At 65.1% G+C, this 55,587-nt stretch carries 54 protein-coding genes and 4 pseudogenes (1 of these 58 only partly in view); 31 read left to right on the forward strand and 27 right to left on the reverse strand.

Features of this window, described 5'->3' with window-relative positions; translation table 11 throughout:
• Positions 1-170 precede the first annotated feature (170 nt).
• Complete coding sequence (locus tag VQ02_RS05030) at positions 171-1,064, reverse strand: dienelactone hydrolase family protein (RefSeq protein ID WP_048443072.1); 894 nt, start codon at positions 1,062-1,064, stop codon at positions 171-173.
• Between the two features lie 257 nt (positions 1,065-1,321).
• Here VQ02_RS05030 and VQ02_RS05035 point away from each other — a divergent pair, with 257 nt between their 5' ends.
• Together VQ02_RS05035 and VQ02_RS05040 are read left to right on the forward strand one after the other, a co-directional pair.
• The gene (locus tag VQ02_RS05035; RefSeq protein ID WP_048443073.1) at positions 1,322-1,531 is read left to right on the forward strand and encodes a hypothetical protein; all 210 of its coding nucleotides are present in this window, start codon (positions 1,322-1,324) and stop codon (positions 1,529-1,531) included.
• Positions 1,532-1,554: 23 nt separating this feature from the next.
• Positions 1,555-1,770 (forward strand): hypothetical protein, encoded by a 216-nt coding sequence (locus VQ02_RS05040; protein ID WP_048443074.1) that lies wholly within the window; start codon positions 1,555-1,557, stop codon positions 1,768-1,770.
• Positions 1,771-1,897: 127 nt separating this feature from the next.
• On the opposite strand, the gene VQ02_RS05045 is transcribed toward VQ02_RS05040, so the two are convergent.
• Entirely contained in the window at positions 1,898-2,179 is a 282-nt protein-coding gene (locus VQ02_RS05045) for a helix-turn-helix domain-containing protein (RefSeq protein WP_053080234.1), read from the reverse strand.
• 328 nt (positions 2,180-2,507) lie between these two features.
• Positions 2,508-2,708: a hypothetical protein gene (locus VQ02_RS05050; RefSeq protein WP_048443075.1), complete on the reverse strand. Its 201-nt coding sequence runs from the start codon at positions 2,706-2,708 to the stop codon at positions 2,508-2,510.
• Positions 2,709-3,069: 361 nt separating this feature from the next.
• On the opposite strand from VQ02_RS05050, the gene VQ02_RS05055 reads away from it, so the two are divergent.
• From VQ02_RS05055 to VQ02_RS05065, 3 genes are all read left to right on the forward strand, one after another.
• Positions 3,070-3,576 carry a YsnF/AvaK domain-containing protein gene (locus VQ02_RS05055; RefSeq protein WP_048443076.1) on the forward strand — a complete coding sequence of 169 codons (507 nt, stop codon included), beginning with the start codon at positions 3,070-3,072 and terminating at the stop codon, positions 3,574-3,576.
• Positions 3,577-3,580: 4 nt separating this feature from the next.
• On the forward strand, positions 3,581-4,504 hold the full coding sequence (locus VQ02_RS05060; protein ID WP_048443077.1) for a YsnF/AvaK domain-containing protein: 924 nt from the start codon (positions 3,581-3,583) through the stop codon (positions 4,502-4,504).
• A 127-nt stretch (positions 4,505-4,631) separates the two neighbouring features.
• The gene (locus VQ02_RS05065; RefSeq protein WP_048443078.1) at positions 4,632-4,925 is read left to right on the forward strand and encodes a hypothetical protein; all 294 of its coding nucleotides are present in this window, start codon (positions 4,632-4,634) and stop codon (positions 4,923-4,925) included.
• Positions 4,926-5,011: 86 nt separating this feature from the next.
• Here VQ02_RS05065 and VQ02_RS05070 read toward each other — a convergent pair whose 3' ends face one another.
• Entirely contained in the window at positions 5,012-6,538 is a 1,527-nt protein-coding gene (locus tag VQ02_RS05070; protein ID WP_048443079.1) for a sensor histidine kinase, read from the reverse strand.
• A gap of 334 nt (positions 6,539-6,872) precedes the next feature.
• Here VQ02_RS05070 and VQ02_RS05075 point away from each other — a divergent pair, with 334 nt between their 5' ends.
• From VQ02_RS05075 to VQ02_RS36725, 4 genes are all read left to right on the forward strand, one after another.
• Positions 6,873-7,247: a response regulator gene (locus VQ02_RS05075; protein ID WP_048443080.1), complete on the forward strand. Its 375-nt coding sequence runs from the start codon at positions 6,873-6,875 to the stop codon at positions 7,245-7,247.
• Between the two features lie 112 nt (positions 7,248-7,359).
• A complete protein-coding gene (locus VQ02_RS38970) occupies positions 7,360-8,724 on the forward strand; it encodes a PAS domain-containing protein (protein ID WP_053080235.1) in 1,365 nt (454 codons plus the stop codon).
• On the forward strand, positions 8,725-10,044 hold the full coding sequence (locus VQ02_RS38975; protein WP_053080236.1) for a putative bifunctional diguanylate cyclase/phosphodiesterase: 1,320 nt from the start codon (positions 8,725-8,727) through the stop codon (positions 10,042-10,044). It abuts the gene before it with no gap.
• Between the two features lie 197 nt (positions 10,045-10,241).
• Entirely contained in the window at positions 10,242-10,481 is a 240-nt protein-coding gene (locus VQ02_RS36725; protein ID WP_157080499.1) for a DUF6894 family protein, read from the forward strand.
• Positions 10,482-10,729: 248 nt separating this feature from the next.
• Here VQ02_RS36725 and VQ02_RS05090 read toward each other — a convergent pair whose 3' ends face one another.
• The gene (locus VQ02_RS05090) at positions 10,730-11,329 is read right to left on the reverse strand and encodes a PAS domain-containing protein (RefSeq protein WP_048443082.1); all 600 of its coding nucleotides are present in this window, start codon (positions 11,327-11,329) and stop codon (positions 10,730-10,732) included.
• A gap of 165 nt (positions 11,330-11,494) precedes the next feature.
• Here VQ02_RS05090 and VQ02_RS38050 point away from each other — a divergent pair, with 165 nt between their 5' ends.
• Positions 11,495-11,896 (forward strand): hypothetical protein, encoded by a 402-nt coding sequence (locus VQ02_RS38050; protein WP_167350709.1) that lies wholly within the window; start codon positions 11,495-11,497, stop codon positions 11,894-11,896.
• Between the two features lie 743 nt (positions 11,897-12,639).
• A complete protein-coding gene (locus tag VQ02_RS36730; RefSeq protein ID WP_157080500.1) occupies positions 12,640-12,852 on the forward strand; it encodes a hypothetical protein in 213 nt (70 codons plus the stop codon).
• Between the two features lie 17 nt (positions 12,853-12,869).
• Here VQ02_RS36730 and VQ02_RS05095 read toward each other — a convergent pair whose 3' ends face one another.
• Positions 12,870-15,659, reverse strand: coding sequence for a hybrid sensor histidine kinase/response regulator (locus tag VQ02_RS05095; RefSeq protein WP_053080244.1), 2,790 nt, complete (start codon positions 15,657-15,659; stop codon positions 12,870-12,872).
• A gap of 41 nt (positions 15,660-15,700) precedes the next feature.
• Positions 15,701-15,910, reverse strand: a complete 210-nt coding sequence (locus VQ02_RS05100) for a type II toxin-antitoxin system ParD family antitoxin (protein ID WP_063838466.1) — start codon at positions 15,908-15,910, stop codon at positions 15,701-15,703.
• A gap of 247 nt (positions 15,911-16,157) precedes the next feature.
• On the opposite strand from VQ02_RS05100, the gene VQ02_RS05105 reads away from it, so the two are divergent.
• Positions 16,158-16,703: a PAS domain-containing protein gene (locus VQ02_RS05105; protein WP_048443084.1), complete on the forward strand. Its 546-nt coding sequence runs from the start codon at positions 16,158-16,160 to the stop codon at positions 16,701-16,703.
• A gap of 150 nt (positions 16,704-16,853) precedes the next feature.
• Here VQ02_RS05105 and VQ02_RS05110 read toward each other — a convergent pair whose 3' ends face one another.
• The 3 genes from VQ02_RS05110 to VQ02_RS05120 all read right to left on the reverse strand — a co-directional run bounded on the left by VQ02_RS05110 (position 16,854) and on the right by VQ02_RS05120 (position 20,633).
• Positions 16,854-18,602 (reverse strand): methyl-accepting chemotaxis protein, encoded by a 1,749-nt coding sequence (locus VQ02_RS05110; RefSeq protein ID WP_048443085.1) that lies wholly within the window; start codon positions 18,600-18,602, stop codon positions 16,854-16,856.
• Between the two features lie 1,015 nt (positions 18,603-19,617).
• On the reverse strand, positions 19,618-20,049 hold the full coding sequence (locus VQ02_RS34615; RefSeq protein ID WP_157080501.1) for a hypothetical protein: 432 nt from the start codon (positions 20,047-20,049) through the stop codon (positions 19,618-19,620).
• A gap of 71 nt (positions 20,050-20,120) precedes the next feature.
• Positions 20,121-20,633 carry a recombinase family protein gene (locus tag VQ02_RS05120; RefSeq protein ID WP_048443086.1) on the reverse strand — a complete coding sequence of 171 codons (513 nt, stop codon included), beginning with the start codon at positions 20,631-20,633 and terminating at the stop codon, positions 20,121-20,123.
• Positions 20,634-21,384: 751 nt separating this feature from the next.
• Here VQ02_RS05120 and VQ02_RS05125 point away from each other — a divergent pair.
• The gene (locus tag VQ02_RS05125; protein ID WP_165088694.1) at positions 21,385-23,160 is read left to right on the forward strand and encodes a cache domain-containing protein; all 1,776 of its coding nucleotides are present in this window, start codon (positions 21,385-21,387) and stop codon (positions 23,158-23,160) included.
• Positions 23,161-23,172: 12 nt separating this feature from the next.
• Positions 23,173-26,100, forward strand: coding sequence for an EAL domain-containing protein (locus VQ02_RS34620; protein WP_167350710.1), 2,928 nt, complete (start codon positions 23,173-23,175; stop codon positions 26,098-26,100).
• Between the two features lie 385 nt (positions 26,101-26,485).
• Here the strand turns inward: VQ02_RS34620 and VQ02_RS36735 are convergent, their stop codons facing one another.
• The 4 genes and pseudogenes from VQ02_RS36735 to VQ02_RS05145 all read right to left on the reverse strand — a co-directional run bounded on the left by VQ02_RS36735 (position 26,486) and on the right by VQ02_RS05145 (position 30,542).
• Complete coding sequence (locus VQ02_RS36735; protein WP_157080502.1) at positions 26,486-26,860, reverse strand: hypothetical protein; 375 nt, start codon at positions 26,858-26,860, stop codon at positions 26,486-26,488.
• Positions 26,820-28,352, reverse strand: a pseudogene (locus VQ02_RS05135) (methyl-accepting chemotaxis protein). Before VQ02_RS05135 ends, VQ02_RS36735 begins: the two are co-directional and overlap by 41 nt.
• A gap of 451 nt (positions 28,353-28,803) precedes the next feature.
• Positions 28,804-29,117 (reverse strand): annotated as a pseudogene (locus tag VQ02_RS05140) (transposase); the annotation flags it as partial.
• Positions 29,118-29,219: 102 nt separating this feature from the next.
• Positions 29,220-30,542, reverse strand: a complete 1,323-nt coding sequence (locus VQ02_RS05145) for an MFS transporter (protein ID WP_048443088.1) — start codon at positions 30,540-30,542, stop codon at positions 29,220-29,222.
• 151 nt (positions 30,543-30,693) lie between these two features.
• Between VQ02_RS05145 and cyoA the strand changes: the two genes are divergently transcribed.
• The 5 genes from cyoA to VQ02_RS36740 all read left to right on the forward strand — a co-directional run bounded on the left by cyoA (position 30,694) and on the right by VQ02_RS36740 (position 35,534).
• Positions 30,694-31,848 carry a ubiquinol oxidase subunit II gene (cyoA, locus tag VQ02_RS05150; RefSeq protein WP_048443089.1) on the forward strand — a complete coding sequence of 385 codons (1,155 nt, stop codon included), beginning with the start codon at positions 30,694-30,696 and terminating at the stop codon, positions 31,846-31,848.
• A 21-nt stretch (positions 31,849-31,869) separates the two neighbouring features.
• Positions 31,870-33,867, forward strand: coding sequence for a cytochrome o ubiquinol oxidase subunit I (gene cyoB, locus VQ02_RS05155; protein ID WP_048443090.1), 1,998 nt, complete (start codon positions 31,870-31,872; stop codon positions 33,865-33,867).
• Between the two features lies 1 nt (position 33,868).
• Positions 33,869-34,501: a cytochrome o ubiquinol oxidase subunit III gene (cyoC, locus tag VQ02_RS05160; protein ID WP_048443091.1), complete on the forward strand. Its 633-nt coding sequence runs from the start codon at positions 33,869-33,871 to the stop codon at positions 34,499-34,501.
• Entirely contained in the window at positions 34,498-34,842 is a 345-nt protein-coding gene (gene cyoD, locus VQ02_RS05165) for a cytochrome o ubiquinol oxidase subunit IV (protein WP_048443092.1), read from the forward strand. Before cyoC ends, cyoD begins: the two co-directional genes overlap by 4 nt.
• A 146-nt stretch (positions 34,843-34,988) precedes the next feature.
• The gene (locus VQ02_RS36740) at positions 34,989-35,534 is read left to right on the forward strand and encodes a hypothetical protein (RefSeq protein WP_157080503.1); all 546 of its coding nucleotides are present in this window, start codon (positions 34,989-34,991) and stop codon (positions 35,532-35,534) included.
• Between the two features lie 3 nt (positions 35,535-35,537).
• On the opposite strand, the gene VQ02_RS05175 is transcribed toward VQ02_RS36740, so the two are convergent.
• Both VQ02_RS05175 and VQ02_RS05180 read right to left on the reverse strand, forming a co-directional pair.
• The gene (locus VQ02_RS05175; RefSeq protein ID WP_048443094.1) at positions 35,538-36,242 is read right to left on the reverse strand and encodes a Crp/Fnr family transcriptional regulator; all 705 of its coding nucleotides are present in this window, start codon (positions 36,240-36,242) and stop codon (positions 35,538-35,540) included.
• A gap of 277 nt (positions 36,243-36,519) precedes the next feature.
• Positions 36,520-37,701 (reverse strand): annotated as a pseudogene (locus VQ02_RS05180) (IS3 family transposase).
• Between the two features lie 266 nt (positions 37,702-37,967).
• On the opposite strand from VQ02_RS05180, the gene VQ02_RS05190 reads away from it, so the two are divergent.
• From VQ02_RS05190 to VQ02_RS38985, 7 genes are all read left to right on the forward strand, one after another.
• A complete protein-coding gene (locus VQ02_RS05190) occupies positions 37,968-39,131 on the forward strand; it encodes a nucleotidyltransferase family protein (RefSeq protein WP_053080240.1) in 1,164 nt (387 codons plus the stop codon).
• A gap of 106 nt (positions 39,132-39,237) precedes the next feature.
• Positions 39,238-40,764, forward strand: a complete 1,527-nt coding sequence (locus VQ02_RS05195) for a PAS domain-containing sensor histidine kinase (protein WP_232389512.1) — start codon at positions 39,238-39,240, stop codon at positions 40,762-40,764.
• The gene (fixJ, locus tag VQ02_RS05200) at positions 40,754-41,374 is read left to right on the forward strand and encodes a response regulator FixJ (protein ID WP_048443097.1); all 621 of its coding nucleotides are present in this window, start codon (positions 40,754-40,756) and stop codon (positions 41,372-41,374) included. The genes VQ02_RS05195 and fixJ overlap by 11 nt, the downstream gene beginning before the upstream one ends.
• Before the next feature lie 123 nt (positions 41,375-41,497).
• Positions 41,498-41,854 (forward strand): response regulator transcription factor, encoded by a 357-nt coding sequence (locus VQ02_RS05205; RefSeq protein WP_409513830.1) that lies wholly within the window; start codon positions 41,498-41,500, stop codon positions 41,852-41,854.
• Between the two features lie 119 nt (positions 41,855-41,973).
• Positions 41,974-42,654 (forward strand): helix-turn-helix domain-containing protein, encoded by a 681-nt coding sequence (locus VQ02_RS05210; protein ID WP_048443099.1) that lies wholly within the window; start codon positions 41,974-41,976, stop codon positions 42,652-42,654.
• A 249-nt stretch (positions 42,655-42,903) separates the two neighbouring features.
• Positions 42,904-43,404 (forward strand): hypothetical protein, encoded by a 501-nt coding sequence (locus VQ02_RS38980; protein WP_053080241.1) that lies wholly within the window; start codon positions 42,904-42,906, stop codon positions 43,402-43,404.
• 29 nt (positions 43,405-43,433) lie between these two features.
• Positions 43,434-44,357, forward strand: coding sequence for an HD-GYP domain-containing protein (locus VQ02_RS38985; protein ID WP_053080242.1), 924 nt, complete (start codon positions 43,434-43,436; stop codon positions 44,355-44,357).
• Here VQ02_RS38985 and VQ02_RS05220 read toward each other — a convergent pair.
• From VQ02_RS05220 to VQ02_RS05235, 5 genes are all read right to left on the reverse strand, one after another.
• A complete protein-coding gene (locus VQ02_RS05220) occupies positions 44,303-44,692 on the reverse strand; it encodes a hypothetical protein (protein ID WP_048443100.1) in 390 nt (129 codons plus the stop codon). The genes VQ02_RS38985 and VQ02_RS05220 overlap by 55 nt on opposite strands.
• 100 nt (positions 44,693-44,792) lie before the next feature.
• Positions 44,793-44,930 carry a hypothetical protein gene (locus VQ02_RS36750; RefSeq protein ID WP_157080505.1) on the reverse strand — a complete coding sequence of 46 codons (138 nt, stop codon included), beginning with the start codon at positions 44,928-44,930 and terminating at the stop codon, positions 44,793-44,795.
• Positions 44,931-45,081: 151 nt separating this feature from the next.
• Positions 45,082-46,416, reverse strand: a complete 1,335-nt coding sequence (locus VQ02_RS05225) for an NRAMP family divalent metal transporter (RefSeq protein WP_048443101.1) — start codon at positions 46,414-46,416, stop codon at positions 45,082-45,084.
• On the reverse strand, positions 46,413-46,670 hold the full coding sequence (locus tag VQ02_RS05230; protein WP_048443102.1) for a hypothetical protein: 258 nt from the start codon (positions 46,668-46,670) through the stop codon (positions 46,413-46,415). The genes VQ02_RS05225 and VQ02_RS05230 overlap by 4 nt, the downstream gene beginning before the upstream one ends.
• Before the next feature lie 10 nt (positions 46,671-46,680).
• Entirely contained in the window at positions 46,681-46,896 is a 216-nt protein-coding gene (locus VQ02_RS05235) for a hypothetical protein (RefSeq protein ID WP_048443103.1), read from the reverse strand.
• Positions 46,897-47,644: 748 nt separating this feature from the next.
• On the opposite strand from VQ02_RS05235, the gene VQ02_RS05240 reads away from it, so the two are divergent.
• Both VQ02_RS05240 and ppk2 read left to right on the forward strand, forming a co-directional pair.
• The gene (locus VQ02_RS05240) at positions 47,645-47,890 is read left to right on the forward strand and encodes an HP1242/YdcH family protein (RefSeq protein ID WP_048443104.1); all 246 of its coding nucleotides are present in this window, start codon (positions 47,645-47,647) and stop codon (positions 47,888-47,890) included.
• 56 nt (positions 47,891-47,946) lie between these two features.
• Complete coding sequence (gene ppk2 / locus VQ02_RS05245; RefSeq protein WP_232389511.1) at positions 47,947-48,990, forward strand: polyphosphate kinase 2; 1,044 nt, start codon at positions 47,947-47,949, stop codon at positions 48,988-48,990.
• 62 nt (positions 48,991-49,052) lie between these two features.
• Here ppk2 and VQ02_RS05250 read toward each other — a convergent pair whose 3' ends face one another.
• Positions 49,053-49,304 (reverse strand): hypothetical protein, encoded by a 252-nt coding sequence (locus VQ02_RS05250; protein WP_048443105.1) that lies wholly within the window; start codon positions 49,302-49,304, stop codon positions 49,053-49,055.
• 39 nt (positions 49,305-49,343) lie between these two features.
• A complete protein-coding gene (locus tag VQ02_RS36755) occupies positions 49,344-49,565 on the reverse strand; it encodes a hypothetical protein (protein WP_157080506.1) in 222 nt (73 codons plus the stop codon).
• Positions 49,566-49,852: 287 nt separating this feature from the next.
• On the opposite strand from VQ02_RS36755, the gene VQ02_RS05255 reads away from it, so the two are divergent.
• Complete coding sequence (locus VQ02_RS05255; RefSeq protein WP_048443106.1) at positions 49,853-50,593, forward strand: helix-turn-helix domain-containing protein; 741 nt, start codon at positions 49,853-49,855, stop codon at positions 50,591-50,593.
• A 7-nt stretch (positions 50,594-50,600) separates the two neighbouring features.
• Here the strand turns inward: VQ02_RS05255 and VQ02_RS05260 are convergent, their stop codons facing one another.
• Entirely contained in the window at positions 50,601-50,930 is a 330-nt protein-coding gene (locus VQ02_RS05260; RefSeq protein WP_048443107.1) for a c-type cytochrome, read from the reverse strand.
• On the reverse strand, positions 50,930-51,742 hold the full coding sequence (locus tag VQ02_RS05265) for a universal stress protein (RefSeq protein ID WP_048443108.1): 813 nt from the start codon (positions 51,740-51,742) through the stop codon (positions 50,930-50,932). The genes VQ02_RS05260 and VQ02_RS05265 overlap by 1 nt, the downstream gene beginning before the upstream one ends.
• A 219-nt stretch (positions 51,743-51,961) precedes the next feature.
• Here VQ02_RS05265 and VQ02_RS05270 point away from each other — a divergent pair, with 219 nt between their 5' ends.
• Positions 51,962-52,648: an OmpW/AlkL family protein gene (locus VQ02_RS05270; protein WP_048443109.1), complete on the forward strand. Its 687-nt coding sequence runs from the start codon at positions 51,962-51,964 to the stop codon at positions 52,646-52,648.
• Positions 52,649-52,670: 22 nt separating this feature from the next.
• Here the strand turns inward: VQ02_RS05270 and VQ02_RS05275 are convergent.
• Positions 52,671-53,642 (reverse strand): annotated as a pseudogene (locus VQ02_RS05275) (histone deacetylase family protein).
• Positions 53,643-53,996: 354 nt separating this feature from the next.
• Between VQ02_RS05275 and VQ02_RS05280 the strand changes: the two are divergent.
• Complete coding sequence (locus tag VQ02_RS05280; protein WP_048443110.1) at positions 53,997-54,185, forward strand: hypothetical protein; 189 nt, start codon at positions 53,997-53,999, stop codon at positions 54,183-54,185.
• Positions 54,186-54,252: 67 nt separating this feature from the next.
• Here VQ02_RS05280 and hemN read toward each other — a convergent pair whose 3' ends face one another.
• Positions 54,253-55,587 carry the 3' portion of an oxygen-independent coproporphyrinogen III oxidase gene (gene hemN / locus VQ02_RS05285; protein ID WP_048443111.1) on the reverse strand. It continues 18 nt past the right edge of the window, so only the last 1,335 of its 1,353 coding nucleotides appear in the window; the start codon falls outside the window, past its right edge; the stop codon is at positions 54,253-54,255.

A 55,587-nucleotide genomic window follows, 5' to 3' on the forward strand; every position in this document is an offset into this window, starting at 1 on the left:
GAAGCGTCACCGAGCGCTTACCCTTGTGCGAGCCAAGCGATACGCGTTGCGGGTTTTCGCCGACCAGAAATCGGAACCCTGTAACTCGTGAAAGACAAACAACATGCCGCTAACCAACCCAGCGCGATCAGCCAGAAGTTAGAACGGGGTTGAAACAGGCCGCGAGGATCTTAGCGCCGCAGTTGCTCCAGGAGAGCCGGGACACGCGCCAGCACGTCAGCCCGGGCCCTCGGCTCCGTGCCTACAGTGACCGTGCCCTTCGGCGCAGCCTCGACATTGGTCAGCGTGTGAAGCGGTTGGTTCAGCGCGTCAAAGCCGTGCGGCGCCTTGGGGTACGCCGTCAGCGTGATTCTACTGGCGTGGAGAGCCGCGAGCGCCTCGCAGAAGTGGGCAGGCATCCAGTCGTCCGCCTCGCCAACGAACAGGTGCACCGGCAGCGCGGGTGTGATCCCCACCCGCGAGGCGGACTGGCAGCCCGGGTACAGCGCGATCCCGAACCGGAAGTCCGACCGCAAGTCCTTGGGGCGAGCCCTCGTCGAAGCGCTCGCCACCCACAGCACCGTCGAACCTCCCTCGGACCAGCCGATCAAGGCTATCGCTTCTGGGCGAACGTCCGCCTGAGCCTGTAGGTAGCGAAGGGCCCCGTAGGCGTCCCGGGTGCGCTCTCGCCCTGGCAGGATGACATCCACCGACCGACAGACCCCCGTGAGCCCGCGGGCCGTGAAGGAGTCGGGAAAGAGCACGATGTAGCCGAGGCTGGCCAGACGCATGCCCCACTCCCGGTGCTGCACCGCAAGGTGTCTGCTGCCGGGGGTGAGCAGGCCCGCGCAGCCGTGGAGGGCCACGACCGCCGGAAAGGGTCCGGCCCCTGCCGGACGGAAGATGTAGCCCGTGATGGTCGTCGCTGTCGCCGAGGCGCTCAGGTCGGCATCGTTCGAGGGGAAGGCGACCCGCTCCCACGCAGCCGCGGAGGTCAAGGATGTCAGGAAAGCCAGTCCAACAACGAGCGCTCGGGCGAGCTTCGCTTGGACCAGCCGGGCACTCCCTCCGCGAACCTTACCCATTTGCACTCTCTACCAGGAGCCAGCGGCGTTTCGCATCGTGCGGCATGCCCAACTTGGTTGAAAGCGGGCAGATCGCAATCGGGAACGCTCAATCAGAGGGCGAGTTCGCGAGCACAGGGAACGGCATCCGCCGACCGCGAGCGCGCCTCCAACCACACGACAGATATCTGAAATCATCTCGGCAGTTTTGCGCCAGATCAAAGCCCGGCTGATCGACTCGCGCAAAATGCTCTCGCCCTGGAAACCGAGAGGCTTCGATGACGATCCTGAGCATGAGTCCCGCCACAATGGCGCAGGCCGAAGGGCGACGTTCAGTCCTGGTGATGGCGCCGCCGTCGCACCAGACCCAGGCACGCCCGATTGTCACGGACATCTCAGGGTATCGCTCGATCGCCAGCGCACAGGCGCTCGCATTGGCGATGGGCGCCGCGCTGCTCACGACCTGCCTGATGCAGTTAGCGCTCTGATCAGAGAGAAGTGGAGTTAGGCAATGCACAAATATCTTGTCACCTTCCACAAAGTCGTCTCGGACTCCTGCGGGTGCGACCATCAGATCGTGCAGCAGCGGGTGATTATCACTGCGCGCTCAGAAGTGTCAGCCCTCTACGAGGCGAAGGCGCGGTTCTGCGAGGCGATGCGGGTCGTCGATTGGCGCCTGCGCGCCGATAGCTGCGAGGTCGCCGATCTAGCACTTCTTGCCGCCTGACCCTGACCACCTACCCGGCACGGCCCTCTATATTCAGAAGCCGTCGCCGTCGTGAGCCTTGGCCTGTCTGTCTTCGGGACAGACGCATCTCGTCGACGGTGGTCAGCCTTTGCTGGTTGACCCCGCGCTAAACGTCTCGCAATCGCGCCAGCAATCCCACTACGGCACCCGGATCCGTGGCGATGATGGCCAGCAGGTTCCGCGAGGCTCGGTCAGGCTCTGAGCGGCCCTGCTCCCAGTTGCGGAGCGTCGCCGTATCGAGGCTGAACGCCAGCGCGAACTGCTCCTGTGTGAGATGCAGACGTTCGCGCACCTCTGCAGGGTTCACCCGCTCGGGAGGCCGGTAGACGGCCGCGCGGATGTACGTCGCGGCCAACTCCCGTATGACGGCTTCGACACTCTCGACCATCGGTAGTTCGACAACCGCCTATCCCACGTCGATCAGGCGCGTCAGGGCCGCGTGGGCCCCGCGCAGGGTCATGCGGCGGCGCGCCAGGACGATGGCTGCCTGCGGCGTGTCGGGCATTCCATCCGCCTGGGACCACTCAAGGACGAGGTTTACGGGTGAACCGGAGTGGACTCGGTCGACGTCCTGGGTTCGCACCCGTGGTCCTGCGCGCCAGCAACTTCGAGAGATCCGACATCGAAGGTCTCCATGACAGCTTGAGCGAGGTCGCGAAGGCGGCTGGCTTCGACTGTGGTGCTGCGGGCAGGGCGTCGAGGCCGACGCGCCTCACCTACTCCTCATAGTGCCGAAAATCGAAGCGGTACGCCTCGCGGGTGTTCGCGGCCCGCGATCCCCCGGCGAACAGCTTGGCGCAATTGGTGAGGAGGGCGGGGTCGTTGGGTCGTTCGACGGTACTGATGCGAGCGAGCGAGGTAAACGGGCCTGCGTCGCGCGCCTGGGCGTCGTCGCCGTCAAGGTCTTCGAGGTTCACCTCAGCCGCCGCGTCGTGCGTCCATCGCCCTAGACCTTTAGGTAGGCGGGCCTGCGCGGCATGGTGCGGCTCGTGCCCCCAGAGGAGGAGCGCGGGCCTCCGCCTCGGCCACGTGCCGCGCCGCCCTGTCGAGGGAGTTCGCCCGAACGTGTCATCGATGTCCGCCGCCTCGCTATTGCATCTCGAACATACCAATGGGCGCGAGTACGCCGCCACCACACGCATGGCACGCGGTTAAGTGTCCAATTGTTTCCATGCAAATTCGTTCCGGTCTGAAGCTTTGCCGATGTGAATTTCATTAACATGAAGGTGGAACTCGATCGTTCCCAGCCGAGTTCTTACGCGGAACGGGGCGACCACGATGAACGGCAGATCAAATCCAGCCGAAGACGATCTCGTTCGTGGTGAAGCTCATTCCAACGAGCCTGAGCACACGCGTCAGTCCACGGCTCAGGAGTACGAGAATGCTGTCATTCCGTTGCTGGAAGAGACAGCGCACGTCAGCAGGCGCCTCGTCGAGACGGGTCGCGTGCGGGTCAGAACCCAGACGGAAGTCACCGAGCAGATCCTCCGGGAGACGCTTCGCAGTGATGCTGTCGGTGTGACCCGTGTACCGGTGGATCGGGTGATCAAGGAAGGAGAGGTCGCTCCCCAGGTCAGAACCGAGGCAGGGGTCACCATCATCCCCGTTCTCGAAGAAGTCCTCGTGGTCGAGAAGCGCCTCGTCCTCAAGGAAGAGATCCACATCCACCAGACCACCATGGGCCAGGACGTCGAGGTCCCGGTCACGGTGCACAAGCAGCACGCCATCGTCGAGCGCATCGATCCCGATGGCACCATCACGCCCAAGACGATCAACGAGGAATAGTCCCATGCAGCAGACGATCACCGCCATGTTCGACACCCGCAGCGAGGCCGAAGCTGCCATCAACAAGCTCGGTCAGGCCGGGGTGCCTCGGACCAATATGCGTCTCTCGCCCGAGAGCCAGGGCACCTACTCGTCGGCCAACCGCACCTCCTACGATTACCAGAAGGATGAGGGCGGGTTCTGGGCCTCGCTCAAGGACCTGTTCCTGCCGGAGGAGGACCGCTACGCCTATACCGAGGGCATGAGCCGCGGCGGCACGATGCTGATCATCAGCGCTGACGAGGCCCAGGCAGCGGGGATCCTCGACGTTCTGGAGAGTGCCGGGGCCGTTCATCTCGATGAGCGCGAAGCCGAGTGGCGCAAGCAGGGCTGGAGCGGCTACAGCGCCACTTCGAGCACGAACTCCGCCGTAGGCGGCACGACCAGCACGACAGGCACGGCCAGTGCTGCCACCGCCGGGGTCGGCACGACGGCTGCGAGCACGGGCGCGACTGCGGCCTCGGGCACGACGCAAGCTACAGCGGGCCGCGACGAGGTCATTCCCGTCGTCGAGGAGCAACTGCGGGTCGGCAAACGCGTGGCCGAGAGCGGGCGGGTGCGGGTGCGGTCCTACGTGGTGGAGACGCCCGTGCAGGAGCAGGTCACCTTGCGTGACGAGCGCGTGCAGGTCGAGCGTCGCCCTGTCGATCGGGCGCCGACACCCGGCGACGAGCGGCTCTGGGCCGAGAGGACGATCGAGGCGACCGAGCGCGGCGAGGAGGCGGTGGTCTCGAAGGACGTGCGCGTGAAGGAGGAGATCGGCATCCGCAAGGAGGTCGAGCAGCGCACCGAGACCGTATCGGACAAGGTGCGCCACACCGAGGTTGAGGTCGAGGACGCACGCGGTCAGGTCAGCCGCACCGGCACGACGGATCCGACGCGCCGCTGAAGTCCCGTACCGCGGCACGACTGCCACACACGAGCGAATAAGGAAGAGCCCCGCCTGCAAAGGAGGGGCTTTTTGGTGTCGTGGTTAACCTTCCAGCGGGAGCATAGCCCCTGGAGGCTTGGCACAGATGCGTCATATCGAGGTCGAGGACGGGCTCCGTCTCCGGTTTCCTGGTCGGGACGAGGAGTTCAACGAGGGTGTCGAGATCGGCCTGCTGGTCGCACGTCTCGCGCGAGGCGATCAGGCGTTCTCCTGCCAGATCTCGACGGCCAACGTCGACCAAGCACGGGCCGTGGCCCAGCAACTCGGCTATCGGATATGCGTCATGAACGAGAGCCAGGGACTCAGTGAAGTTCAAGTTGCTGTGCGCTCGCGTCGTCCACCACTGACCCTGGTGCCTGATACCCGCAGAACTGCCTGACCCGCTGAGGTATCCCGAGCGCAAGGGATGTGAGATGAGCCCGTTTCGACTTGGCAGAATATGCTTACCAGGGCTTGAGGTGAGCGCTACTGTGCGAGGCTTCCGATCGGCACCTTGATGCACATCGTGAGACCTTCCGGCCGCCATTCGTGACGGATCTCGCCTCCAAGCTGACCTTCGATGGTCCGGACCGACATCGTGGTTCCGAACCCGCTTCGCTCGGGCGGCCCTGCGATGGCGGGACCACCCCGCTCCTGCCAGACGAGATGCAGCGTATCCCCCTCGCATCGTAGCCGGATCGTGACGTGTCCGGCACGCGTCGACAGGGCGCCGTACTTCACCGCGTTGGTCGCCTGCTCATGCATGATCAGGGCGATGGCTGTCGCGGCCTTCTCGCCGACCCGTGCATCGTCTCCCTCAATGATGAAGCGCTCGTGAGCGTCCTCGGCGTAGGGAGCAAGCAGTGTCCGAAGCAGGCCCTGGATCGTCTGATCCGAGGGCAAGTGGCTCGATGACGGGCTATGGGGGCGAACGTAGTCGTGGGCCAATGCGAGGCCCCGCAGGCGCTTCAGGAAGTCGTCAGCATACTTCCTGGCCGCCTCGTTCCCGCGCGCCGTCAACGCAGCGAGCCCGCCTACCACCGCGAAGATGTTCTTGATCCGGTGTGATAACTCGCGGGTGAGAAGCTCGCGTGCCTCCTCAGCATCCTTCCGCTCTGTGATGTCGCGATGGGCGCCGATCAGGCGAACCGCTCGCCCGTTCACGTCACGGTCAATCCGGGCCGAGGCAGAGATCCAGCGGGTCGCGCCGTCGCCCGGGCGAATGATGCGGTACTCTGCGCGGTAGTCAGTATCGCTGCTCCGCACGGCCTCGACGAAATGACGCTCGATCCTCTCACGATCCTCAGGATGGATGCGCCGAAGCCACGCCTCATGCGTCTCTCTGGCCGCCTCGGGAGGCAAGCCGTGGATGCGCAGGTACTGAGGCGAGCGCAGGCTCCTGAAGCCCTGACTCAAGTCGACCTCGAAGCCACCGACTCCCGCGATCTCCTGCACCCGCTCCAGTTCGGCCTCGCGCTGCGCCAGGGTGATCAGGAGGCGGCGGTGCTCAAGCTGGGTCATCACCTGACGGGCAAGCGCCTGAAGCACCTCGGCCTGCTCTCCCGTCAGACCCTGCGGGCGTGGGGTGTGGTCCAGAACGCAGACGGTCCCGATGGGAAGCCCGTCACGGGTCTCCAGCACCGCCCCGGCGTAGAAGCGCAGATGGGGATTGCCCGTGACTAGGGGATTGCAGGCGAAGCGGGGATCCTGGGTGGTGTCCGGCACCACGACGAGACCACGCTGACGGATAACGTGAGCGCAGATCGAGATGTCGAGCGGCGTCTCACGGACACCCAGGCCGATCTCGGCCTTGAAGAACTGCCGGGTGTTCTCGATCAGGTTGACGACGGCGATCGGTGCCCGGCAGACCTGTGCGGCGATCGTGCAGATGTCATCGAACGCCCGTTCCGGCGGCGTGTCGAGGATGTCGTAGGCGCGCAATGCGACGACGCGCTCGTTCTCTGACCAGGAGCACGTTGCAAGTGCCTGAACCTGGGCAGGCCCCTTCTTCATTGCCCTTTCCCCAGGCCATCTGACTGGTATCCTGCTACGCTCTTACCGCGACGATAGCGTCAGCAGCAACACAACTTGTAATTGTGATTACTTGGAAGGTTCGTGAGCAGTCACGCGTCCACATGGCGTGGCTTTGAGAGCACCCGGCCCATGACCTTACTCGCGCTTCACACCCCTGACCAACAACCGGCGCCGGTTCCGCTCTGAAGGGGCCGAGGCAAGCTACTGAGGTCCTGCGAAGGACGTGTTGCACGATGTGATAGCTGGACAGGATGGCACTCCCGGCCCACATCCCTCATACCGGGTTAACCTGCATCAACGTACCTTGCAGAGCATGTCAGTCACGCCATCAGCCGCCATATCGCCTGTCCTGATCGTCGAGGACGACGAGTTGGTGCGCATGATGGCCACGGAGATGCTGGAGGATGCTGGGATCGCGGTACTTGAGGCAACCAATGCTGATGAAGCTTGGCAACTCCTGGAGCAACGGTCCGACATCCGTGTCCTCTTTACAGATGTTGACATGCCCGGCTCGATGAACGGCTTCGTGCTGGCTCAGCGTGTGGCGGAGCGCTGGCCGCACATCCGGCTAGTGATCACGTCGGGACGTTTTCAGCCAAACCCCGACGACGTGCCCGATGACGGCCAGTTCGTTACCAAACCATATCGGGCTCCTGCCGTTCTACGAGCGATCGCGGCTGCTGGGTGAGGGGACCGTGCTGAGATCGGCTGGAGGATCGGATCCACCCAGCCGTTAGCAATTCTCAACTGGAGGTTGATTTTAGGTCCTGTTAGCAACCACGATGGCACTGATGCGCTGAATGATCCCTTTGCCGGATGCGGAGAGGATCCGTTGGAGCGTTGCGGTGCCCTCTCTGCCACCCTGTGAAACGGACCGTCTGAAGGCGCTGCGGTCGCTCAACATCCTCGGCACAGCGCCCGAGGAGCACTTCGATGCCGTCTGCCGCACCGCCCAGGCACTCTTTGGCGTGCCGATTGCTCTGGTGTCCCTCGTTGATGAGGAGAGCCAGTGGTTCAAGGCCCGGTGCGGGTTCGACATCGACGGCACGCCGCGCGATGCGGCGTTCTGCACCTACACCATCCTTTCCGACAATGTGCTCGTCATTGAGGATGCGGGACACGATGAGCGCGTGCGCAAGAGCCCGCTCGTTACCGGCCGACACGGCGTTCGGTTCTACGCGGGCGCTCCGCTGGTGCTGAAGCCCGGCGTCCGGGTCGGTAGCCTGTGCGTGATGGACACCAAGCCGCGCCCGTTCTCGCCCGAGCAGCGCCGCCAGCTTCAGGATCTCGCTCGCATCGTTGTGGCGCATCTGCACCTGCACGAGGTGACACGGGAGAGCGTCTCCGCTCATGAAGCCTTGCGCGCCGTGACGGAGCGGCTGCGCCTTGCCCAGGAGGCGGCAGGAGCGGGCCTGTTCGACTGGGGCCTCCTCGACAACCGGGCCCACCTCTCTCCCGAGTCGCTGCGGCACCTCGGTCTGTCCGAGGATCACCCTTCGATCGTGACGCTCGATGAGTGGATGGCCACGATCCATCCCGACGACCTGCCAAGGGTGCGCCAGGAAATCGAGCGCGCCGTGGCCACGTGCTCGACCTATAGAGTTGAGTTCCGTGTGCCGCTGCGCGACGGCGGTGAGCGCTGCGTGCTTGGCCTCGGCCGTGTCATCACCGACGAGGCTGAGCGACCTGTGCGCATTGCCGGGATCAGCCTTGACCATACGGATCGTCTACGGGCCGAGGAGGCGCTACGGGCGAGTGAGGCCGCCCTGAAAGCCAGCGAGGAGCGTCTCGCCCTGGCGCTCGACAGCGCCAGTGACGGCTTGTGGGACTACGACGTCGTTACCGATGCGGCCTGGATCTCCGATCACTGGTGCACGATGCTGGGCTACGAGCCGGGCGAGCTTCGCGTCGATCGGAACACCTGGGTGCACCTCCTGCACCCGGACGATAAGTCTCAGGCGCTGCTGCGGATGGGCGAGCACCTGGAGGGGCGCTCACCCGGCTTCGAGAGCGAGTATCGCCTGCGCCGCAAGGATGGAGGCTGGTGCTGGATCCTGGCGCGGGGCAAAGTCGTCGCACGTGGCCCGGCAGGAGCCCCCCTGCGCGTGGTTGGCACCCACATCGACATCAGTGCCCGCAAGACAGCCGAGAGCCGGGTGACCTGAATGGCGCGGCACGACGCGCTGACCGAACTGGCCAATCGCGTCCTGTTCCGCGAGCGCCTCGACCAGCGGCTGGCTGAACTGGAACGTCGGGGCGGGTCGGGCGCGGTGCTGTGCCTCGATCTCGACCGCTTCAAGGCCGTCAACGACACGCTCGGGCATCTCGCCGGTGATGCCCTGCTGCGCGAGATCGCGCACAGGCTGAAGGCGACGCTGCGGGGCGAGGACATCGTGGCCCGCTTCGGCGGCGACGAGTTCGCCGTTCTGCTCCACCAGAGTGACGGGCCCGAGAGAGCGATGCTCGTCGCCGGGCGTCTGATCGAGGCGGTGCAGGCACCCATCATCCTCGGCGCCCACGAGGCGGAGGTCGGAGTCAGTATTGGCATCGCGCTCATCCCGGCCCACGGTGATAAGGCTGAGGTGCTGCTCAAGCGAGCCGATCTCGCACTGTATCGCGCCAAGGACGCGGGGCGAAACACCTTTCGGTTCTTCGAGCCCGCGATGGACGAGGAGGCGGAGGCGCGGCGCAGACTGGAACTCGACCTGCGACGCGCGCTCCAACGCGGCGAGTTCGAACTGCATTACCAGCCGATCCTCGACGTCGCGACCGGCACTATCGCGTCGGCCGAGGCGCTGGTGCGCTGGCGCCATCCCTCACGAGGGCTCGTGCCGCCGGGTGCCTTCATCGCGGCGGCCGAGGAGACGGGGCTGATCGTCCCGCTCGGGGAGTGGGTGTTGCGGGCCGCGACTCACGAAGCACGGCGCTGGCCCGAGCACGTGCGGGTGGCCGTGAACGTCTCAACCGTGCAGGTGCGGCACGGTAACCTGTTTCCGGCTGTGCGCGCCGCCCTCGACGCATCCGGGCTTTCTGCTGAGCGCCTGGAGCTTGAGATCACCGAGAGCGTGCTGATGGCCGATGACGAGCGAGCGAGCGCGGTGCTGCACGATCTGCGGAGCCTTGGCGTGCGCATTGCTCTGGATGATTTCGGGACCGGCTACTCCAGCCTGAGCTACCTGCGCCGCTTCCCGTTCGACAAGCTGAAGATTGACCGCTCCTTCCTCACAGAGGGCAGTAAGGCCGAAGCGGCAGCAATCGTGCGGGCCGCCGCATCACTCGGCCGGGGGCTCGGCATGATCGTCACGGCCGAAGGGGTCGAGACGCAGGAGCAGTTCGACATGGCTCAGGCGGAGGGCTGCACAGAGGTGCAGGGATTCCTCATCGGCCAACCCTGCCCATGCGGAGAACTCCGGAGCCGACTGCGCAAGAGCACGGCTGAGCCCTCACTCGCGCGACAGGGCAGAGCGCATCCACGCGGGAGGTAGTATTCGCTTCTGCAACAAGCTCGTTCCCAATCAATTGGGCATCTATCGCAACCCGCAGTGTCGCAGGGCACCGAAACCGAACCCATGTGGGCGCACATCTCACAGCGATAACGTATCCAATCTCCATCCTTGACTGTGTCATGAACTCAGCTTTAGGAGCCGATTGCGTTCTCTGCGCGGCAGAGATGGAGGATAAGTTGCCCGAGTATTTCTTTGACATCAACGATGGCGGACCGGCACGGGATGTGATCAGTGCTGAATATGCCGATCTCGCCGAAGTACGTCGCGCAGCGATGCAGCTTCTGCCCGACATCGTCCGCGATGATGTTTCCGATCATCAGGACGAGCATTCACTTTCGGTGTCTGTCAGAGATGCAAATGGAAAATCAATTTTTGCAGCATCGCTGAAGTTATGGATTAAAAGATTATCCGAATAAACGGTAGATCGATCAGATTTTATTGCTATTTCTTGAGTTTTTTGTCAATTGAGCACGATTTGAATACCCGTATCGCGACACAACTCATAAATACGTTGGGCACAACAATCTGAGTCTATCTGTTCACTCGGTGTTTAGAAGTAGTATTTTACTCGCGCAACCATATCGCGCGAGGCGATGTGAGATCCTCGGATCGAGTGTTCGAGCCTCGTAGGCGACGGATCATGCCCTACTAGTCGTGCCGTGTGTCAGCACATCGTCCGCTGGTGCTTTCTCTTCGACTGCGTGGCCAGAGTGCGCCCGAGTTCCAGAAGCAGCATGTCCACAAGCTTCAGCAGGAAAGGTCGATCGGCCTCCTGAATGGCCTTGCGGGCCGCCAGACAGTGGTCCGCCGCACGTTCCAGGGGGTCTTCCGGAGGTGAACCGATCCGGCATCCATAGGGCTGGTCACTCAACCGGCTCCCGGTCATGTCGAGGAGTATGCCGCGCCCTCGGAGCGGCTCGCCGCTCTCACCCAGATCGTAGCGCCCACGCGCGAGAACCCAGCGCATCTCTCCGGAAGCAGTCACGATGCGGAACTCCGCGACAAACGCGACTCCCTTGGCGGCACCGTTCATCATCCGCTCGATGACAGCGGCCCGATCATCAGGATGGATGCAGGCAGCAAAACCGGACAGGGGAGTGCCCGCTTCCGTGGCGTAGATGTTACTACCAAGCAACTGCGCAACATGATCATCCGCGTACAACCGATCGGCCCGGATGTTCCACTCCCAGGATCCGACTGCCTCTGTACCAACGGACGGCACGCCGACCGAACTCACGCTGCCGCCCACACCTACCACGTTCATGCCTTACTCCGTTTCGAACTAACCGTTACCTCCCGATCTCCAATGGCTAAGCCAGATACAACGATCGATGCAAATGTCTGTATTGAAACGTGCGCTATGTTATTGCCCGCCATTCATCTGCCACATAGGAGCGGTGTCCTTATTGAAACGGGTGGAGATGGACAGATGAAGGATAAGGCTGGCCTGCCCGCCTGTGGGATGAGCAACGATGCCGAACAGGTCGACCTTCCTGGCTCAGATCAGACCGCCACGAAGGGCATGTCACATCTCGGGCGGCACTCAGGAAACCCGCCCGAACCGGCAGCCATGGTAGCAAAGGCGGAAAGGATACAGCACCAGATTGGAGAAGCTCTTAGCCAATCGGCGTCAAGGTCCTGGAACCTGACCTCCGATGTCTCCCAGCAGCGCAGAAGCACCAGTGACACTTTCGTCACACACACGGATTGTCCTCAGCCAGACGAGTGCCTGGAGTTGGTGCGAGCTTTCATTGGCATCCAGGATCAACAGCAGCGGCAGCGATGCCTCGAATTTATTCGTGAAGTCGCGAGGGCGGAACAGGCGAGGTGAGGCGTTTGATTGTATGCTTCGTACCTTGGTCCTATTCCCTCAAACCACATGAGGCGCCGAACGCGCCCGGCGGAGCCTTGTCGGCAGCGCGCCCGCCAGAGCGTTAGGACCTCGACGGACGCGCTGTGCTGAGGGAAGCAACCGACGCTTGCTTGCAGAAGCTCAACGCAGCTTACGCGCGACCTGTTCCGACGAAGGGCTCCTGAACGAGCAAGTCGAGTTACTCGTCCTTCTACTCACGAGCAGCGAGCACTTCGCCGAGTGCTGCTTCCGTACCGCTCAACTCAAGCGCTCTGACCCTGGTATGGCGAGTGAAGAAGCGCAAGGTTGCCGCAAGACCTGGATCACCACCTTGGTCGGCAGCACGAGCCAACTCCGCGCCTTCACGCGCCATTGTCTCTCGGGCGGCTGCCTCAGTCGCGAGAGCGTCTCGTAGGGATCGAGCCGCCTCTGAAACGCTCGGTGACTTCATCATCACTCCGTCAACCGCAAACCTTCCAATACGAGAACGCCCAGCGGAGGGTTAGGACCTCGCTGGGCGTTCTGGCCTCGATGAAGATCACTGTCGTGCAACACTCAACGTGGGCTGGCAGAGTGCGGTTCCAGGGTAACTCCCTCCGCATCGGCCTGCCGCCGGTTGCATGCACAATCTAGTAAACTGCCGTTAAGCTTGTGATTAGGCTTGATGCCGCCGATCCGGCCCGCAAGCGTTGTTTGACGAACAACCATGCTTCAGGAAGGCCATGCAGCAACTCACCGAGAAATCTCCCGTATGTCTGACATTGGGTAGTTTGATCCTGTCCGGCACGGTCAAGGCCGTGGGTGACACCATCGACATGCCCGCTTCAGCGAGGTCGTCTGCAAAAAAGCTACGACAGCTTGTTCTCGATTTCGGAAATGCCTGTGCACCGATCGGGTTGTGGCTCCCCATCGAGGAGGCGTCCCGTGCGGCCTGAGAGGCGTCGCAGGGCGATCAGGTGCCGCCGATCAGGAGCTTGATGCGAGACGCGAGCGCCTCCATCGCGAACGGCTTGGTCAGGACCTGCATCCCGGGCTCCAGGTGGCCGTGGCCGATAGCAGCGTTCTCCGCATAGCCGGTGATGAACAGCACCTTCAGGTCGGGCCGACGCTCCCGGGCCGCGTCCGCCATCTGGCGTCCGTTCATCCCACCCGGCAACCCGACATCGGTGACGAGCAGGTCGATGCGCACGTCCGATTGGAGCACCTTCAGCCCCGACGCACCATCCGCCGCCTCGATCGCCGCGTAGCCGAGTTCCTCCAGAACCTCTGTCACCAGCATGCGCACGGTCGGCTCATCGTCGACCACCAGCACCGTCTCGCCCTGCTCGGCGCGAGGCGCGTCGGAGAGATCAGCGCCACTCTCAACCAATTGCGCATCGCCGTAGTGACGTGGCAGGTAGAGGCACATCGTCGTGCCCTGGCCCACCTCCGAGTAGATCCGCACCTGCCCGCCCGACTGACGGGCAAAGCCGTAGATCATCGAAAGGCCCAGGCCCGTCCCCTGACCCTGCGGCTTGGTGGTGAAGAACGGGTCGAAGGCGCGCTGGATCACCTCCGGCGTCATGCCGGTGCCGGTATCGGTCACGCACAGCGACAGGTACTGGCCGGGTGGAAGATCGCGCTCGCGCCCAGTGCGCTCATCCAGCCACTTGTTGGCGGTCTCGATGGTGATGCGACCGCCATCCGGCATCGCATCGCGGGCGTTGATGCACAGGTTCAGCAGCGCGTTCTCAAGCTGGTTCGGGTCCACCAGCGCGGGCCACAGACCCGCTGCCCCCACGACCTCGACCTCGACAGCAGGTCCGACCGAGCGACGAAGCAGGTCCTCCATGCCCCCAATCAGGCGGTTCACATCGGTCGGCTTGGGATCGAGCGTTTGGCGGCGAGAGAAGGCCAGCAGGCGGTGTGTGAGGGCAGCGGCTCGCTTCGAGGCTCCCTGAGCCGCGGCGATGTAGCGGTCGACGTCAGTGAGGCGGCCCTGGCTCATGCGTGACTGGAGCAGTTCGAGGCTGCCCGAGATGCCTGCGAGCAGGTTGTTGAAGTCGTGAGCGATGCCTCCGGTCAACTGACCCACCGCCTCCATCTTCTGGGCCTGCCGGAGTTGCTCCTCGGCCTTCTCGCGCTGAGCGATCTCCTCGGTGACGCGCTGCTCCAGGGTCGCGTTGAAGGCGTCCATCTGCGCCTTGGCCCGCAACTCCTGCTCGATATTCCGTACCTCGATCACCGTGCCGATCGGCACTCCGGCGTCGTTGCGGATTGGGCTCGCGGTGAACGCGACGGGGTAGAACGAGCCGTCCTTGTGCACGAAGATCTCCTCGCCCTGCTCCTGCTCGTTTTCAGGAAGGGCTTGGTCGATCGGGCACTCGCACAACGGGTAGGGACTGCCGTCAGGTCGCGTGTGGTGAACCACATCGTGCAGAGGCCGTCCCTGTGTCTCAGCCAGGGTGTAGCCGGTGAGGGTCTCGGCAGCGGCGTTCATGTAGATGCACTGCTGCCGCTCATCCATCATCAGGATGGCCATCGTGGTGTTGCTCAGCACGGCGTCGAGCCGACGCGTGATCTCGGCGAGGCGCTCTTCGGCCAGCTTGCGGTCGTGGATGTCGACCACCGAGCCGATGTAGCCGAGGAAGGTGCCATCCTCGCCCAGGCGCGGATCAGCCGCGTCGATGAACCAGCGGTACTGCCCGTCCGCGCCGCGCAGGCGGTACTCAAGGCGGAATGCCTCCCACCTCGCGTTAGCGGCCAGGAACGTCTCGCCCGACCAGCCGCGGTCGTCGGGGTGCACGGCATCAAGCCAGCCGAGCCCGAGACCAGTGGCTTGCGTCTGGCCCGTGTACTCGTACCAGCGCCGGTTGAGATAGGTGCATGCACCGTCCGGGTCCGTGACCCACATCATCACGGGTGCGTGATCGGCCATGTTGCGAAAGCGCGTCTCGCTCTCGCTCACAGCCCGGTCGGCGCGAACGCGATCCGAGACGTCGCGGTAGAAGACCGCCAGCCCGCCATCAGGCGCGGGGTGGGCGCGCATCTCCAACCATGCCTGATGCCCGTCCTCCCAGGTGTAGGAGTGGGTCAGGCTGACCGGAACCCGCTCTGCCATCGCGTGCCTGTAGAGGCCGCCGATCGTGCTGTCCTCGGAGCCAGGGTACGCTTGCCACAGCGTGCGTCCGACGACCTCAGGCGCGGAGCGTCGCTCCAGGCGTAAGCCCTCGGCGTTGATCTGCATGACGCGAAACTCAGGATCGAGGAGCAGGAAGCCCTCGGCCATGCCTTCGAGCACGCCCTTCGCCTGCGCCTCGCTCTCGCGCAGGCGCCGCTCGGCCAGGACCTGCCTCGTGGTCTCGACGCAGGCGCAGACCATGCCTGCAACCGCACCGTCCCCGTCACGCACGGGCGTGTAGCCGAAGGCGAAGTGGGCCTCCTCCGGGTAGCCGTTGCGGTGCATGGTGAAGGCGATGTCGCTCATGTGCGTCGCCTCGCCCGCGTAGGCGCGCGTGAGGATCGGCTCGACCTGCTCCCAGATGTCGTGCCAGAGGTCCTCAAAGGGGCGGCCCAGGGCTGCCGGGTGCCGGGTGCCGCACATTTCGGCGTAGCCGTCGTTGTAGAGCGTGATGTGCTCGGGCCCCCAGACGATGAGCATCGGCTGGTGCGAGCCGAGCATCACGCCGACGAGGGCCTTGAGAGCGGCAGGCCAGCCGTCAGGAGCGCCGAGGGGAGTGGCGGACCAGTCCGCTGCACGCATCAGAGCGCCGGTCCCGCCGCCGCCCGCCAGGAAAACAGGTGTCACAGGGCGGTCCTGCCGCCCTCTCCGGAGACGGAGGATGGCATCGCGCCCTGAGGTGCGCCGCGCCTGCGTTCATCCTCCTGCAACAGGCGCAGGCCCGCCCGCACAACCTCGCTGGCGCTGGCAAACCGCCCCGTAGCAAGCCTGTCCGCAACGAAGGCGTGCAGTTCGGGGCTGAGGGACACGTTCATGGTTCTGGCTTGACGCATGGATGCCGGTACTTTGGTGCCCCTCCTACCGGGACAGCCAACAAGTGCCAACGGGGCAGTAAGGTTCCGGGAGCGGGACTGGCCCCCAGGTTTCACTGGCCCGCGCTCGCTCCTTTCAGGCGTGAGAGGCCAATGGTGCAGTGAGGAGGTTCAGACAACGTCGAATGCCCCCGCGGATCTTACAGCCATGCCGCTCGTTTGCTCAGACCTCGTAGGCGGGGTAAGGCAGTGTTGTGGGAGGCGTCGGATGATCTGGGCGGCCGATCAGCGTGGTCACATTGCATACGTCTGCCGCGAGTGGAAGGAGATGACCGGTCAGGATACCGAACAGGCATGTGGGAGCGGGTGGCTCGATATGATCCACCCCGAAGACCGGGATTTCGTTGCGAAAGCCTTCATGAAGGCTCTTGCGAAAGCCGCGAGCTTCACCATGACGTATCGGCTGCGATCCAGGACGTCCGAGTACATCTGGGTCCGCAGCAGTGCGATCCCGTCATTCAGCCCGGACACGTCGGTGTTCCTAGGGTATCTCGGATCACTGAGCAGTGGCGGCGAGCACCAGCCGACAGCGGCGGACGCCCAGCTTGATGTGTTCAATCCGCCAGAGCCGTCACCCGGGTTCGAGCCGCTCAGCCCCCTTGATCGAGTTGCCGATCATCTCATGCTGGCACACAGCGCCGCGCAAGCTGCGCGAGATACCGTGCTGATGCAGATGATCGAGATCTCCCTGTTCCAGGTCGGAAAGCTTCTGTCCCAGCAGGGGCATGCCACCCACGGCGGCAATGTTCACTGAAGCCGGATCGGGTCAGACCTGAACTGCATGCGAGCGGGAGGGGCCGAACTTGGGCGGAGGTGGAGATAGTTGATGTCGAAGTCGGCGAAAGCGTGCAGGCGGTTCAGTTGAGCTTAATCCATGCATAAACCCTAAGCCCCTGAACCATTCCTACGCCGCATGAGCCTTGTTCGCATGCGTCAAGGCTGGGTGCCTGACTCTCTTCATCAACTGTATCCCTGCCATCTCGGCTGAGACCCACATCACCTCGGCCTGAACGCATTGCCCATCTGCGAAGGTCATGTCGACCTTCTTACCGACTGCAAGGCCCGGCACGATGGTGATGCGCGCGCCTGACTGCGAGAGGTCACAGAGGCGGCTGGCACTCTCCCGGCCATCAATCCGCACCATCACAGGTTCGTCGAGTTGTACGCGCAGGGCTTCACGGCGCTCAGACAGATCACGGGTGACGGCGCTGACGAACTCCTCCACGGAGTGCGTCAGGGTCTGGGCAACAGTCCGGAGCGTCTGGGACACGCCCAGAGCCTCCTCCGCGTGCTGCTGCGTCTCCTGCGTTGCGTGGGCCACAACCTCGGCCCCCTCGCGCGCATCCGTGCTGCCTTGCGCCACCCGTGCGATCGTCCGTGACATCTCAGCCGTGGCGCTCTGCTGCTCGGCCACGGCCTGGGTAATCGCGACCGTCAGGCCCTCGATCTCCTGCATCGAGGAGGCGATCCCATCGATGGCTCTCACGGTCTTGCCCGTGGAGCCCTGGATCGCGCTGACCTGCGTGACGATCTCGTCCGTGGCTCGCATCGTCTGGGATGCCAAGCCCTTCACCTCGGCCGCAACGACGGCGAAGCCACGTCCCGCCTCGCCCGCCCGTGCGGCCTCGATCGTGGCATTCAGGGCCAGTAGGTTCGTCTGATCCGCAATCGCCTTGATCAGCCCAATCACGGCTCCGATCCGCTCGGCCGTCGCGGCGAGTTCCCGAACGTCGACGTTGGTGGTTCGGGCCTCATCGCTGATCCGCTGGATCAGGTCGCGCGCCTGTCCAGTCTGCGTCACGATCCCCGCCATCGAGGCGCTCAGTTCCTCGGTGCCCGCAGAGACGGAGAGCACGTTCTGCGCGATGGCGGTCGCGGTTGAGCGCGCCTGCAACGCCTGTCGGCTGGATTGCGTGGCAACGCCGCTCAAGGCCAACGCGGTCTCGCGCATGCCGATCGTCTGCTCCTCGACCTGCCGCTCGACCTCGATCAGGTGATCCCGGAAGCCTGTGACCACTTCGGCCAGGGAGTGCTGCCGGTAAACCTCGAAGCCACGCTCCTGCTGCGCGGTCTGCTCAGCGAGGCGTTGCGCCGTCGCGCTTTGCGCAGCCGCGACGGCTGCCTGCTCGGACTCAGCGATGGCGCGGGTCAGTTGACGTGCAGCCAGGATGAGAGCGGCAGCCTCGATCAGGATGACGACGGCGTGCAGGACGACCCGACCGTAGTCGGCCCCGTTCGGGAACACAGCGGCTGGGTAGACGACGTTGAGCGCGAGATGATGCACGGCGACCACAGCCGTCGCGATCACGACAGATGACCAGCAGCCCCAGCCAGCGACCACGGCCAGGGCCGCGAAGAACACCATGTGCATGTCGATCTGGAGGTGCGTCCCCGCCAGGGAGAACACGAGGAGGCCGACCAGGGCCATCGTGGCGGCGGAGGAGAGATGACGGGTGACGAGCGCAGCGCCTGACTGGTAGGCCGCGATGAAGACCACGCTGAGGAGCGCCCCGCCCACGCTCGCGACAGCAAGAGGTTGCCCACTGGTGATCCACGCCGCGACGACGACGGCGAGATAGAGCAAGCCGAGCCCGGTGAGCAGGACGGGCAGGAATGCGCGACGAAGGCGATCGAGGCCGTTGGGGGTGGTCATGAGCGTGGAGCCTGCCGAAAGGAGGACGTAGCGGCGGTAGGGAGACAGCCATTCAGGGGGGAAGCAGCCAGCACCAGGGTCGCGCCAGCGCGGTACAGGGCCTCAACGAGATCAGGACGTGAGGCATGAAGGACGGCCACGTGGCCGTGGGTCGACAACCAGAGGATCTGTCCGCCCGCAGCAGTAATCGCACGCGGCAGCGGCGCGTCTGGAACGAAGGTCACGACGGCGACCGGCTCCCCAGGGCGGGGGCACAGCGCCAGGACGACAGGTGCAAGTCCACAGAGCAGCACGAAGCCGACGACGAGCGCCTTGCTCCGTAAGGCCCGACCACTCGGCGTCTGAACGATCATGCGGATGCAGTCGAAGAGCGTGGTGCTCGGCGAGCGCCAGAGCGTGACCCAGAGTCTGGTTCCGGATTATACCAGCAACTATACTTGCAATCGTTAATGAAAGGTGCGCTTTCGGTCAAATCGAAGACCGAAGCGCATTAGACCTGTTGGCCTAGTCGACAACGTTTTCGACAAATTCTCGGCTTCACTGCAAGCGTTCATCAGCATCCACAGCCAGCGGCAGCAACGCCGTACTCATTTTGGTGGCGCCAGGGAAAATCATGAGAGATGAGGCTATGTTCGGGTGCCTCATCTCTCACCCTGTACTCGCACAAAGGGAGGGGTAATGAGTGGTAATCGCTCGGAGGAGTTCTTGGACGGCAGAGCGCCCGCCAGAGGGTTAGGACCTTGACGGGCGCGCTGTACTGAGGAGACAGATGAAGACTCTTCTCGAAAGCCTAACGCGCGCCTCACGCAAAGAGTTCCCGAACGATGTCGCCGAAATCTAACAGTCAAGCTACATCTTGTCTGAACAAGATCATCACGATATTGGCTGAAGGTTACTAACTACCCGCGCAAACGGCACAGCCTGACAGCATCCTCGTCGGATGAGTAGAGGGGGGGCACGATGCCTAACGTAATTCGTGAACGCGCCCGATCGTCAGTGAAGCTCATGCTAAAATTCAGGGACTGATGTCACCTCGTTGCATCAATCCTGGACGAACCTGCGACTTTCGCAACACCGAAAGAGTGTCATCAAGTTCGCGCATGAGATGGGTAACTGCGCGGAACGACACGATCCCCGCGTGGTTTTCAGGCGGCTCTTCGAGAGCACCGCGCAATTGCTCGATCTCGGCGATCTTCGCCTGGATGATACTGAGATCCTCCTCCGTGGGGCCCCCAGCGTGCTCCAGCATGCTTTGGAGCGTCCACTGCTGGACCCGCAGGAGCAGGAGAGTGTCGAGATCATCATAGAGGTCAGCCTCGGCATCCGACGAACTCTCCCCCATCTGATAGAGCTTCTCGATCCCGGCGGCGCGTGCCGACGAGCGCATCTCGATCTCGGCAATGCGCCGCCGGACGCTCCGAAGGGAAGCGGCGATGTTGGTTGTCATTGGGTCCAAGGTCATCTCACAGGCAGGTCCCGCAGGTGGCACTGTCATTCTTGCAAGTATGTATGGTCGGGTCAGGCGAGTACCCGGCTGACCTGTGTCGCGGTCCAGGCGCTGCCGTTCGGCGTGCCGATGCCGCGTGCATTCAGTTCGGCCGCAATCCCGCTAAGGGTCGTGATCCCGCGTGCTCGAATATCCTCGATCGATCGCCGAACCTTGAGCTTGAACGCTTCGGCGCGCGCCTGCCGGGCAGCAACGCCCGCCCTTGAACCGATTTCGGGCTGTGGGCTCCCGAGCGTCACGCCGCGCGCCTTGAGAGCCGCGAGGGCAGCCCTGGTGCGCTCCGAGATCTTCTGGCGCTCGACGTCGGCGAACCAGCCCATGATCTGGAGCATCGGGCGGTCGGCATGGGGCATGTCGACGGCGGTGAAGGGTGTCTCAACGTAGCGCCTGCCGCGCCGCTCGCCGCGCAGAAAGGTTGCGATGTAGGCGAGGTCGCGACTGAGCCGATCGAGGCGGGCGACGATCAACGTCGCCTTGTGCTTGTTGGCGGCGGCGCGTGCCCGGATCAACTCCGGCCGCATCATACGTTCGTTTGATCGTGTAAAGTTCGCCGCCTCCAGCGGCTCAAACCGCCAAATAGCTGTGCACAGTCGCTGATCCTGCTTGACAATCTGCCCGGGCTTCAACCTTGCCCCCATCGAGTCTATGCCGGGCATCCCGCCAACGCGCGTGGTGCGCGCCGCCGCGTCGAGCCCTGCCGGAATGACCTCGGGCGTCGCGGCGCGACGACTCTGGGGTTTGGGGCACCAAGGGGCAGGCGAGCCGCGGGCGCGCATTCGTCCAGCGGTACACGCACAACGGCCAGGAGATGACTGTCCCCAGATAGCTCAGGCCGAGGGGCTCAAACCCAAGACGCTTGACGCGCGCCTCCGAAAGGGCATGCCACTTGAAGAGGCGCTCGATCCCGTAGTTCGGTCCGGATCAGGGCGGCCACGTCGCTAGCTGCTATCCGTGCCTAGACGTCGTCCCTGACCCAGATCTGACGATGATCGATCATCCGAAAAGGCGGCGGTGAATGAGGGCGGCAAGTTCAGCTTGTCCGCGCATACTCATTATTCGGTTCTGGAAACTAAGATTTCTCAGCGTCATCGTTAGCACAGCATCTCCAGTCGCGGAGAGAAAAAGACTATACCGATTTATATAATTCGTTCAACCAAATAATTATGAGTATTTTCCAATTGATTCAGCATTCATAAATTATTTCTGAAGTTGAATGAAAGACACGCGTCGGAACTATCGGCGATGGGAAGCGCACTCGCGAGAAGGGTCGAGCCCATGGAGGAGAAATTGTCTTTCGGGATCAGGACACAACTTCACGTCCTCACAGCCGCAGCGGTTCTTGGCATCGCAGTCATCGTTGTCCTCGCGGGCTTCGCCCTGCGCGATGCCGTTGTCGATGCGCGCATGACGAAGACCCGCCAACTGGTCGAAGCCGCGCACAGTCTCGTCGCCGGGTTTGCCGAGCAAGAACGCACCGGCAAGCTTGACCGTAAGCAGGCGCAGGATCTGGCCACAGCAGCCCTGAAGGCGATGCGCTACGACCGCAGCGAGTACTTCTGGGTCAACGACATGCACCCACGCATGATCATGCATCCGACCCGCTCGAAGCTCGACGGCACCGACCTCACAACCTCCAAGGACCCGAACGGCAAGACCCTCTTCGTCGAAATGGTCGAGGTCGTGCGCAAGTCCGGTGCCGGGTTCGTGCCCTACCAGTGGCCCAAGCCCGGCGAGGACCAGCCCGTCGACAAGCTGTCCTACGTCAAAGGCTTCGAGCCCTGGGGCTGGGTCATCGGCTCCGGCGTCTACGCCGATGATACCGCGGCTCAGGTTCGCACCGCGCTCTTCGGCCTGCTCAAGGGCGTCGTTCTCGCGGCGGGACTGATTGCCCTTCTCGCCGTCATGATCGGGCGCTCGATCGCCGGGAAGATCCGTCATCTGGCGAGCGTCATGCGCAGGCTGGCGGATGGTAACCTCCAGCAGGAGATCCCGTCCGTTGCCCGGCGCGACGAGATCGGCGCCATGGCCAAGGCCGTGCTGGTGTTCCGCGACAACGCCATCGCGCGCGAGCGCCTGGAGGAGGAGGCCGCGCAAACCGAGCACGAGAAGGCCAAGCGCAACGGAGAGCTTGAGGCCAGCCTTGCCGCCTTCCAGAGCGCGATGCGCAACGTCGTGAGCACCGTTGCGGGCAATACCGCCGAGATGCAGCGCACTGCCGAGGCCCTCACGTCGATCTCGACCCAGACCTCCCAGGAGGCCGATGCCGCGACAGCAGTGTCGGGCCAGACCTCCGAGCACGTCACGATGGTAGCGGCCTCCACCGATCAACTCTCAAGTTCGATCCAGGAGATCTCCCGGCAGGTGCAGGGGGTAGCCGAGATCGTGCGCCAGGGAAGCGAGACCGCGACGGCATCCGCGCGTCAGGCGCACGCGATGGCGGAGGTCGGCGAGCGCATCGCGGCGGTGATCGGGTCGATCCAGTCGATCGCCTCACAGACGAACCTGCTCGCCCTGAACGCGACGATCGAGTCGGCGCGCGCCGGGCAGGCAGGCAAGGGCTTCGCCGTGGTTGCCTCGGAGGTGAAGATGCTGGCGGGTCAGACAGCGCGCGCCAGCGACGAGATCGTCGCTCGGGTCGGCGAGATCCAGGCCACCACGCGCCATGTCCTGGCGGCCAACGAGCAACTGGTCACGATGATGCACGACATCCTGACGGCGACGACGGCGGTCGCCTCGGCCGTCGAGCAGCAGAATGCCGCGACCGGCGACATCGCCCGCAGCGTGCAGGTGGCAGCCGATGGGACAGAGAAGCTCGCCCTGAACATCTCGGAGGTGCGCTCGGGAGCGCGTGAGACGGAGAAGCATGCGGGCGCGGTTCTTGAGGTGACCAAGGCGATGCTGTCGCAATCCTCGCTGATCGAGGAGCAGCTTCGCGCCTTCGTACACGCGCTCCGGGTGGGTCCGATGGACCGCCGCAAGGGCAGCACCAGCAAGCTCTATCAGGGTCATGACCGGCGCTCCCAGTCCACCGATGCTCTGAAAAGTGCGTAGACTATGCACCACATGCTGGATCGCGAAGGCGAGCGCCTGGAAGCTGTTCATCGACTGGCTGCTGTCGGCACAGGGCCCGAGGCGCAATTCGACGCGATCTGTCGGGTCTTGCGCCGGATCTTCGATGCGCCAATCGCCCTCGTCTCAATCGTCGAGCACGACCGCGTATGGTACAAGGCCAAGTGCGGCCTTGAGGTCGAGAATGCGCCGCGCGACGTCGCGGTCTGCGCCCATACCATTCTCAGCGACGACGTTCTGATCGTCGAGGACCTCGCTCGGGACATCCGGTTCCGGAACAACCCGCTCGTGACCGGAGATCCCGGCCTGCGAGCCTACGCAGGCGTTCCCCTGGTCCTTGCCCCAGGGCTCAGGGTCGGCGCACTCTGCGTCATCGACACGTGGCCGCGCACCTTCCTCGCGGAGCAGATCGACCAGCTTCGCGACCTCGGTGAAGTCGTCGTCGCTCAGTTGCGGGAGTACGAAACGCGACGCGCAAGGGCGAACGCCGAGCGGAAAAGCAGCGAGACCGTCTCTGTCCTCAACGCCACCCTGGAGCACATGGACCAGGGCCTGATGATGGTCGACGAGTTCGACGTCGTTCGGGTTTGCAACGGTCGCGCGATGGAGATGCTCGACCTGCCCTCCGAGATGATGCGGGCGCAGCCGACCTTCGCGCAGGTTCGTCAATACCAACTCGATCAGGACGAGTTCCGCCAGTCGCCCGAGTTCATGCGACAGTGGGTGAAGAGTTCCGGACTGGAGAGGACCCATCACGTCTACGAGCGCGAACGGTCCAATGGCCGGATCCTTGAGATCCGCACGGTGCCGCTCGCCGCGGGCGGGGCGGTACGAACGTACAGCGACGTCACCGAGCGCAGGCGGGCCGAGCATCAGGTCCTGGCAAGCGAGGCGCGCTACCGCGTCCTCGCTGATGGGCTGCCGCAAATGGTCTGGGTCATGCGCGTCAGCGATGGCGAGTTGCTCTACCGCAACACGCGGTTCGTGGACTACTTCGGTGAGATCGGCACGGCGCGCACGGCCCGGGTCCAACGGAACCACCCCGACGATGCCGAGCGCGTCGCGCGCGAGTGGGCTCGCTGCTGCTCAGAGGGCCAGCCCTTCGACATCGAGGTTCGTCTTCGCCGCTGGGACGACGCCTACCGCTGGCACAAGTTGGTGATGACTCCTGTTCGCAAGGGAGACGAGGTCGTCGAGTACCTGGGCACGGCCCTCGATATCGAAGACATCATCTCGGCTCACGAGTCGCTGCGGGTCACGACGGACCGCCTCCGGCTCGCCCAGGCGGCGGCGGGGGCGGGTCTGTTCGACTGGAACCTGCTCGACGGCAGCGCGGTACTCTCGCCGGAGGCGCTGCGGCTGTTCGGCTTTCCCGAGGATCGCACCTCCCCGGTAACACGCGACGAGTGGTCGGCGGCGATCCAGCCCGACGATCTGACGACCCTGGCAGTCGAGGTCGAGCAAGCCTTGAAGACGGGCGAGACCCTCAGGATCGAGTACCGCGTACCTCAGCCGGATGGATCCCAGCGCTGGATCATGAGCATGGGCCGTGTGACGACGGGACCCGATGGGCAGGCGATCAGCGTCCTCGGCATCAGCGTCGACATCACGGAACGCAAGCAGGCCGAAGCTAAGATCGCCCATATGGCCCGCCACGACGTGCTCACCGACCTGCCAAACCGCGCGCTGTTCCGCGAGCGCGTCGAGCAGCGGTTGGCGGAAGTGCGCCGTCATGGAGGCTTTTGCGTGCTGATGGTCCTGGATCTCGATGGCTTCAAGGCGGTCAATGACAGCCTCGGCCATCTCGCGGGCGATGCCCTGCTCTGCGAGGTCGCGCGTCGGTTCCGGGCCGCGCTGCGCGTCGAGGACACGGTCGCGCGGTTCGGGGGCGATGAATTCGCGATCCTGCTCGGCGGGGCGCTGCGCCTGGAGGGCGTCAGGAACCTTGCCGAACGCCTCGTCGAGGTCGTGCGCGAGCCGATCCGGATCGACGGGCAGCAGATTGGTATCGGCGTCAGCATCGGCATCGCGATCAGCACCGGGCACGGTCAGGATACCGAGAGCCTGCTGCGTCACGCCGACCTCGCGCTCTACCGCGCCAAGCACGATGGCCGGAACACCTACCGGTTCTTCGAGCCCGGGATGGATCAGGCGGCCGAGGAGCGGCGGCGCCTCGAACTCGATCTGCGTCTCGCCCTGCGTCGAGGCGAGTTCGAGTTGCACTACCAGCCGATCGTGGACCTTGCCTCGGGCAAGGTCGTGGCGGTCGAGGCGCTGGTGCGCTGGCGACATCCGACACGCGGTCTGATCTCGCCGGGAGAGTTCATCCCGCTTGCCGAGGAGACGGGTCTGATCGTGCCGCTCGGCGAGTGGGTGCTGCGGACGGCGATCCGGGACGCGCGGGATCTCCCCGAGCATGTCCGGGTCGCGGTCAACATCTCGCCGATCCAGATTCGGCACGCCAGCTTCGGCGCGACCGTTCGTGCGGCCATGTCCGATGCTGCGCTGCCACCTGATCGGCTGGAGTTGGAGATTACCGAGAGCGTTCTGCTCGGCGATAGTCCCTTGGTGAAAGATGTTTTAGCCAGTCTACGGAGTATCGGAGTTCATTTGGCTTTAGACGACTTTGGTACCGGGTATTCTTCCCTGAGCTACTTGCGCCAGCACCCGTTCGGTCGCATCAAGATCGATCGCTCCTTCCTCGTCTCGATCGCGGATACGGCGGCGATGGAGATCCTGCGCGCGATCGTGAGCCTGGGACGAGGTCTGGGCATGACAGTCACAGCCGAAGGTGTTGAAACACAGGAGCAACTCGCGGTCCTTCGTGCAGAAGGCTGCGAACAGGTCCAGGGTTACCTGTTTGGTAAACCCCAGCGGTTGCTCGAATTACATACCCTAAAATCTCATGCCTCGAAAAGTTAAATGACTTGGTAGCAAAGCGGGCGGCGAACCTTGCGGACTTATCCGTAAACAATCGATGTCATTACATAAGTGATAGTATAGATTTCGCCCGTGCACACTAATTTTATTTAAAATTGTTGTATCATTCTGAATTGCCTCTATACCAGTTATTAGGCGACACTCGCGCCATTGTCATCTCCTCTCATCATCACAAACCGCTATTTGCGCAGACCGTTGAATGCGATCTTTGAAGTTATCTTCGCAAAAGCTACGTGGATGACGTCGATCGATGAACTTCCCGCATTTGGGGATATGGCCGGGCAGGCTCCTTGTTACAATGCAAGTGCATCGAACCGCCTGCCCGGCATAGATCATCGCGTGTGTCACGCATGACACTACGAGAAAACTACGGAGATGCTTGTTGTGTTGCTACATCGGCAAACATGAAGACGATTTTCTTTATGTTCTCTGCATCTGCTATAACGCTTCGCGCCAGTGCTCCTATGCCCTCATGAGGAAGATCAAGGTTGATCAACATATCCTCTATCTTTTTTATCTCTGACCGAATTATGTCGCAGGTCAGATCCAATTCTTGACTGAGCGATCGCATATGCTTAGTTCGGGATCCAAGATCAACACCTGCGATATCTGCCTTGGAAAACTCGAAACACAAGCGGTCTGCTTGATGATCACTCATGCATTTTTCAGGGAAAATACAGATGTCAGCCATCTTCGAACCTTCATGCAGCGCGAACAGATTGAAGAAAGCGATGAACTTCATTCGTGAGATGCTCGGACTGTCGGGAGAGTTCAGACGCGGAGGCGAGCACCTGACTGGCCGCAGCGCCGGTATCCTCTGACGCCTAGGCGACGCCGACGATGTTCGAGGTCACCTCGGCCGTCCCGGTGGCTGCCTGGGCGACGTTGCGCACGATTTCCTGCGTCGCCGCACTCTGCTCCTCGACCGCCGAGGCGATGGTCGTGGTCACCACGTTGATCTCGTGAATGCGCGCCGTGATCGAGCCAATGGCTGAGACCGCCTGACCCGTCACACCCTGGATACGTCCGATATGCCCTCCGATTTCGTCCGTTGCCCGGGAGGTCTGCGCGGCGAGTTCCTTGACCTCGGCGGCTACTACCGCAAAGCCCCGGCCAGCAGCGCCTGCCCGAGCCGCCTCGATGGTGGCGTTTAACGCCAGAAGGTTCGTCTGGCTTGCGATCGTAGAAATCAACCCGACGACGTCGCCCACCTTCGTGACGGCCACGGTGAGTTCCTCGACGAGGAGTGCTGTGCGATCCGCCTCGCTGACGGCAACCTGAGCGAGGGAAGCCGAGCCCTGCACCTGCCTCCCGATCTCCTGAACGGAGGCGCCTCGTTCCTCTGATGCCGCCGCCACGGTGCTGACATTAGACGCTGCCTGCTCGGCTGCTGCCGCAACAGTCGTAGATTGCGAAGCCGTCTCGGCGGCGGTTGCAGTCATCGTAGAGGCCGTGGCTTGCAACTCGGTCGCAGAGGCAGAGACCATGCCAACGATGCCGCCGATCGCTTGCTCGAAGACGTCGGCGAGTTCAGCCGTCGCGCGCCGCCGCTCAACGGTCGCGGCCTCATCGGCGATGTGCTTGATCTCGGCCTGTTCGGCAGCCTTCTGCGCCACCAGAGCCTTGATAACCTCAACCGCCTTGCCCACGAGACCAATCTCGTCTCGCCGGGCCGACTCTTGAATCTTAGCCTCGATGTTGCCTTTGGCCATGCCTTGCAGGACACCAACCAAGTTCGAGAGTGGGCGAGTAATGCCGAAGGCAGTAATGTAAATAGCGAGAACAAAGGTCAGAAACAACCCTGCGATGGCCGACACGGTCAGTCGCATCGTGGCGGCGTCCGCTTTTTCCTGTGCGTCACGCTTTGCGTCTGTCAACTCACTTGTAAGAATATTAAGGCGAGATTGAACAAACTACCGAACTTTCGTGCGAGCAGCAGCGCCCTCAAAAAGAGCGATTTCGCTCGCCGTAGCAGGCTCGCTCTTAAGTCCTGCTTCGGCCGACCGGTCTAGAGTTTTATAAAATGCTTCGACTTCTTTACGCAAATCCTTGAGCGTTGAGCGACGCTCTGATGTGTCTGCAAGAGTGATAGTCTTATCAATTGCGTCGTATGTATTCTTTGCGGCTTGATCGTAGCGAGCTTTGTAATCTGCCATTTCGGCTTCGCGTGCCTCAATAATGATGTTCCGGTTCTGAACTAGTGCCTCATTCACGTTGATGTGAACCGTTAACATGCTTTCGAGTCTGGCAACCTGGACATCGACAATATTCTAAGTTCGGTCGCTCAAAGCGCTAAAGGCTGTATGAGCATAGTACACCAGTCCTGTTGCAATTGTCGACACAAACACTAATGGAACTAATATCTTCGTGACTATCTTGAGATCGGAAAGTCGCAACATCTCATCAACTTCTTGTGAAGGTTAATAACTTGGATGACAAACACAAAAAATTGCTTACCATAACTTTACATTTCACCGTTAAATGAAGGTTTAATGATGTATGATGCTACGGTCGAAATCTAATCGCGACCCGAAGCGGATGGCCTGCCATACAGCGCTAGTGCACTGACGCCTTCAAAAGGTACATAGTTCGTTGCGATTTCCGCTGCGTTTGCAGGCGGTTGGCGAGATCGGGCGTGGTGCTTTCGTCGGCGTCAGTGCACTAGCATCAAGCGGGCAGGAGCAGATGAGCCTCATGAACCTGGTGCACGAGCTCGCGTCGGCTAGCAGGCGTCAGAGCTTTTTTGCGAGCACGTCCTGCAGGATGTGTTTGTCGAGGCTCAGATCGACCACAAACCGCTTAAGCTTGCGGTTCTCCTCCTCCATCTGCTTCGGGCGCTGTGGCTCGCCCGTGCCCAAGCCGCCGTAGAGACTCTCCCAGCGGTAGACCGTCCGCTCGGAGATCCCAATCCGGCGCAGCGCCTCCGCCACCGGTGTCCTGGTCTCAGCCTGTTTCCGGGCGAAGGCGATCTGCTCCTCGGTAAACCTGTTCTTCTTCACGGCTCTGCTCCTCCCGTCATGGGCTCACAAAACCGGAAAACTCGCACTCAGGCTGAACCAGAGCTATGGGGGGACGTCGTGCGCTCGTGCGCAACAGTATTCCTAATCTTCCAATCGGTTGAGCGCGAGCGCTGCAAGTGTGCACACCGCTCCGGAGAGGAGGTAGGCACCTACTGAGATCAGTCCGAAGGAGCTTGCCAGCAGCAAGGCGACGAGCGGCGCAAAGCCGGCTCCGATGAACCACGCGGCCGTGGCTGTCGTTCCCGCACCCGTGTAACGGTGCTTGGAAGAAAATCTATAGTTCAAAGCCCCAGACGACTGGCCGAAGCCAAGTCCCAGCAGGGCGAAGCCAAGCAACACATATGACCACTCGCCGCCCGGGCCCTTGCTGAGCAGTTGCGGTGCAAACCCGCTATAGGCTCCAATGAGGGCTGCTGAGACGGCAAGCACTTTCCGGCCACCGAAGCGATCCGCAAGGATGCCGGATGCGATCACAGCCACCAAACCGACAACAGCTCCTACCAACTCGATCACAAGGAAGCGCAGCGGCGCCTCGCTCGATGTGAGGACGACCCATGACAAGGGGAATACCGTGACAAGGTGGAAGAGGGCGAAGCTCGCAAGCGGCGCGAAGGCACCGAGAACGACCGTTCGCGCTTCCTCGCGGAGGAGGCTCGCCAGAGGAGAAGGTTGCAACTCACGGCTTTCGTACAGCCGCTCGAACTCGGGGGTGGAAATCAATCGCAAGCGGGCAAACAATGCCACCACGTTGATGACGAAGGCGACGAAGAACGGGTAGCGCCAGCCCCACTCGAGGAAATCAGTTGTTTTCAGCGTCACCAGCAGGAACGCGAAGAGGGCACTGGCCACGAACATGCCAATTGGTGCCCCAAGCTGAGGGATCATGGCGAACCAGCCGCGTCTCTCCGGTGGTGCATTGAGCGAGAGGAGCGATGGCAGCCCATCCCACGTGCCACCCTGGGCGAAGCCCTGTCCGATCCGGAGCAGGGCCAGGATAACGGCGGCGACATGGCCGACCTGCGCATAGCCCGGCAGAAACGCCATCGCGGCCGTCGAGCCTCCCAGCAGGAAGAGTGCCGTGGTCAGTTTGACTCCGCGCCCATGCCGCCGGTCGATCCACATGAACAGGAACGCACCAAAAGGCCGGGCGATGAACGCCAGCGAGAAGATCGCGAAGGAGTAGAGCGTGCCAGTCAGGGCGTCGGCATACGGAAAAACCAGCGACGGGAACACCAGTACCGACGCGATCGCGTAGACGAAGAAGTCGAAGAACTCCGACGACCGCCCGATGATGACGCCTACTGCGATCTCGCCGGGCCGGACCCGATGCTCTCTCGCGTTCACGAGCCGGGCGTCGCGCTCCAGGGGTGTCGAGCTCGCAGCACTGGCGGGTGTGGCAGCCATTCCTTCAATCCTCTCGTCCGTTCCGTCACGCGACTACGGGACCTCTCGACCGCCATAGAGGCAGCCATTCCGACGAGCTTTGACCGCGGTCAAAGTCCGCGGGCTCCAAGACCTCTATCCGGGAGCCATGTTCAGCCCTGGATCTCGTCTCATGAAACGGGCCTTTGGCCTCGCGCCCCTCGTTTTGCCGTTCCTGCTCGGCGGCTGCAACATGGTCACGATGAACCCAACCGGGGACATCGCGCTTCAGCAGCGTAACCTGATCCTGTTTTCGGTCGCCGTTATGCTCCTCATCATCGTACCGGTGATGGTGTTGACCGTCGTGTTTGCCTACCGCTACCGATCAAGCAATCCGAACAAGGTCTACGATCCCAATTTCGATCACTCGACGACGCTCGAACTGGTGATCTGGTCCTGTCCGCTGCTCATCATCATCGCTTTGAGTGCGGTGACCTGGACGAGCACGCACTTGCTTGATCCGTTTCGGCCTTTGGAGCGCATCTCGGCGGACAAGCCTATCCCAGCCGATACGAAACCGCTGATCGTCCAGGTCGTAGCGCTCGATTGGAAGTGGCTCTTCATCTATCCCGACCTCGGGGTCGCGACCGTGAACGAGCTCGCGCTGCCCGTGGACGTACCGGTGCGCTTCCTCATCACCTCCACGGACCAATTCAATACCTTCTACGCCCCGACCCTCGCCGGCATGATCTACGCCATGCCAACGATGCGCTCGGAGCTGAATGCCGTGCTCAACAAGCCCGGTGAGAGCTGGGGTTACTCCGGCAACTACACGGGCCGCGGCTACTCCGACATGCGCTTCAAGCTGCGAGGCGTCGAGACAGCCGATTTTGAACGCTGGGTGGCAGAGGTGAAGGCCTCGGGCAACTCCCTGGACCTGCCCAAGATGCTCGAGCTCGTGAAGCCGAGCGAGAAGGTGCCGGTGATGCGCTTCGCCCCGGTCCAGGAGGGTTTGTTCGACCGCGCAGTCAACCGTTGCATCGAGCCCGGCAAGCCCTGCATGATCGATATCATGCGTCAGGATATGCAGGCAGGCGGCGGTAACCCGCACGACTCGCACATGGGGCACGGCATGCCCTCCGGTCGCGAGGCCGAGCCGCTCACGGGCGAGCGGGCCAAGCCCGCTCTGCAGAAGGCGCCGCAGGAGAAGGGCACGAGCCCGAACGTCACCAAGCCCGTGCAGCCCGAGCCACCCGGCCAGCTCAAGCCGGGCGATCCCAAGAACCGAGACCAGTCAGCCACCGATCCGCTTCCGGCTATCTGCGCTCCGCGCTCGCCGCGCGCCTGATCTCTCGCCCCTGAGACCGCTATGACCGACACCTTAATCAAGACGATCTTCGGCCGCCTCGGCCTGGAGTCGTTCCCGATCCACGAGCCGATCCTGCTCGGCACCTTCATCGTCGTCGCGCTGCTCGGATTGAGCATTGTAGGTGCTATCGCCTACTTCCGCTTGTGGGGCTATCTCTGGCGCGAATGGTTCACGAGCGTCGATCATAAGAAGATCGGCATTATGTACGTGATCCTCGGCATCATCATGCTGCTGCGCGGCTTTGCCGACGCGCTCATGATGCGGGCCCAGCAGGCTATCGCTTTCGGCGGTAACGAGGGTTACCTCCCGGCCCACCACTACGATCAGATCTTCACCGCTCACGGAACGATCATGATCTTCTTCGTGGCGATCCCGCTGGTGGTCGGGCTCATCAACTACGTGATGCCGCTGCAGATCGGCGCGCGCGACGTCGCCTTCCCGTTCCTCAACAACCTGAGCTTCTGGCTGACGGCTGCCGGTGCGGCGCTCACCATGCTCTCGCTCTTCGTGGGCGAGTTCGCCCGCACGGGCTGGTTGTCCTACGCTCCCCTAGCAGGTCTCGACTACAGTCCAGACACTGGTGTCGACTATTATCTCTGGTCTTTGCAGATCGCTGGCGTCGGTACGACGCTGTCGGCGATCAACATGGTGGCGACCATTGTCAAGATGCGCGCACCCGGCATGACCATGATGAAATTGCCGGTCTTCTGCTGGACCGCGCTCTGCTCGAACGTGCTGGCAATCGCGATCTTTCCGGCGCTCACCGCCGCCTTCTTCCTGCTCATGATGGACCGCTACGTCGGGACGAACTTCTTCACCAACGATCGCGGCGGCGCGCCGATGATGTACTGGAACATGGTCTGGATCTGGGGTCACCCGGAGGTCTACGTCCTTGTCCTGCCCGCGTTCGGGATCTATTCTGAGATCACTTCCACTTTCACCGGCAAGCGACTGTTCGGCTATTCATCGATGGTGTACGCAACCGTCGTCATCACCATCTTGTCCTATCTTGTCTGGCTGCACCACTTCTTCACCATGGGCGCAGGTCCGGCTGTAAACTCGTTCTTCGGGATCGCCACGATGGTGATCTCGATCCCCACGGGGGCCAAGATCTTCAACTGGCTTTTCACAATGTATCGCGGCAACATCCGGTTTGAGTTGCCGATGATGTGGGTGGTTGCCTTCATGCTCACCTTCGTGGTGGGCGGCATGACGGGTGTGCTGCTCGCCATTCCACCCGCTGATTTCGTGCTCCACAACTCGCTCTTCCTCGTGGCGCACTTCCACAACGTCATTATCGGCGGCGTCGTGTTCGGCCTGTTTGCGGCCATCGTCTATTGGTTCCCGAAGGCGTTCGGGTTCAAGCTCGACCCGTTCTGGGGCAAGGTTGCCTTCTGGGGCTGGGTCATCGGCTATTGGGTGGCCTGGACGCCGATCTACGTGGTCGGGCTGATGGGTACCGCCCGCCGCGTCCGCCACTTCGACGATCCAAGCTTCCAACCCTACTTCGTCATCGCCGCCATCGGCGCCCTCATCATCCTGGTCGGCATCCTCGGCTTCGTGATGAGCATCGTGATGGGTTTCGTGAAGCGCGAGAAGTTGCGCGACACGACGGGTGATCCGTGGGACGGTCGGACCCTCGAATGGTCCACCACCTCGCCGCCGCCCGCCTACAACTTTGCCTTCACGCCCGTCGTGCACGATCTGGATGCCTGGTACGACATGAAGGCGCGCGGCTACGAGCGTCCTGCAAGCGGCTACCGCCCGATCCACATGCCGAAAAACACCAGCGCAGGCGTGATTATCGCTGGTCTATCGTTCACGCTCGGGTTCGGTATGGTCTGGTATATGTGGTGGCTCGCTGCTTTGAGCTTCATCGCCCTGATGATCGTTGCAGTCGGGCACACCTTCAATTTCAAACGGGACTTCTACATCCCCGCGGATGAGGTCGCGCGAACGGAAAGCAAGCGGCAGCGGCTGCTTGGTATGGAGGCCTGACATGACTGATCGCGCACTCAACACCCAAGAGTCTGCTATCACCTGGCACCATTTGGACCAGGAAGATCATGATCATGGTGGCGGCGCCACGATCCTGGGCTTCTGGATCTACCTGATGAGCGACGCTCTCATCTTCGCCTCGCTGTTCGCTATGTTCGGCGTGGTGAGCACCAGTTATGCTGGAGGGCCTGTCCCACGGCAGATTTTCGACATACCTCTTGTTGCCCTTAACACAGCGCTTCTCCTCGCCTCGTCAATCACCTTCGGGCAGGCCATCCCCCACATGGAAGCGGGCCGGCTCAGCTCGACGAGGCGCTGGCTCGCGGTGACAGGGCTGCTCGGCGCCGCCTTCGTTGGTGTGGAACTCTACGAGTTCGCACACCTGATCGCCGAGGGTGCCGGCCCGCAACGCAGTGCGTTCCTGTCCGCCTTCTTCACCCTGGTTGGCACTCACGGCGCGCACGTCACCGTTGGGCTGATCTGGATCGCGGTGATGCTGGTCCAAATTGGTCAGAATGGACTTAACGGTGAAATCAAGCGTCGGATCGTCTGCTTGTCGATGTTCTGGCACTTCCTCGACATCATCTGGATCGGCGTGTTCAATTTCGTCTACCTGTATGGAGTGATCCGGTGAGCACTCATTCTCTGCACGTCGCTAGTGACGGTAACCGCGGGCATGGCCGTCGCAGCTACTGGACTGGCTGTGCGCTTGCGGTCATTCTCACTGTTATTCCGTTCTGGTTGGTCATGGCTCGGCCGCTGCACGATCCGGGCTGGACGGCAGCGATTATCTTCGCGCTCGCACTCGTTCAAATCGTCGTTCACGTCGTCAGCTTCCTCCACCTCGACACTCAATCCGAGGAGGGATGGACGCTACTAGCCTTCCTGTTCACAGCGGTCATTGTGATCCTGACGATCGGTGGCTCCGTTTGGGTGATGTACCACCTCAACACAAACATGATGCCGATGCCCTAGCGCCTGGGTACGGGCGCGCTGACCACGACGAGGCCGTTGCGGGGAAATCCTCTGACAAGAAGGTGTTCCTGCCTGGCCTCCAGCTCGTTGAACAAGGTGCGATCGCGGCTGGGGCAGCAGCAAGCTACCCTGCATAGGAGAGCTTCATGAGCGCATTACAGTCTCTTACGTACAACGTTGTGTCCTCCTTGGGAGACGGGACTGGCATTCCAGAGGCTGAACTACATGATCTCATTGCTCGGCACGAGCGGCTGGCGCACCTGTGTGATCAACTCGAAGCCTGTGCCGACAAACTTCCTGTCTGGCCCAACGAAATGGAGGCCGGGCGGTTGCGAGAGGCGCTCGAAGCGTATGTCGAGCGTGCGGCGGAACACGAGGATCTTCTCGTCACCCAGACCTTCGGTCGTTCCCTTCAGAGCCCTCTGGCGGAGGCTCTGATACATCACGTCGATCTTCGGCACATCGACGACCTGATCCATGCGCAGGATCTGATTGCTGCGCTTGGTACCACACCGACTGCCAACGCGAGGATTTCGGCTGAGACGTTTGGCTACATGCTGCGCTGCTTCTTCGCCGCGAGTCGCCAGGCGATGGTACTCGAGGAGCTTGCAATCCTCATGCTCGGCCACGAAAGCCTGACACCTGACGGAAAGTCTTTGCTGATCAATGGGCTCTGTCGTCGGGTGGCCTGATGCTTAGGCCGCAGATATCTGCGTCTTGAGCGCACCAAGATCAGCAATCGCCACGGTTCGGCTGCCTGAAAGGGCGATCAGCCCCGCACCTTTCAACCTTGTCAGCTGCCGGCTCACGGTCTCGATGGTGATGCCGAGCACGTCCGCCATCTGGCCTCGCGTCAATGGAAGGTCGAACGTCACAGGCCCGCCATGGCTCGCCGAGCACCCACAGGGTCCCGCACGCGCAGCCATTTCGAGCAGCAGGCTAGTCACCTTTTCCGTGGCGGACATGCGGGCCAGCGTCAGCATGCGTCCACGCGCCTCGTTGAGCGCCTTGAGAGTGCGCTGAAGCAGAAGGTTCTCCAGGCGCACATGATGCTCGAGAACGTGCTCGAAGGCTCCCCGGGGGAACGTGCAGAGCTCCGCGTCGGTCAGAGCCGTGATCGTGAAGTCGACTTCATCTGCGTAGGGTTGGCCAAAAAAGTCAGCTGCATAGAGAAGACCAACGATCTGCTCGCGTCCGTCACTTGCAGCTGCGGCCATCTTCAAAATCCCGTCTAGAAGATTGCCACAAAGAAGATTTTCGGCGCCCGACCACATTACAGTGGTGCCTGCCGAGACATGGCGGCGACGGCCGACACTATTCAGCGCCGTAAGCTCTTCATCGCTGAGACTGCCGCACAACGCTTGATCACGAACAGCGCAGCCTGCGCAGAGATTGTTCATTTGCAATCTGTCCCCTTCAAACTACCAGAGCATGGTTCATGAGACCTTATATATTTGCGTCGCCAGAAGCATAAGCGTCTGGATTAATTTGGCTTGTGCATTGATTGCGACTTCAAAAGCTCCACATGGTCACATCAGGCTTCTCCGCCAGTAGGCGATGCAGCTGGCTTCAAGTCACACTTTTTATGCGTACCGATACGAAAAGGCGCAATAGGAATATACCTTATATGGCAATGGAGCTGCTGATCGGCCTCCAGGAGGTGGTCCAGGTTCAAAGTTAGTGCAGTGTTGGCGCTTGCTCCACGCGTGGCTTGGCCGGCGGTGCCGGTCGGGTGAACGCAGCCTGCCAAGCGGGCAAGCTTGGCACGAATACCTCTAGGGCTGGTGGTCGGTAGCCCAATGCGCCGCGCGCGCACCCCATTGTAGTGTCGCCGCCAGCTCTCGATGATGATCTGTGCCTCCTTTAGCGTGTGGAAGATCTCGCCGTTCAACAGTTCGTCTATTAGCTGTGCGTTGAAGCTCTCCGCGTACCCGTTCTCTCACGGTGAGCCAGGCATGGTGTAGGCTGCCTTTGCACCCACAGCGGTGATCCACTTCTGCACAGATTGGGCGATGAACCCCGGTCCATTGTCAGAGCGAACGTGCGCAGGTACGCTACACAGGATGAACAAGTCCGAGAGCACATCGATCACGTCCGCTGCCTTGAGCTTGCGGGCCACCCGGATCGCCAGGCACTCGCGGGTGAACTCGTCGATGACGTTCAGCAGGCGGACCTTGCGCCCGTCATGCGTGCGCACCTCGACGAAGTCGTAGGACCAGACGTGGTCGCGGTGCTCGGGCCGCAGCCGGACACAGGAGCCATCCCCGTCCCACAATCGGCCCTTCTTGGGCTGACGGGCCGGCACCCTGAGCCCCTCCTGCCGCCACAGCCACTCGACCCGCTTGTCGTTGACCAGCCAGCCTGCCGCCCGCAGCAGGGCGGCGATCTTGCGGTAGCCGTAGCGGCCGTACCGGCGCGCCAGCTCGACCAGATCGGCCAGCAGCGCCGCCTCGTCGTCTCTCCCCCGCGGCACCTTGCGCTGCGTCGAGCGATGCTGCCCAAGGGCGCGACAGGCGCGCCGCTCGGAGACCGTCAGCACGGTCCGGACATGCTCGATGCAGGCGCGTCGGCGCGCGGGGCTCAGAAGTTTCCCCTGGCGGCCTCCTGCAGGATCAGCTTGTCGAGCGTGAGATCCGCGATCGCCTTGCGCAGCCGCTGGTTCTCGGTCTCCAGCTCCTTCATCCGGCGCACCTGGTCGGACTTCAGCCCACCGAACTCCTTGCGCCAGCGGTAATACGTGACCCCGATCACGCCAATCGCCTGGATCGCGTCAGCCACGCTCTGCCCCTGCGAGACCAGCACGTCCACCTGCCGCAGCTTGGTCACCACCTCTTCCGGCTTGTGCTTCTTCGTTCCCATCGCGTCCGTCCTCCGTCGGCTCAAAGCCATACTTCAGGGCGGACCATTCCGACGGGGGCTGACCAATCGCGAAGTCGGAAACCCGGCGGGCCGGCGCCGGCCTGTCCCGATAGGTGGAGAGGTCGTGCAGGCGCAGGAGCACGGGGTCCGGCAACCCGTGCTCTCGCCCTTGAGCTTATTGCAGGCGATCAAAGGAATTGCCTACAACGGCTTGCAGGACGCCACGCCTCGGCGTACGTTGTAGGCAATTCGAGGGGGTGCCTACAATGAACGCGCGCTCCAATGAGCCGGAGAGCCTTCCCATTGCGCTCCAGTCGATGTTCGCCGACCTCGTCGAGCGGGCCTGGACGGGAAACCTACGCGACCTGGTTTCCAAAGGCGGCTCACCCTACGCGCGAGAGGTCCGCGGTCGCTCGTACTGGTACTGGCAGCCGGCCACGGAGCAAGGAAGGCGCCCTTCCGCCCGTTATATTGGCCCCGACAACGAACAGACCCGCACGCGCCTGCAAACGCTCAAGGATCACGCCGACAACCTGCGGGAACGCCGTGACCTGGTCCGCGCCCTGCGGGCGGCCCGCCTGCCCGTCCCGGACACCATGTCGGGCGACATCCTCGCGGCGATGGCCGAAGCCGGTGTCTTCCGGCTGCGTGCGGTCGTGGTAGGGTCCATGGCCTTCCAGACCTATCCTGGCCTCCTCGGGCACCGGCTTGCCGCCACGTTGAGCCGCACGGGAGACCTGGACGTCGGCCAGTTCCAGACCATCGCCATCGCGGTCGAGGACAGGATCGACGACGACCTGCAAAGCGTGCTGCGCTTCGTCGACCCACGCTTCGAGGCGGTCCCGGATGCCTTCGACGGACGTCGGACACAGCGTTATGCGCTGCGGCGGGGACGCGACGAGATCTTCTCCGTGGACATCCTCAGCCCTATGCGGGGTCCGGAGACATCCAGGGTCGCGGCCCTTCCCGCGATCAGGTCCGACGCGCAGATGCTGCGCTACCTCGACTTCCTCCTCTACCAGGAGGTCAACAGCGTCGCCCTGCACGGCGCGGGCATCCCGATCAACGTTCCCGACCCTACGCGGTACGCACTCCACAAGCTCATCGTTTCCCAGATGCGCCGCCATGACGATGCCCAAAGCCAGGCGAAGTCGCGCAAGGACCTCGACCAGGCCGCCGCGCTGATCACAATACTGTCGAAGGCACGGCCCCACGACTTGCAGGACCTATGGCAAGAGCTCTGCGAGCGGGGGGCGGCCTGGCGGGAGAAGGCGACGCGCGGCCTCGCCTCGCTGCCGCCGCGCATCGCTCTGGCACTTGGGGCGGACATCCAGATGGACACCCGGCATTCCCCTGCGAACCGTCAGCCCGCCGAGGACATGGAAGAGGAGGTGAGCAGGGAGGCCACCAATCCCATCGGGCACGGATAGGCGGGTTCGCTGGCCGGCCTCACGAAGGAGGCCCTCGCCGGCGTCGACGGGACCGGCGGATTGCATGTCGTGCGACAAATTCTGATCGGAGGATAGCTTGGAGTACGTGACAGCCTCCAGCGCGGCGGCTGAATCCGCCAGCGGCGCGAGCCGCCCCGAGGCGGCAACGGAGGTCGCCGTCATGACGCTCGACCGGGACGGCCGCGTCACGGCCTGGTACCCCGGCGCCGACCACGTCAGCGGCTGGCGCGAGGACGCGGTCGTCGGGCGGACGCTGACGCTTTTCCATCAGGAGGCGGACGTGGCCGCCGACAAGGCGAACCGCATCCTCGCCATCGCGCGCGAGACCGGCCGCTACGAGGAGCAGGGGATACGTCTGGATTCCGTAGGCAGGCCTTACGCCGCCAAGGTCCTGGTGATGCCGTTGCGCGGTACGGACGGCGAGGTCCTGGGCTACACCAAGGTGGTTTGGGGGCTGACGGAGCGGGTCGCCGCGGAAGAGGCGTTGCGCGCGCGAGAGGCGCACCTGCGCTCGATCCTCGACACCGTGCCGGACGCCATGGTGGTCATCGACGAGCAGGCCCGGATCAAGTCGTTCAGCGCCGCCGCCGTGCGCCAGTTCGGTTACGCGGAGGACGAGGTCACGGGCCGCAACGTCAGCCTACTGATGCCCGAGCCCTACCGCACCCAGCACGACACCTACATGGCCCGCTACCTCGCGACCGGGCAGCGGCGCATCATCGGCATCGGCCGCGTCGTGGTCGGCCAGCGCAAGGATGGCTCGACCTTCCCGATGGAGCTGTCGGTCGGCGAGATGCGCTTGGGCGGCGAGCGCTACTTCACGGGCTTCATCCGGGACCTAACCGAGCGCAAACAGACCGAGACGCGCCTGCAGGAACTGCAGTCCGAGTTGGTGCACATGTCCCGCTTCACCGCGCTCGGCGAGATGGCCTCCACCCTCGCGCATGAGATCAACCAGCCGCTGACCGCCATCGCCAGCTACCTTAAGGGCTGCCGCCGGCTCCTCAGCCGCATGGAGGGCCCCGAGGTCCCCATGCTCGCGGACGCAGTGAACGAGGCGGCCGACCAAGCCTTGCGGGCCGGGCAGGTCATCCGGCACCTGCGCGAGTTCGTGGCCCGCGGCGAGAGCGAGCGGCACATCGAGGGCCTGCCCAAGCTGATCGAGGAGGCGAGCGCGCTGGCGCTGGTCGGCGCCCGGGAGAAGGGCGTGCACGTGCGCTTCGACCTCGACCCGGACGCGCCCTTGATCCTGGCCAACCGGATCCAGGTGCAGCAGGTGCTGCTGAACCTCATCCGCAACGCCATCGAGGCCATGCAGGACGCACCGCGGCGCGAGTTGGTCGTCGCCACGAAGGCCCTGCCCCCGGAGGGTCTCGTCGAGGTGCGCGTGGCCGACACCGGGACCGGCATTGCGCCGGAGGTGGCGGCGCAGCTCTTCCAGCCCTTCGTGACCACGAAGGCGAACGGGATGGGCGTCGGCCTCTCGATCTGCCGCACCATCGTCGAGGCGCACGGCGGCAAGATCCAGGCCGGGCCAGGCCCGGACGGCGGAACCACCTTCCGCTTCACCCTGCGCACGTTCGACCGGGAGGAATTGACGCATGTCGGCTGACGCGCTCGTGCACGTCGTGGATGATGACGCCGCGGTGCGGCGCTCGCTCGCCTTCCTGCTCGCCACGGACGGCTTGGCCGTGCGCGTGCACGAATCGGCCGTCGCCTTCCTGGAGGGCGTTGCTGAGGTCTCGGGCTGCGTCCTGACCGACGTGCGCATGCCCGACCTCGACGGCATCGAGTTGCTGCGGCGCCTCCGGCAGCGCGGGGCGATGCCGTCCGTGATCGTGATGACGGGGCACGCGGACGTGCCGCTCGCCATTGAGGCCATGAAGGAGGGGGCCCGGGACTTCATCGAGAAGCCGTTCGACGACGAGGTGCTGCTCGCCAGCGTCCGGGCCGCCCTCGCGCAGGCGGAGAGGAACGCGGACCTCACCGCCGGGAGCAAGGCGGTGCGGGAGCGCCTGGCCGCCCTGTCCGGGCGCGAGCGCCAGGTCCTGGATGGCCTGGTCTCGGGCAAGGCCAACAAGGTCATCGGCCTCGACCTGGGGATCAGCCCCAGGACGGTGGAGATCTACCGGGCCAACGTCATGTCGAAGCTGCAGGCCGGCAGCTTGTCCGAACTCGTCCGCATGGCGTTGGCCGCCGGGCATCCGGCCGGCGGCGGCTGACGCCGGCCGGGCGGACTTGGCCGCCACGCCGCGCTTGAGGCAGATCAAGGCGACGGCTCGTCGTTCGACCTACGCGAGGACGACACTGAATCGGACGTTCCAATGCCAAACCGAACAGGACCGGTGCTCGTCGTCGACGACGACGCCGCCGTCCGCAACTCCCTGAAGTTCGCCCTCGAACTCGAAGGGTTGGACGTGCGCCTCTACGAGGACGGCGCCGCGCTGCTCCGCGACGCGGCACTGCCGCGGACGGGATGCCTCGTGGTGGACTACTGGATGCCTGGCATGGACGGGCTGGAGCTCGTCGGGCGCCTGCGCGACCGGGACGTCGCACTTCCAGCCATCCTGATCACCGCCCGACCCACCGGCGACCTGCGGCACCGCGCGAGCCGTGCGGGTTTCCACGGCGTGGTTGAGAAGCCACTCGAAGACGGAACCCTGCTCGACGGCATTCGGGACGCGCTCGTGGCGACAGCCTGAGGGGCGTGCCGCGCCTCCGTAAAACCCCTTAGGGGAGCCTCTTAAGGGAGGGACCGGAATTTTACCTGCGTCCGCCGAGGCGTAGCCATGGAGCCACGTTCCGCACCCCGGAGGCTCCCATGCAGACCGCCCTCGCCACCGCCGGCCTCCCGCCCGTCCTCGCGGCGTCGCTGGCGGGCCGCGCCGTCCCGCTCCCGGCGACGGAGACGCGGGCCGGACTGCGCCGCACCGTCGCCGCGGAGGCGGAGATCTTCGCCGAGGGCGACCGGGCGGGCATGTTCTACAAGGTCGTCTCGGGCGTCGTCCGGACCTACAAGCTCCTCTCGGATGGGCGCCGCCAGATCGACGCCTTCCACCTGCCAGGGGACATCTTCGGCCTTGAGACTGGCGCGGAGCACCGCTTCAACGCCGAAGCGGTCACCGAGGCCAAGCTCGAAGTCCACCGCCGCGAGCCCCGCGCGCTGGCCGGCGGCGACGGCGCGCTGGCGCGGGAGGTCGTGGCCGCGATGATGAGCGGCCTGGAGCGGGCGCAGGACCATATGATGCTGCTCGGCCGCAAGTCGGCCCGGGAGCGCATCGCGACCTTCCTACTCACGATGTCGCGGCGGATGGCCTGCGGCGGGGCCGCGATGGAACTACCGATGTCGCGCACCGACATGGCCGACCACCTGGGCCTGACCGTCGAGAGCGTCTCGCGCGCCGTGACGCAGTTGGAGCGGGACGGCCTGATCGCCCTGCCGCCAAACCGCCGAATGGTGGTCGTCCGGGATGCCAAAGCCCTGGCCCGGCTCGCCGCCTGACCTGAGGTGCCCGCGTCGGCGGCGGGACCGGATGCTCCCGTTGCCGAAGGTGCGTGGCAAATTCGCCGCCATCTGACTGCCGCCGAGGCGGCGGGCGACCTAAAACTGGTCAATCTGCAACCGGTTCTTTCGAGGAAACCCGGATTTTCTTCAATAGATTTAAATTTTCACCTCGAACCGCTCCGTATAATCGCGGGTTCCGGCGGCCGGTGGAAAGCGGCCGAGGTGGAGGCCGTCCGCAGGATAGCCTTGAGCCAGTTCCTCCTCACAGACACGCCCGCGCGCGCCGCGCGCTTGGCCCGGAGCCTCGACGCGCTGGGTCCCAGCCGGGTCATCGACCTGCTCGACCCCGCGGAAGTGGGCCTCGCGCCCGAACGGTCCACCGTCCGGGCCGTCATCAGCGACATCGCCTTCACGAGCTCCGCGCCGGTCGCGAGCCTCAAGCTGCACCTCGACCGCCTTGCGTCGCGCCGGACGCCCTACGTCTGCCTGCTGCGCGAGGACACCTCGCGCGCCCGCGCCCAGGCCATGGCGCTCGGGGCCGCGGGCATCCTGCCCCCGGGCCGGGCGTCGCCACCGGCTCGCAGAGGCCGTCTCGCCGCTCCTGCCCGCGCCGGAGGCGCCCGCGACCGTGCCGGAGGCGGCCGCCGGGGCCGGCGGATGCTGACCCGCATCTTCGAGCTCGCCCGCGGCGGCTCCGTCGTCCCGGAGGTCGTCTCCGCCGGAGCAGCCCTGATCGAGGGGCCCTGAGGCGCTCCGACCTGCGGGCCTGGCTCGACGTGGTCTGGCGCTTCGACGACGCCACGCACCAGCACTGCCTCCTCGTGGCCGGCCTCGCCGCCGGCTTCAGCCTCCACCTCGGCCTGCGCCGGGACGACTGCCGCAGGCTCACCGAAGCGGCCCTCCTGCACGACGTCGGGAAGTCGCGGATCCCGCTCGCCATCCTCAATAAGCCGGCCCGGCTCGACGGAGGGGAACTCGCGGCGATGCGGGCGCACCCGGTCCTCGGCCACGAGCTTCTCCGCGACGCCGCCTACGACGAGGCGCTCCTCGCCGTGGTGCGGTCCCACCACGAGCTCCTCGACGGGTCCGGCTACCCGGACGGCCTTCGCGGCGACGAGATCCCCGACATGGTCCGCATCGTCACCATCTGCGACATCTTCGGGGAGCTCATCGAGTGCCGCCCCTACAAGCCGCCGATATCGGGCGAGGCCGCCTACACCGTGCTGGAGGGCGAGGGCGTGTCCCGCCGCCCGAGACGGTCCGGGCCGTGCGGCGTGCCCTGGAGCGGGCCGGCGTCGAGCTCATCTTCGAACCGGGCAGGAAGCCCGGGGCCCGCGAGGCGTAACGGGCGCCCCGCTCACGGGAAAAGCAGCGTGCGCGGCGCGGCCCCGGACGCGAGCCGGGGGCCGACGGACCGACCGGCCAGCGGTCCCCCGGGCGCGTTCGCCACCTCGGCAAGCGTAAGGACGAGGAATCCCACCACGTCTTCGGCACGGTGGCGAACGTGCGTGGATGGCGCCGCAGCCGAAGCGCGGGGGCCGAGGTTAGGACGACGGCCGGCGCGCCCCGGTGCATCATGCCCCTTCCCGCCGGGAGCGGCGCGGGACCGGTCGCCGGTCACGCCGGACGTAACGGCGGCGATGGCTCAGGCCTCGCGCAGCCCGTCGAGGCGCTCGGCGTTCGGGCAGAACCCTCGATAGGTCCCGGCCGCCGTCCCGGCCCGTAGCTCGCGCGTGCAGTGGTTCCTCTCCGTGCAGCCGAGACAGGCTGCCTCAAGCGTGCGCATGGCCCCGGGCTCGCGCAGCCGGATGGCATCGGGGTCCAGATCCAGGCTGCGCATCAGCCTCACCAGGTTGCGGACCTTCGCGACGGCTTCCGAAGACAGGGACGCCGGGCCAGGCTCGTTCGCCTCAAGCAGCGTGTCCATCATCTCCGCGTCGATGTCGCCGAGTTCCCGTGCTGCCCCCAGGAGACAACACCAACCGTTCATCGAGGTGATGACGCCGAAGGGATCGAAGGGGTCGGGCGTGGACATGGCAGCCTCTAGGGGTCTCAGGGTACCGCCGAGCCGGGCGACCCTTCGGTCAGGCGGAGGGGTCGGCACTGCCGCGCGACCGCGGGTGAGGTGGCGCGTCTCACGTCGCGATGGACACGACGTAGAGCACCGCCGCGATGACCAGGATGCAGATCGCCAGCTTGACCTGCGCGTCGTCCGCGGGCGGGAGGTCGCTCCCCGTACGGGCGGGGGCTCGTCGGTCGAACGCTCGGTGCAACGGATCGGAGGTGATCGGGCATGGCCGGATCCTGGTGAACTCACCCGTTCAGTAGAAGTGGGGGGCCCGGGGTCGGTCCATGATCTGGAACAAGGCCGGCCCGTTCGCGGCCGCACCCTGGCCCGTTTGTGGCCAAGGGGCCGGTGCCGCGCTAGGCCGGGCGCAGCGCAGCGGTGCCCAGCATGGCGAGGACGGCGAGCAGCATGCAGGCTGTGGCCAGCCACCCGAGCAGCCTCAGCGGCCCACGCACCGCGAACGCGCCCATGACGTCGGTCCGGGCCGCCGCCAGCATCATCACCGCCATGACCGGCACCGCGATGACGCCGTTGACCACCGCGCTCCAGTAGAGCGCGCGGATCGGGTCGACCGCGCCCAGACTGATCACCATGCCCACCAGCGTCGCGAGCGCCACCGTGCCGTAGAAGGCGCGCGCTTCCAGGAGGCGCCGGCCGAAGCCCACGGGCCAGCGCCGCGCCTCGCCGACCGCGTAGGCCGCCGATCCCGCGAGCACCGGCACCGCCAGCAGCCCGGTCCCGACGACGCCCAGCGCGAAGACCGTCGCCGAGAACGGGCCGGCCAGCGGACGCAGCGCCTCCGCGGCCTGGGACGAGGTCTGGATGGCGGTGACGCCATTCGGGTGCAGCACGGCGGCGGCGGTGACCATGATGGCGAGCGCCACGAGGTTCGAGAAGGTCATCCCGACGAGGGTATCGATCCTGATTCGACGCAGGGCGCTCCGGCCCTGCTCGGGCGCGTGCAGCAGGTCCCTCCGCCGCGGGAAGGCGTGCAGGTCCTCGGCCTCCTCCGCCGCTTGCCAGAAGAAGAGGTACGGGCTGATCGTGGTCCCGAAGAGCGCCACCAAGGTGGTGAGGCTGCCATCGCTGACGTCAAGCCGCGGCAGGGCCATCGCCATTCCGAGGTCCCGCCAGGAGACGTGGGCGAAGATCACGACGCCCAGATAGGCGAAGAGGCTCAGCGTCAGCCACTTCAGGACGGCGACGTAGCGGGCGTACCGCAGGACGACCTGCATGAACACGCAGGTGCCGGCGAACAGGACGACGTAGAGCCAGCGCGGGCCCGGCAGCAGCAGGTTCAGCGCGTCCGCCATGGCGCCGAGGTCGGCCCCCAGGTTCAAGATGTTGGCCGCCAGCAGCAGCAGCACGACGGCCTGGAGCAGGCCGTTCGGGTAGTGCGCGCGTAGCACGCCGGCGATGCCGTAGCCGGTGGTGCGGCCGATCCGGGCCGAGACCATCTGCACTGCCGCCATCAGCGGCAGGGTGTAGAGCATGGTCCAGCACAGGCCGTAGCCGAGCTGCGCCCCGGCCTGCCCGTAGGTGGCGATGCCGCTCGGGTCGTCGTCCGAGGCGCCGGTGATCAGGCCGGGTCCGAGGACGCGCAGCAGGCGCGGCTTCGACGGCCCGACAGCGGGGCTCGGCGCCTCAGGATCGTCGAGCTCCCGAGCTGCTGGCAGCGCGGAAGCGCTCACGCCGCCGGCTCCAGCGGCGCAGCAGCGGCTCCGGGACGCTTCGCGCGCGCCACCCGCAGGGCCGCGGCCAGGTCGTCGCGGTCGGTGCCGTAGCGGCGGCAGAGGGCGTCCAGCCAAGGCATCGGTCCGGCATCGGCATCCCGGATCTCGGAATACGGGACGTGGTACATATCGTCGAGGGCCTCAATCCCATAATCGGTGACCGCCCATTGGCGGCCCCGCCAATGCACGCGCGCAGTCGATTCTTGTTTCATCTGGATCCCGTCAGGCGGCCTGTTCGGTGAGCTCGATAACTTCGCAGGTGTCGGCCCGCAGCCGCCAGTCGGACACGCCGGCGGCTTCGCGGAACATCGCCTTGGCCGCGTAGGCGGCGGCGACGTCCGAGCCGGCGCTCACGACCGCCTGCCGCTGCACGACGCGATGGTCGTGGCCGATGTCGTCGGGAACGGTCTTGTGGAAGGTGACAAGGTACTTGCGCATCCCGCGCCCCCGCTGGCTTCGATGCCGGAGGGGGTATCGTCGACGCGGTCATGCCGCCTTGATCCATCGCAAATGCGATGGCCCAGGCCATCGGTGAGCGATCCGGGACGCGGCGGTGCCGCCAGTTGTGCCCCCCTTCCCAACGTCATGCCCCATGACGGGCCTGGAAGTGGGAGACGATGAGGGCTGACGTCCAGGTGGACGAGGTTCCATGATCCACAAACATGCTGCCCGAGAGCGTGCCGGAGCGGCGGTTCGTCGAGGCTGGGGCCATCATCAGGTCCGGCGAGACGGTGGCCGCCGTGCGGATCGGCCAGGCCGCTGCACGGCATCGTCTCGCCCGCCGCGGGACGCCTGCACGTCATGATCCCGCCGAACGGGGTATCCCGGCCGTACCATCGCCGGGACGCGGCACAAGGCCTCCGGGGGCGGCCGCGTCCCAGACGAAGGGGGCTGCGGCACTCGCCTGCCTGGCCTGGGCCGTCGCCGATGGTCCCGCGTCGGAGGCTGGCCCATCGCCGCATGGACATCCCGCCGGCGTCACGTGGTCGGCGCCCGGGTTGCACGAGTGCGGCTTCCTGGGCCTGACGCGCGACGAACATCCCTGAACACGGTGCGATGGCACCTTGCGCTGGATCAAGGATGGCGCGGCCCCGGCTCGGCCAGGATGTCGTCCACGGGGCCGGAGCCGCGCGTACGTCGCCGCGGGTCCTTTGATCGAACGAGGCCCCTCGCAAGGAGCTTACGCATGTCGCACGTCCCTCACGACCTCGCCGCGGAGTTCCCGGGCCAGGCAGGCCGCATCCAGGCGCTGAAGCATGCGGACGACCGGTTCGCGGACCTGGTCGAGCGCTACCACGTCGTCAACCGCGCCCTGCACCGAATGGAGGAGCGCATCGAGCCCGTGTCCGAGGAGACCGAGCGGGCCTCGCGCCTGGAGCGGCTGCATCTCAAGGACGAGATCGCCCGCGCCCTCGCCGCAGTGACCGCCTGAGGCACGGGACGGGGTCCGCAGCCGCCGTTTGGGCGCTGGCAATGGAGGTGACGAACATGACGGACGCAACGGGACAGCGGACCACGATGATCGGCCTCGGCCAGTCCGCGACCCCAGAGGATGAGGCGGCGTCCCGAGCGGCGGACCGGGTGCCGCCGGATGGGTTGCCGGCACCCGACGCGAACGGCCGGAATGCGGACGCGGAAGTGCAGCCCGGATCGTCGCGGTCGGCCTTCGCAGAGCGCCACGATCCCGAGGCGGTCCGCCGAGCCTTCGAGACGGGCGAGTATCCTTACAGGACGCGCCTGACCGAGAAGGCTTACCAGGCGCACGTGCTGCCGCTGCAGATCGAGCTGCTCAAGCTCCAGAACTGGGTCAAGGAAGCGGGCGAGAAGGTCGTCGTGCTCTTCGAGGGGCGTGACGCCGCGGGCAAGGGCGGCACGATCAAGCGCTTCATGGAGCACCTCAACCCGCGCGGCGCCCGCGTCGTCGCCCTGGAGAAGCCGAGCGAGCGTGAGCGCACGCAGTGGTACTTCCAGCGCTACGTCCAGCAGTTGCCCGCCGCGGGCGAGATCGTGTTCTTCGACCGCTCCTGGTACAACCGCGCCGGCGTCGAGCGCGTGATGGGGTTCTGCACCGCGCACGAGTACCTGGAGTTCATGCGGCAGGCGCCCGAACTCGAACGCATGCTGGTCCGCTCCGGCATCCGCCTCGTCAAGTTCTGGTTCTCGGTCACGCGCGAGGAGCAGCTGCGCCGCTTCGAGGCGCGCGAGCGCGATCCCCTGAAGCATTGGAAGCTGTCGCCCATCGACCGGGCCTCCCTCGACAAGTGGGACGCCTATACCGAGGCCAAGGAGGCGATGTTCTTCTACACCGACACCGCGGACGCGCCCTGGACCGTGGTGAAGTCTGACGACAAGCGGCGGGCGCGGCTGAACGCCATGCAGTTCTTCCTGGCCGCGATGCCCTACCCGGACCGCGATCCGCACGTCGTGCACGGGCCCGACCCACACATCGTCGGCTCGACCGGGGCCGTCCTCGGCCAGCATGCGGGCCTGCTCGACCGGGCCGTTCACCCGGACATGCGGCGGGGTGGCTGACAGCTCCGGGAGGCCGCCTGACCGGTGAACCGAGCAGACGTTCGGAGCGCCCTCCGTCCCGCTCATGTCGCCGCCTCGCGTTCGGCCGCGGCCATCATGTCGGCCACGCGTGGCGAGAACCTGCGGACCGCCGCCAGGACCTCGCGGTCGCCGCCGCGCAGCATCCACGTCTCCATCGAGGCCTGGAGGCCGGAGCCATCGTACAGGCGCAGCGCGGTCAGGAAGGTCCTGCGGTGCCGGACGCGCCTGACCCTGGTCACCTCCCGCCACCGGATCATGAGCCCTCGGCCGTCGTGGATGCCGTCGACGACCACCGTGTACGGCGCCCGGCCCGTCGCCAGCCGCCACGACCATCAAGCCGAGAAGGCGGTCAGCGCCGCTGCCAGGAGGCCGAGAAGCACGACGCCGGCGACGTTCAGGAAATGCGCCCGCAGCGCGAGCGCCACGCCCGCCACGCCGCCGATGGCGAGGAGGAGCACGGGTACGAGCTGGACGGTTCCGAGCCGCAGGGTAACGGCATCGGCCGGCGGGCGAAGGGACCTACTGGGCGCCTCGTCGGACCGAGGATATCTCACGGGTGCGCTCCGAACTCTCGGTCGGGACATCGTCGGTTCCGTCGTGCGCCCTGGAATGGCGCCCGCGGGCGCAACGCGGTGAGAGGCGAATCCGGCCGATGACAGTGTCGGCACCGTCCGCCTCGGCCGCAAGCCGTGCGGGCGAGGCGAACGGTGCCGAGGACGGTGCCTCGCGCCCCGTGCCGCCCTTGCGCTGGATCAATGCACGGCGTGTCCCGTGGCTCATCCTCCGCGCGGCGGGAAACGACCGGGAGGGGCCCGGCAGACCCGACCGTGCGGGAGGCGGCATGCTGGTCGATACGGGCTCGTGCGGGAGGATCCCCCATGCCTGCCACCATGGGCGCTCCGAGAACGGCTGCGCCGACTGCAAGGTGCGCCTGATCAGCGTCTGCTCGGTCCTGGAACTGGACGAACTGGAGGAGTTGGAGGCGCTCAGCCACCACCTCACCCTCGACAAGGGCCAGGCCCTGTTCGGCCAGGACGAGCCGGCAGGCTTCGTCTTCAATGTCATCGAGGGAGCCCTGCGCCTCACCCGCCTGCTCCCGGACGGACGGCGCCACGTGATGGGCTTCGCCCTGCCGGGCGACTTCCTCGGCCTCGCCCTGCAGGAGCGCCACTCGGTCTCGGCCGAGGCGCTGGGGCCGGTGAAGACCTGCCGCTTCGCCCGCCAGGACTTCGCCGCCGTGGTCGAGACCAAGCCGCACCTGCTCAGGAGCCTGCACGAGCGGGCCGGCCACGAGCTGAACCTCGCTCAGGAGCAGATGCTTCTCCTCGGCCGCAGGACGGCCGAGGAGAAGGTCGCCACCTTCCTGCTGTCGTTGCGGGCTCGCTACGCCCGGGCCGGCCATTCGTCCGTCACGGTCGAACTGCCGATGGGCCGCCAGGACATGGCCGACCACCTCGGGCTGACCATCGAGACGGTCAGCCGCATGCTGTCACGCCTCGACCGGGCGCATGCCATCCTGCTCGTGCCCGGCGGCGTGCGCCTGCTCGACCTCCCGCGGCTGGAGGCGATGGCGGCTGGTTGATGCCGCCTCACCGCTCAAGCGTCTTGAGGTAGGCGATCAAGGCCTCCGCCTGATCAGGCTCGAAGCGGAACTCCGGCATGGTCGGATGTCCCGTGCGGATGCCCTCGGTGAGCGCCTCGGCGAGGTCCTCGACCGGGTAGCGCTCGTGGAGCGTCCGGAACGGCGGGGCTTGCCGGAGCGGGCTTACCCCCGTCCGGCCGACGGCGTGGCAACGTGCGCACTCCGTACGCGCCAGGGCGCGGCCGCGCTTGACCCGCTCGTCCCAGGCGGCGGCGGGGACGGCCGCGAGGCACATCAGGAGCGCGGACGCCGTCGCGATGGCAGGTGCCGTGCCCATCAGTGGCTCATCAGGCAGCAGAGCGGGGAGGCCCGCAGGATGTCCCGGGTCACGCCGCCGAACAACCATTCCCGAAGCCGCGAGTGGCCGTAGCCGCCCATCACGATCAGGTCGGCTTCCTCACGCTTCGCGAAGCGCAGGACCGCGTCCGCGACCGCGCCGCCCGGGGCGTCCAGCAGGTTCATGGTGATGTGCGCCCCGTGGCGGCACAGTAACTCGGAGACCTCCTCGGCGCCTTCGAAGCGGGCATCGCTGCCGGCCGCCGCGACGAAGACCTGGTCCGCGCGCCCGATGAACGGCAGCGCGGCCGAGACGGCGCGACGCGCCTCGGGCGCATCCTTCCAGGCGATGACGATGCGGGCGGCGGCCAGGTGCTCGACGCCCGGCGGCACGACCAGCACGGGACGCCCGGCTTCCATCAGCACCGCACCCGGGTCGGGCACCATGGCGTTGGGCGCCGCGCGCGGCGCGTCGCGTCCGACCACGAGCAGGTCAGTGCCGCGCGCCTGCCGGACGAGGAAGGCCTCGGCCCCGTCCTCGGCCTGCCGCCAGCCGGTGCGGAGGTCGCCTCCGGCAGCCGCCTGGAACACGTCCCTGGCCCGGTCGAGCTCGCCGGCCAGCTTGGCGCGCTCCGCGTCGTAGGCGGCCTGCGCCTCCCCGAGGTCGCCGGTGGGACCGGGACTGGGCAGCTTACGGGCCGCGACACCGGTGAGCGCGGCCTCGAAGCGTCGCGCGAGGTCCGCTGCGAGGCCGACGCGGCGGGCGGCCGCCTCGCTGGTGTCAAGGGCGACCATGATGCTGGCGATGGACATTGAACGTCTCCGGCTCGGGATGGAAGATCCTTGAAGGCTGTCTCACCGATCCATGAGGATGATCCTTGATCCAGCGCAAAACCGGCTGGCTCTTCGGGGCGGTCGCTGCGCGAGCCCGGACAAGCTTGGCCGTTTGACCTCGATCAAAGACGTCTGGTTCCGGGATGGGCGAGTGGACGCGCAGCCGAACGCGGCCCTGTCCCGAGACCGAACGAAACCATGCGCAAGAAAACCCTCCTCGTCGCCACGGCCGCCATACTGGCCTGCGGCCTCCCAGGCGCCCACGCCGCCGACCTGCCGACCTTCGCCGCGGCACCGACCCTGGAGCCGGCGCTGACGACGTGGTCGCCCTGGCTCGTGCGCGTGCGTGCGCTCGGCGTCCTGCCCGACGCGGGCGCCCGCCTCTCGGCCGGGGGAGCCCCGCTCTCCGGCGCCGGCGTGGCCATCACCGACTCGGCCATCCCGGAACTCGACATCTCGTACTTCTTCACCCGAAACGTCTCCGCCGAGCTGATCCTGGGCGTGACGCGGCACGGCATCCAGGGTGCCGGCACCCTGGCGGGCACCCGCATCGGCACCACCTGGATCCTGCCGCCGACGCTGACCCTGCAGTACCACTTCGACGGGTTCGGCCCGCTGAAGCCGTATGTGGGCGCGGGCGTGAACTACTCGATCTTCTTCGGCGAGCGGGAGCGGGGCGGCTTCACCGGCTTTCGCCTCTCGAACAGCGTCGCGCCCGCCTTGCAAGTCGGCTTCGACTACATGCTCGACGAGCACTGGGGTGTGAACGTCGACGTGAAGAAGCTCTTCCTCGACACGAAGGTGAAGCTCAACGCCGGCGCGGTCCGCGGTCGCGTCGACATCGACCCGTGGATCGTCGGCGCCGGTATCACCTACCGGTTCTGAAGAGGTCGGCCGGAGCGCCTTGCTAGGCTGCGACCGTGGAGGCTTCCGTCGCCTGGGCGGTGCAGTGCAAAAGCGGCTCTATCAGAGCCTCGACGTGGGCGGCGGCCGAGCGTGCCAGGCCGATCAGGTCGTAGCCACCCTCCAGCAGCGAGACGACGCGGCCGCTGCAGACGCGGTCGGCGACGTCGACGAGCCGCTCGGTCGCCCAGCGAAAGTCGTCTTCCGTAAGGTCCAACCCGGCCAGCGGGTCGCGCCAGTGGTCGTCGAAGCCGGCCGACACCAGGATGAGGTCGGACTCGAAGGCCGCGATGCGCGGCAGCACCGCCGTTTCCAGTGCCGCGCGGAACATCTCGCCGTCGGCACCTTCCGGAAGAGGCACGTTGACCACGTTGCCGTGCTCGCCGCGCTCGCACGCCGCACCGGTGCCGGGGTAGAAGGGCCATTGGTGGGTCGATCAGAACAGGACGGTCGGGTCGTCCCAGAAGATCTCCTGGGTGCCGTCCCCGTGATGGGCGTCCCAGTCCAGGATGGCGACGCGTCCCGCGCCGTGGACGGCCTGGGCGTGGCGGGCCGCGACGTTGTTGAAGAAGCAGAAGCCGGCTGAGCGTGCCCGTCCGGCATGGTGCCCGGGCGGACGCATGACCGAGAAGGCATTGCGGACCTGCCCGGTAATGACCTCGTCGACCGCCTGCACGGCGGCCCCGGCGCTTCGCAAGGCCGCGTCGAGAGTTCCCGGTCCTGCATGCGTGTCGCCGTCGAGATGGGGAAGGCCACCGCGCTCAAGACCGCTGAGTGTTGCCGCGACGTATGCCTCGTCGTGCGCCAGATGAAGGGCGTCGAGCGCGGCGCGGGGTGCCTGCTCGCGCACGAGCGCCGAGAAGCGCTGCCGCTCCAGGCAACCTTCGATGACGCGGATGCGGTCGGCGCGCTCAGGATGCCAGGGCGGACCGAGGTCGGTAAGCGCGGCCGTGTGGGTGAGGTGCAGTGTCGCCAAGCGTTGCCTCCCGGGCGGCGCCTGTCGTGGTTGTCTTCGACGGCATGGCCCGTCACGTCCGGGGAGACGTTACGGATCCATAACGTCCACCGCGATCTTCGGGTGCGCCGAATCCCGAACCGGGCCAAGCCTGTCTCAAGGGGCCGGTCTTTGACCTGGATCAATAGGCCGGGGGATAGGGACGACTAAGCGGGAAGGCCAAGGGCCAGGCAGATCCCGTGACCGAGGCGCTGGCTGGGCCGGAACGCCTTCCATCGATCTTCGCCTCCTCCAGCCCGAGAAACCGCCATGGGCCGTTCGAACCTCCCCTCTTCGATGCGTCCAGCCGAACCGTCGTCGGATGCGGAGGCACGGATGAACCTTCTCTGGGGCGCGCGGACCCATGAGGCGGTGGCTGATAACCTGTCCGACAAGGCCCACCGTCTCGATCCGACCGGAACCCTGCCGGCCCTGCGGCTCCTGCGCCGGATGGTGCGGGACCACCGCATCAAAGCCTTGCTCCTGCGGGGGCAGGCCGCCGTCGCGGACGGCAGTCTGCTCTGAGAGACGTGGCATGGCGGCCCCTGCCACGAGGTGTGGGCCCCCGCCGCACCGTCGCCCGACGTGCCGGTCACGCCGCGCGGCTGTGCAAGGCACCGGAAGTCCCGAGATGCCCGTCAAAGGAGGCGGCGACGTTCCGCACGAAGATCCTGGCTTCCGCTGGGATAACCAGGAGTTCGCCGTCCCAGCGGACCAGCCGATGGTCGGCCAACGTCGGCAGCCGCGTGAGCGTCGCGAGGAATGCCTTCGGGTCGCGGCCGTGAGCGCGGCAGGCCTGCCCGACATCGACGGCGAAGTCGCACATGATCCGCTCGATTAGGTCCGCCCGAAGCCGGTCATCCGGCGTCAGCACGTAGCCCTTCACCGTGGCGAGCTCGCCCTGACCGATGCGCTCGGCGTAGGCGCGCAGCCCCGGCGCGTTCTGGACGTAGCCTTGCGGAAGCCGCCCGATGGCCGAGGCGCCCAGTCCGATCAGCGCGTCGCTCGAGTCCGTCGTGTAGCCCTGGAAGTTCCGCCGCAGCCGACCTTCCGCCTGTGCGATCTCCAGCGGGTCGTCCGGCAGGGCGTAGTGGTCGAGGCCGATCCGCCGGTACCCGGCAGCGGTGAGCGTCTCGGCGATGGCCTCGGCCTGCGCGCGGCGCGCGCGCCCGTCCGGCAGGCTGGACTGGTCGATGTGGCGCTGGTGCTTCTTGAAGGCGGGCACGTGGGCGTAGCCGAACACCGCGAGGCGGTCGGGGCGCAGTTCCAGGCACTGCCGCACCGTATCGACGCACGACTCGACAGTCTGGTGCGGCAGGCCGTAGATCAGGTCGAGGTTGATCCCGCGCACCCCGGCGGCCCTGAGGCCGACGACCGCCGCGGCGGTGACGTCGAAGCCCTGCCGACGGCGGATCGCCTCTTGCACCACGGGATCGAAGCTCTGGACGCCGAGGCTCGCGCGCGTGACGCCGGCGTGGCCGAGTGCCTCGGTCATCGCGGGCACGAGTGTCCGCGGGTCGATCTCAACGGCGACCTCGGCCATCGGATCGAAGGGGAAGCGGGCCCGCAGGGCCGCGACGAGGCCGACGAACGCCTCCGGGGCCATCACGGTCGGGGTGCCGCCGCCGAAGTGGACATGGCGGACCAGGGGCGCGTGCTCGAACCGCGCGGCGACCAGCCCGATCTCCCGTCCGAGAAGGCCGACGTAGTCGGCGATCGGCGCGTCGTGCCGGGTGATGCTGGTGTGGCAGCCGCAGTACCAGCACATGGACCTGCAGAACGGGACGTGCAGGTAGAGCGATGCGTTGGCCGTAGGGGATGTTTCAGCCAGCCACGCCGCGTAGCGTTCGGCACCGATGCCGGCGGTGAAGTGGGGGCTCGGCGGGTAGCTCGTGTAGCGGGGCAGCCGCTCCTCCCCATAGAGCGC

Origin of the sequence: Methylobacterium variabile (genome assembly GCF_001043975.1) — a bacterium.
GTDB lineage: Bacteria > Pseudomonadota > Alphaproteobacteria > Rhizobiales > Beijerinckiaceae > Methylobacterium > Methylobacterium variabile.

What these genes read in the sequence shown, in the direction of transcription:
- VQ02_RS05030 (WP_048443072.1), bottom strand. Translation starts at nt 1,064, where the DNA reads ATGGGTAAGGTTCGCGGAGGGAGTGCCCGGCTGGTCCAAGCGAAGCTC.
- VQ02_RS05035 (WP_048443073.1), top strand. Translation starts at nt 1,322, where the DNA reads ATGACGATCCTGAGCATGAGTCCCGCCACAATGGCGCAGGCCGAAGGG.
- VQ02_RS05040 (WP_048443074.1), top strand. Translation starts at nt 1,555, where the DNA reads ATGCACAAATATCTTGTCACCTTCCACAAAGTCGTCTCGGACTCCTGC.
- VQ02_RS05045 (WP_053080234.1), bottom strand. Translation starts at nt 2,179, where the DNA reads ATGGTCGAGAGTGTCGAAGCCGTCATACGGGAGTTGGCCGCGACGTAC.
- VQ02_RS05055 (WP_048443076.1), top strand. Translation starts at nt 3,070, where the DNA reads ATGAACGGCAGATCAAATCCAGCCGAAGACGATCTCGTTCGTGGTGAA.
- VQ02_RS05060 (WP_048443077.1), top strand. Translation starts at nt 3,581, where the DNA reads ATGCAGCAGACGATCACCGCCATGTTCGACACCCGCAGCGAGGCCGAA.
- VQ02_RS05065 (WP_048443078.1), top strand. Translation starts at nt 4,632, where the DNA reads ATGCGTCATATCGAGGTCGAGGACGGGCTCCGTCTCCGGTTTCCTGGT.
- VQ02_RS05070 (WP_048443079.1), bottom strand. Translation starts at nt 6,538, where the DNA reads ATGAAGAAGGGGCCTGCCCAGGTTCAGGCACTTGCAACGTGCTCCTGG.
- VQ02_RS05075 (WP_048443080.1), top strand. Translation starts at nt 6,873, where the DNA reads ATGTCAGTCACGCCATCAGCCGCCATATCGCCTGTCCTGATCGTCGAG.
- VQ02_RS38970 (WP_053080235.1), top strand. Translation starts at nt 7,360, where the DNA reads ATGATCCCTTTGCCGGATGCGGAGAGGATCCGTTGGAGCGTTGCGGTG.
- VQ02_RS38975 (WP_053080236.1), top strand. Translation starts at nt 8,725, where the DNA reads ATGGCGCGGCACGACGCGCTGACCGAACTGGCCAATCGCGTCCTGTTC.
- VQ02_RS05090 (WP_048443082.1), bottom strand. Translation starts at nt 11,329, where the DNA reads ATGAACGTGGTAGGTGTGGGCGGCAGCGTGAGTTCGGTCGGCGTGCCG.
- VQ02_RS38050 (WP_167350709.1), top strand. Translation starts at nt 11,495, where the DNA reads ATGAAGGATAAGGCTGGCCTGCCCGCCTGTGGGATGAGCAACGATGCC.
- VQ02_RS36730 (WP_157080500.1), top strand. Translation starts at nt 12,640, where the DNA reads ATGCAGCAACTCACCGAGAAATCTCCCGTATGTCTGACATTGGGTAGT.
- VQ02_RS05095 (WP_053080244.1), bottom strand. Translation starts at nt 15,659, where the DNA reads ATGCGTGCAGCGGACTGGTCCGCCACTCCCCTCGGCGCTCCTGACGGC.
- VQ02_RS05100 (WP_063838466.1), bottom strand. Translation starts at nt 15,910, where the DNA reads ATGCGTCAAGCCAGAACCATGAACGTGTCCCTCAGCCCCGAACTGCAC.
- VQ02_RS05105 (WP_048443084.1), top strand. Translation starts at nt 16,158, where the DNA reads ATGATCTGGGCGGCCGATCAGCGTGGTCACATTGCATACGTCTGCCGC.
- VQ02_RS05110 (WP_048443085.1), bottom strand. Translation starts at nt 18,602, where the DNA reads ATGACCACCCCCAACGGCCTCGATCGCCTTCGTCGCGCATTCCTGCCC.
- VQ02_RS34615 (WP_157080501.1), bottom strand. Translation starts at nt 20,049, where the DNA reads ATGACAACCAACATCGCCGCTTCCCTTCGGAGCGTCCGGCGGCGCATT.
- VQ02_RS05120 (WP_048443086.1), bottom strand. Translation starts at nt 20,633, where the DNA reads ATGATGCGGCCGGAGTTGATCCGGGCACGCGCCGCCGCCAACAAGCAC.
- VQ02_RS05125 (WP_165088694.1), top strand. Translation starts at nt 21,385, where the DNA reads ATGGAGGAGAAATTGTCTTTCGGGATCAGGACACAACTTCACGTCCTC.
- VQ02_RS34620 (WP_167350710.1), top strand. Translation starts at nt 23,173, where the DNA reads ATGCTGGATCGCGAAGGCGAGCGCCTGGAAGCTGTTCATCGACTGGCT.
- VQ02_RS36735 (WP_157080502.1), bottom strand. Translation starts at nt 26,860, where the DNA reads ATGAAGTTCATCGCTTTCTTCAATCTGTTCGCGCTGCATGAAGGTTCG.
- VQ02_RS05145 (WP_048443088.1), bottom strand. Translation starts at nt 30,542, where the DNA reads ATGGCTGCCACACCCGCCAGTGCTGCGAGCTCGACACCCCTGGAGCGC.
- cyoA (WP_048443089.1), top strand. Translation starts at nt 30,694, where the DNA reads ATGAAACGGGCCTTTGGCCTCGCGCCCCTCGTTTTGCCGTTCCTGCTC.
- cyoB (WP_048443090.1), top strand. Translation starts at nt 31,870, where the DNA reads ATGACCGACACCTTAATCAAGACGATCTTCGGCCGCCTCGGCCTGGAG.
- cyoC (WP_048443091.1), top strand. Translation starts at nt 33,869, where the DNA reads ATGACTGATCGCGCACTCAACACCCAAGAGTCTGCTATCACCTGGCAC.
- VQ02_RS36740 (WP_157080503.1), top strand. Translation starts at nt 34,989, where the DNA reads ATGAGCGCATTACAGTCTCTTACGTACAACGTTGTGTCCTCCTTGGGA.
- VQ02_RS05175 (WP_048443094.1), bottom strand. Translation starts at nt 36,242, where the DNA reads ATGAACAATCTCTGCGCAGGCTGCGCTGTTCGTGATCAAGCGTTGTGC.
- VQ02_RS05190 (WP_053080240.1), top strand. Translation starts at nt 37,968, where the DNA reads ATGAACGCGCGCTCCAATGAGCCGGAGAGCCTTCCCATTGCGCTCCAG.
- fixJ (WP_048443097.1), top strand. Translation starts at nt 40,754, where the DNA reads ATGTCGGCTGACGCGCTCGTGCACGTCGTGGATGATGACGCCGCGGTG.
- VQ02_RS05210 (WP_048443099.1), top strand. Translation starts at nt 41,974, where the DNA reads ATGCAGACCGCCCTCGCCACCGCCGGCCTCCCGCCCGTCCTCGCGGCG.
- VQ02_RS05220 (WP_048443100.1), bottom strand. Translation starts at nt 44,692, where the DNA reads ATGTCCACGCCCGACCCCTTCGATCCCTTCGGCGTCATCACCTCGATG.
- VQ02_RS05230 (WP_048443102.1), bottom strand. Translation starts at nt 46,670, where the DNA reads ATGAAACAAGAATCGACTGCGCGCGTGCATTGGCGGGGCCGCCAATGG.
- VQ02_RS05235 (WP_048443103.1), bottom strand. Translation starts at nt 46,896, where the DNA reads ATGCGCAAGTACCTTGTCACCTTCCACAAGACCGTTCCCGACGACATC.
- VQ02_RS05240 (WP_048443104.1), top strand. Translation starts at nt 47,645, where the DNA reads ATGTCGCACGTCCCTCACGACCTCGCCGCGGAGTTCCCGGGCCAGGCA.
- ppk2 (WP_232389511.1), top strand. Translation starts at nt 47,947, where the DNA reads ATGACGGACGCAACGGGACAGCGGACCACGATGATCGGCCTCGGCCAG.
- VQ02_RS05255 (WP_048443106.1), top strand. Translation starts at nt 49,853, where the DNA reads ATGCTGGTCGATACGGGCTCGTGCGGGAGGATCCCCCATGCCTGCCAC.
- VQ02_RS05260 (WP_048443107.1), bottom strand. Translation starts at nt 50,930, where the DNA reads ATGGGCACGGCACCTGCCATCGCGACGGCGTCCGCGCTCCTGATGTGC.
- VQ02_RS05265 (WP_048443108.1), bottom strand. Translation starts at nt 51,742, where the DNA reads ATGTCCATCGCCAGCATCATGGTCGCCCTTGACACCAGCGAGGCGGCC.
- VQ02_RS05270 (WP_048443109.1), top strand. Translation starts at nt 51,962, where the DNA reads ATGCGCAAGAAAACCCTCCTCGTCGCCACGGCCGCCATACTGGCCTGC.
- VQ02_RS05280 (WP_048443110.1), top strand. Translation starts at nt 53,997, where the DNA reads ATGAACCTTCTCTGGGGCGCGCGGACCCATGAGGCGGTGGCTGATAAC.